Genomic DNA, 57,671 nt, shown 5'->3' with positions numbered 1-57,671 from the left:
TTATACTTTCTAGGTGGTGTACTCAAACATGCAAGGAGTGTAGCTGCCTTTACCAATGCTTCAACCAATTCCTACAAAAGACTTATTCCAGGCTTTGAGGCACCTTCAATCCTAACCTATTCAGCACAAAATAGAAGTGCTAGCGTAAGAATACCTTATGGAATATCAGAAAAAAGTGCTCGATTAGAGTTCCGTTTTCCTGATAGCTCTGCAAATCCATATTTAGCATTTTGTGCAATCCTTATGGCTGGAATTGATGGCATTATCAACCAGATTGATCCGGGCAAACCAATGGATATTGATTTATTTGAACTCACCTTAGATGAAATCAGAGAAAAAGGCATCAAACAAATGCCTCATACACTAAGAACTTCTATTGAAGAAATGCTTTTAGATAGAAAATACCTAAAAGAAGGGGATGTATTTACGGAAGAATTTATTCAAGTTTATAAAAGTTTTAAATTCGAGACAGAAATTTGGCCTTGGGAAGGTCGTCCACATCCATTTGAATTCATCTCTACTTATTCTTGCTAATCTTTTCTCTCTTTATTTCTACCTTTTTTGGTAGATTTTTTAAATTGGCACATTAATTGCTTGTAATTTTAATAAAAATTTCAAAAGGATTTATGTATGCTAAGGTCTATGTGGTCTGGTGTGAGTGGTATGCAAGCTCACCAAATAGCACTTGATATTGAAAGTAATAATATTGCAAATGTCAATACAGTTGGTTTCAAATATTCCAGAGCGTCATTTGTAGATATGCTTTCTCAAATAAAACTCATTGCAACTTCTCCTTATAAAAATGGTTTGGCAGGACAAAATGATTTTTCTGTAGGGCTTGGTGTTGCTGTTGATGCAACAACAAAAGTTTTTTCACAAGGAAATACTCAAAATACTGATGTTAAAACAGATTTAGCAATTGAAGGCGAAGGATTTTTTGTCATCAGTCCCGATCGAGGCACAACAAGAAACTTCACTAGAGATGGAGAATTTCTATTTGATGCTGATGGAAATCTTGTAACCACTGGAGGATATGTAGTTCAAGGCTGGACAAGAGGTGACTTAGAAAATGCCTCTAAAATGAGCGATTCAGATTTCTTTAAAGTAGACAATACAGGACCTTTACAAAATATCCAAATTGATCCAGGTATGGTAATGCCAGCAAGAGCAACTTCAAAAATTTCTCTCAGGGCAAATTTAAATGCTGGGAGACATGTTGATCAGACAGGGAATATTTTTTCTTTGGATTCTTCAACAAAAACTGCCTCAGATGGTGTAAATCCGATCTATGACTCAAAATCAAATCTCACTCAAAAAGCAGAAGATTTAGGTTCACTTTTTAATCAAGATGGGGATGCTTTCAATTTAAATGAAAATCAAGGCATTTGGGTCAGCTATAAAACTTCTGAAATGACAAATGAAATCCTTGCCTCAGATCAAAACAACACAATTGGATTGAATGACACACAAATTTCCTTCACAAATGATTCAGCAGCAACAGGTATTTCTAGCATCATTGCAGCTCAAAATGCCATCAATTCAGTAAAAGACAAAACAGGAATTGAAGCTTATATAGATGGAGGCTTATTAAGATTAGAAAACAGGAATGAACTTGATGGGGATGAAAAAGTAAAAAATATTCGAGTCACTTCTTCGGGAACAGGAGCATTTTCAAATTTTATTCAAGGTGATGCAGATATTACTTCCTTCAGATATAGGTATACAAAATCCATAAGCCCAGATTCTGCCACAGGTCAATTTAGGACAACAGAAGATCTCAGAGCATTGATGCAATATGATGCAAATATGATCAAAGAACCAACAAGACCTTATGAAGAAACCTCAGCTTCTGTATCAGTCACTGTCAATAAATATGGTATGTTTGAAATTGCCAATAAAGACAATGGGGATGATACAAAACAAAATCTCAATATTTTCATCAGCGGTTATGCTTCTGAAAATGTAACCAATAATGTCTTGTTTAAAGATACAATGAAAGCTATGAATACAGCCTCTTTGATTGAAGGAGGTGTTGTAACAACTACTTCTAAAATCACCCATGCCATCCATACTACAAGTATTGATGTTATTGATAGTTTAGGGACAAAACATACCTTAAGACTTGAATTTTATAAAAGTGGTGGTGCAGAATGGAGTTTTAGAGCCATAGTCCCTGAACCTTCAGAAATCTATGGAGGGTCTGCTACAAGACCAAATATTTTTGAAGGGGGCAAGTTAAGATTCAATAATGATGGCAGTTTAGCAGGTATGAATCCTCCCGTTTTACAATTCGACCCAAAAAATGGTTCTCAAACCCCTCAAAGGATTGATTTAAATTTTGGCGTGTCTGGTGGTTTTGGAGGATTGACAAGTGTTGATAAAATTTCTGAAACTTATGCAATAAACCAAGATGGATACAAAGCTGGAGATTTAATTGATGTTAGATTTGACTCTAATGGTTCTTTACTGGGTGCGTTTAGCAATGGTAGGACTTTAGCACTTGCACAAGTTGCATTGGCTAATTTCTCAAACAATTCAGGTCTGCAATCAGAAGGTGGCAATGTTTTCTCTCAAACTGGTAATTCAGGTGAGGCAATGATAGGAGCTGCCAACACAGGCAGAAGAGGTGGTGTATCAGGTTCAAAGCTTGAAATGAGCAATGTTGATTTGAGCAGGAGCCTGACACAACTTATTGTAGTACAAAGAGGATTCCAAGCCAATTCAAAAGCAGTCACGACTTCTGATCAGATATTAAATACACTTTTAAATTTAAAACAGTGATAAAGATTTAAAAATCTTCACTGCTCAATTTCTAAACTGAGCAACAAATCCCCTATCCAAACCATTCAAATCTTGATAAAAAAAAGCTTCATAAGTATTTTTACTCAGATAAGCTTCTAAACTTTTTTTTTGATCATACCCTATTTCACAAGCCAAAAATGAAATTCTCTTGCTTTTGGCAAAATCAATCACTCTTTTAATCACTTCATCCCCACAAATTCCACCAAAAAGTGCTTCACTAGGCTCAAAAAGAACATTTTTTGATAAAGGATAATTATTAGCAATATAAGGAGGATTTGAAATAAGCAATTCAGGAATCTCATCAACCCCTTCAAATAGATCTGTAGATATTAGCTTGATGCGTTTTTTAAGATTATTGCTATGAGTAGCAAACCGACTGATATTTATTTTGGCTACTTCAATAGCCTGCATAGAAATATCAGTAGCATTGATCAAAATACTCGGACATAAAAGAGCCAGCATTATTGAAATAACACCACTCCCTATACCAATCTCACCTACATATTTAATTCTCTTATCTGTGATAAGACTAAGAACTTTTTCTACTAAAATTTCAGTTTCAGTCCTAGGAATCAAAACTCGTTTATCAACATAAAATTCTTCTCCATAAAAACTTGTTTTTCCAATAATATATTCAAGAGGTTCTCCCATTAACCTGCGAGCAATACAATCGCTCAATTCATCAAAGCTAGATTCCTGAATTTCATTGTCCCACCAAGTATGCAACCATTCTCTTCTCTGTTTGAGTACAAATGCTAAAAGTAACTCAGCCTCTAATCCAACTCTAATATTTGCATCAAATTGATTTTGAGACAACTCTCTTCTTGAATAATCAATAGCCTCAAAAACATTCAATTCATTTCTCCATGTGATAATCTAAAGCTTCTAGTCTCTTCAACAATGGAGGATGTGTATAATAAAAAAATATATAAGCACTATGAGAACAAGGGAAAGCCTTATTTTCATTCACAATTCGTATTAAAGCCTCTGCCAAACAACGTTTGCTTGTTAACATAGCCCCATATTCATCTGCACGAAATTCAGCTCTTCGGCTAAAATAACCTAAAATTGGCATTGCCCAAAAAGATATAACTGGCACTATCAATATCAAAAATACAATAGTGCTACCAGGATTTAGAGAAATATTCATTATTTCAAAAAAGCTTTGAGGCAAATTACCTGCTAAAAAGAATATTATAAATAACAAAATACTCATTGTAAAAAGATTCTTTATAATATCTTTGTGTTTAAAATGCCCTAACTCGTGTCCCAATATTGACAAAAGACCATCTTGAGAAACTTTTTCCAATAAAGTGTCAAACAATACAACTCTTTTAGATTTACCCAATCCTCCAAAATAAGCATTTAATCTACCATCTCGCTTACTTGCATCCATCACAAAAATACCATTACTTCTAAATCCAACCTTTTGCATCATTGCCTCAATCTTCTCTCTTAATGAATCATTATCAAGAGGTGTGAATTTATTAAAAATAGGTGCGATCAAGATTGGATAAAGGACATTAACCAAAATGGCAAAAATAAAGACTAAAAAAAAGCCTTGCAACCACCAATATTGAAAATTTTCCATGATATAAATCAGTAGAAATACTAAAATGCCTCCAATAACTATTACCATGATTAAACTTTTGAAAAAATCCTTTACAAACAAACCAAAAGTGATTTTACTAAAACCAAATTTTTTATCTAAAATCATCGTTTCGTAAAAATTCATCGGCAAAGAAATTACCAAAGAAATCAATAAAAAACCCAATACAAAAAATAAAAAATGTATATTTTGTGGGAATTCCCAACGACTAAAAATATTTTCAAGCAATGAAAGTCCATTACTAATCCATATCAAAAATAAAATCATTTCAATTAAATTTTGCACAACAGAAAGCTTAAGTTTTGCTAAAGAATATTTACCTGCCTCAATATAATCATTTGATGATAAAATCACAGGATCTTGCTTCATCTTCTTGGCAACATGCTGTATTTGCAAAAGTGCCAAAATAATACTTGGCATTGTATAAAAAATAATAAACGAAAACGCTAATAAATAAAACATTCATACCTTCCCAACTATCAAACTAAGAGGAATTCTACACTAAAAGCATAAATCTATCCGAAATTAAATCACTTTTAACCACCTTTTAATTAAAATATCAAACTAAATACACTAGAAAGACAAGGATAGAGGATGAAAAACACAAAATATATTTTTGTTACTGGAGGCGTTTTAAGTTCACTTGGAAAAGGCATTTCATCCTCTTCAATAGCAACCTTATTAAAACATTCTGGCTATCAAATATCTATCCTAAAAATTGACCCTTATATTAATGTAGATCCTGGAACAATGAGTCCTTTAGAACATGGAGAAGTATTTGTTACTTTTGATGGTGCTGAAACAGACCTTGACATTGGACATTATGAAAGATTTTTAAATAAAGATTTTTCCAAACAAAATAACTTTACTACCGGACAAATCTATCTCTCGGTCATAGAAAAGGAAAGGAAAGGAAAATATTTGGGTAAAACAATCCAAATTGTACCCCATATAGTTGATGAAATAAAAAATAGAATCAAATCAGCAGGAGAAAATAGTGATTTTTTAGTCGTAGAGCTTGGAGGAACAGTTGGTGATATGGAAGGAATGCCTTATTTAGAAGCAATGAGACAGATGAAACATGAACTTGGTAATGATCTTGTTATCAGCATCCATGTAACACTCATTCCACTCATTAAGGCAGCAGGAGAACTCAAAACAAAACCAACCCAACATTCTGTCCAGGAACTCAGACGTATTGGTATCTCACCACAAATTATTCTAGCACGTTGTGAAAAACCCCTCAGCAAAGAACTAAAGAAAAAATTAGCATTGAGTTGTGATGTTGATGATGATAGTGTGATTGTAGCTGAAGATGCTGAGAGTATCTACAAATGCCCTATGAATTTCCTCAAAGAAGGTATCCTTACCCCTATTGCCAGAAGATTTAAAATCAATCAACTCAATCCAAAAATGGATGAATGGGATATGTTAGTCAAAAAAATCATTTCTCCAAAAAACTCTCTTAATATCGCTTTTGTTGGCAAATATCTAAACCTCAAAGAATCCTATAAATCACTTACAGAAGCACTCACACATGCCGGAGCAAACTTGGATACACGGGTTAATATCAAGTGGATAGATAGCGAAAATATCACTTCAAGCAATATTAATATGTTTGGAGATGTCGATAGTATTCTTATTCCTGGAGGTTTTGGGGAAAGAGGAGTGAATGGCAAAATTGAAGCCATCAAATATGCCAGAGAAAACAAAATCCCTTTTTTGGGAATCTGTTTAGGCATGCAACTTTGTATTGTTGAATTTGCCCGTAATGTCTTAGGTATTTTAGATGCAAATTCAACTGAATTTGATACAAAAACAAAAAATCCTTTTATCTACCTAATAGAAGATTTTATAGATCAACAAGGCAAAGAACAAATACGCACTCACCAATCCCCAATGGGAGGAACAATGAGATTAGGTGAATATGAATGCAAAATCAAACCAAAAACTATCCTCTGGAATGCCTATAACTATAAAGATACGATTAAAGAAAGGCATAGGCATAGATATGAAGCCAATCCAAAATATAAAAATGATCTTCAAGCCAAAGGATTGATAATCAGTGGGGAATCCAAAAGTGGATTAATAGAGGCAGTAGAAATTAAAGAACATCCTTTTTTTATCGGTGTGCAATTTCATCCTGAATTCACCTCAAGACTACAAAACCCAAACCCTATTATTTTAGAGTTTGTCAAAAAAACTTTGGAATTTCAAAAAAAATGACTTTCCTAACCAAAGAAAAAATAAAATCTATTTTGACACAAAGATTTGAAGGAGATATTTTTGCTTCCTTAAAGCAACTCCCTCATCCATTCCAACTTAAAGGGATGGAAAAAGCTGCCGATCTGATTACCTCTAGCATAAAAAATAATCAAAAAATCCTAATTGTGGGTGATTATGATGTTGATGGCATCACTTCTTGCGTGATAATGATGAAATTCTTTTATTTATTAGATTATAATAATGTTTCTTATGTGATTCCTAATCGTTTCAACGATGGTTATGGTATCAGCAAAACGATTGTTCAAAATAATCCTGCTGATATTATTATTACGGTTGATAACGGTATCAGTGCATTTGAAACAGCACAATATTGCAAACAAAATAATATTATATTTATTATCACTGATCACCACACTATCAAAGACAAATTACCACAAGCAGATGTTATTATCAATCCACAACAAAAAGATTGTTTATTCCCTCAAAAAGAAATATGTGGGGCTACAATAGCTTGGTATCTATGTAATGCGATAAAAATAAAATCACAACTCCAAATTTCTCTTGCTCCTTTATTGGATATGGTATGTATTGCAACCATTGCAGATATGATGCCACTGACTAAAATAAACAAAATCTTAGTCAAAACAGGACTCAAAAAATTTATAGATTCACTATCCTATCCAAATCAAATATTAAAAAGTCATCTGAAAACAAAAAATCCAACGGCTCAAGACATTGCTTTTTATATTGCTCCTCTTATTAATAGTGCAGGTAGAATGGGGGATGGAAATATTGCAGCCTCATTCCTACTCTCTTCAAATCAAAAAGAAGCTCAAGAACTATACACAAAACTAAATAATTTAAACAAAGAACGAAAGTTCATTGCCCAACAAACTCTAGAACTCGCTCAAAATACATCTATGATAACCCATAATTGCGTGATTGCTTGTGGTGAAGGTTGGCATGAAGGAATATTAGGAATAGTTGCAACCAATCTTTCTCAAAATCACTGTAAACCTGCAATTGCCCTTAGCAAAAAAGGAAAAATACTCAAAGGGAGTGCAAGGAGTTATGGGAATATCAATTTAATTGAAGTTATGAATAAACATAGTGATTTTTTTATTCATTTTGGTGGTCATACCAAAGCAGTCGGGCTTGAAATGGAAGAAAAAAATCTCATTCCTCTTTTTGAAGCACTTAAAGATTTTACAATGCCTGAAATCACAGAAACCCAAATGGATGAAATTTTAGGCATACTGGATCCAAAAGAAATTGATGAAACACTCTTGAAAATATTAGAAGAATTTGAACCTTATGGTGAAGGCAATCCCCAACCAAACTTTATATGCCAAAATCTCAAAATAACCTCAAGCAAAATCCTCAAATCTCTTCATCAACAACTTGAATTTCAAACCACATTCTATAAACAAAAAGCCATGTTATTTTTCTGTAAAGAATTTTATGAAAAAAATGATCATGTCAACATTAACTTTACCCTTCAAAGAGATAGCTTTAATAATAAACCCTTAATGATATTAAAAACAATTATAAAATGCCATTCATAACTGAAGAATTTTTAATCCCCTATCCGAAAAAAGCTTTTTTATTCATAATGGAAACACTCAAGTGTTCTCAAAAAGAATCTCAAAAATATCTTGATAAAAAACGTTTAAAACAAAATAATCTGCCTATCCATAAATCTCAAACCATACAAGGAAAAGTTGAACTTACACATTTCAAACCTGAGTCTATGTATTTAGAACCTATTTTTATCACACCAATTTTTGCAATCTATGATAAACCTGCAAAACTATTGGTTCACCCTAAAGGGTATTCTAAAGATTTTAGCCTCTGTGATGATATCAAATCACGCTTTGGGAAAGAAGCCAATCCAGTCCATCGTCTTGACTATGAAACAAGTGGTTTAATAATGATTAGCATAAAAAAATCCTATGAAGCTTCACTCAAAATGCTATTTGCTAAAAAACAAATTCAAAAAATATACCTTGCTCTGGTTGAAGGAAATATAAAAAAACCTCAAAAAATAAATTTGCCCATCCGCAATCCAAATAAATCAGATAAATATAAAGATTTAGGGATTCGTAGTTTGATCTCACCTGAAGGCAAAATATCTATCACACAAATTGTTCCAATCCATTACAATAAATATACTGACACTACTTTGCTCAAAATTATCCCCATAACAGGTAGGACACATCAAATCCGTATACACTTAAGTGCAATAGGACATAAAATAATAGGTGAATCCCTCTATGGGGTAAATGAAAAAACTGCCAGAGATTATTTGGAAAATAAATCTCTAATAATAGATAAAACCTCTATTTTGAGACTACATGCTCAAAGATTAAGCTTTGTATATAATAATATACATTATGATATAAAATCTCATCAAAATTTCAAGGAAGATTTATGATAAATTACCAAAATATAGCTATTACAGGTGCTAGTAGTGGAATTGGATACGCCCTAGCTCTTGAATTTGCACAAAAAGGTAGGTATTTATATCTTTGCGGTAGGAATGAGTATAAACTCAAAGAAATCAAACAAAAATGCGAACAAAAAGGTGCGAATGTTTCAATAGATGTATTTGACATTACCTTTGAAATTGAATGTAAAAAATGGATTGAAAAAATTTTTAAAAATCGTTTGGATCTATTGATAGCAAATGCAGGCATTGCTAATGGCAACAGTTACGAACTCCAAAAAGATAAACAAATGGTAGAAGTAAATATTATAGGAGTTTTGAATATCATTGTACCATCTATAAAATTCTTTGAATCTCAAAAATGTATCAACAACAAATGCGGACACATTGTCTTAATGAGTTCAATGGTAGGAATTTTTCCCTTGCCGACTGGTATGGTATATTCAGCAAGCAAAAGTTTCATACATAGCTATGGTGAATCATTAAGCATTGCACTCAGAAAAAATAAAATTGCTATTAGCACTGTCCATCCAGGCTATGTAGATACAAAGCTTATTCAAAATGCTGGAGCAAATAAACCACTCCAACCTTCTCAGGCAGCAAAAATTATTAAAAATGGGATTTTAAAACTAAAAGAAAATATTTATTTCCCAATTTCAACAAAAATCGCAGCTAAAATTTATAATCTTATGCCTTTATGGATAAAATCTAAACTACAATCATTCCTACCAAAAGAGCTATGAATAAAATTCATAAAAGTTTTTTCAAAGCCATCTCTATAGGCAATTTATTATCAGGCTCAACAAGTCTTTCGCCAACTTCTTTACCATCTTTATAAAAAATAAGTGTAGGTATCCTTCGAACTCCTAGTTCATCTTTCAAGTCTTCTTCTTCATCAATATTGATTTTATAAATTTTAACTTTGCCTTCATATTCTTTAGCTAGATTTTCCATAATTGGGTCAATTCTACGACAATCAGGACACCAATCAGCTCCAAAATCTATGATCAAAGCCCCACTTTTAATTTCATTTTCAAACTTTATTCTATCAATAAGCTCTAACATTAAGATCTCCTTCATATTAAAAACCTGACTAACAAAAATCCACCCCCTATTAGGATAACAAATAATATCAATGCCAATGTAAATGCTTTCCCTCCAGAACTAATGAATTTTTTGAAATCCACCTGTAACCCCAAAGCTACCATTGCAAAAACCAAACAAACATTACAAATATACTGAAGTCCCTCAATGATACTAATCAAATTTTCCTCAGGAATCAAACCCTCACTCCAAATAAAAATATATGAATTGAGTAGCACCACAACCAAGAATCCAAAAGCAAACCAAGGAATATGAAGCTTTTTATCATTTTTTTTAGAAGTATTTTGACCCAAAATATAAGGAACAATCAAAAGCAAAGGAACTAGTAAAATCACACGTACCATTTTTATTGTGACAGCCAAACCTTGTGTCTCTGCGGAAATTGAACTAGCTGCACCAGCAACATTAGCTACCTCATGCAATGTAGCACCGATATAAATCCCTTCTTGAATATGATCAAATGGTATAAGACCAAGATTATAAAGTATAGGGTATAAAAACATTGCAATAATACCAAATATAACGACCGTTCCTACAGCAATTACACCTTTATAAGGCTCAGATTTGATAGCAGATTCCAAAGCTAAAACAGCTGCAGCACCACATACAGCACTACCACCACTCACAAGAATAGCAATATCTTTATCAAGCCCCAATTTTATCCCAATATAAGTCCCTAATCCAAAAACAACAATAACTACAATAATCGCAATGATGATTGGATAAATTCCAAGAGTCGTGATTTGACTCAAAGTAACATTAAAGCCATACAAAATAATCCCAAGTCGTAAAAGCCTTTTAGCACTAAAACTTACACCTTTTTGAATACAATTTCCAATATTTTTAAACACGAATGAAATCAATGTCCCAACAATCACCCCAACAAGTAATGAAGAAAAATGTAAAGATTTTATAAAATCTAATCCAGCAAGCCACAAAGAAAAAAAAGAAAGTAATCCAACCAATATAAAACCATTCATATAGCTTAAAATATCAGTTTTTTTAATATCTTTCATTTGATTATCCTTAAGATTTAAAAAATCTAAATCAGCCTTTTTTTAAGTCTTTTGCTGCATTTTTTTGATCATTTTTATTCAAATGCTCTTCAATGGTATGGTAGTTTTTACAAGATTTATCATTGCCCAAATCACAACCTTTTTTAAAATATTCCATTGCTTTATTAATATTTTGTTTGACTTTTTTGCCTTCTGCATATAAAAATGCTATATTGGAACAAGCTACACTCACACCAAGCTGACAAGCTCGTTTTGAATATGCTAAAGTATTTTCCATATCATTATATTTAGTGAAATACAAATCACTTGCATTAAAACAACCTGCACCATTACCTAACTCACAAGCTGACTGACACAAAGGCAATGCCTTATCACCTTGAGCATCATTTTTATAAAAAACACAAGCTTCCAAACATCCATAAGGGTTATTCAAACTACAAGATTTAGCAAACATTTCTGCAGAATGATCCAAATCTTGATCTACACCTTCAGCATTTTTATACATCACCGCAATACTATAGCAAGCTTGTCCAAAACCTTTTTCACAAGAAGACTTGAATTTTTCCATTGCCTTTTTGTAATCTTTATTGTCCCTATCAATGACACCAAGATTATAGCAACCTGTAGGATTATCGCCCTTACAAGATTTTTCAAATAATTCTTTGGCTGCACTCATATCTTTTTTCAAATCTTTTCCTAAAGCATATTTTGCACCCAAATTTGCACAACTTTCTAAATCCCCTGCTACACAATCTGTTTTCAAAGATTTTACCTCTTGGGTATCACTTTCTTTAATCTTGGTTGGATCGCCACAACCATAAAGAAATATACCCACAATCAACGAAATAAAAACCAGATTTTTCATATTTTTCCTTAATTCAAAAATAAAATAAAAGCTATATTATATGTATTTTTTGCTTACATAAAAATTTTTATCATTTTTGGATAAAAATTGATGCAATAATTTATATTCAGTCTTATTTAAGAATCGAATCTTGCCTACTGGCAAAGCATTCAATTCAATCCAACCATAACGAACTCGACGCAAATCAACAACCTCTCTTTTAAAATAAGCAAAGAATCTCCTCAATTCTCTATTTTTACCTTCAGTGATAGATACCTTGAGTCTAGAAAAATTTGTTCCCTCTTTTGTGACTTCATATTTCAAAAAAGGAGCAAAATCCATTGCTTTTATTTTACTCTTGTGATGGGCTCCAAGAGTTGCATTTTGAAGACTCAAACCTTTTTCCATTGCTTCAATCATCTCTTTAGTAACACTACCTTTGATTTTAAGGATATATTCACGTTCTAAATCGCTTTGCATCAACTGCCTTGCAACATTTTTACTATCTGTAAGCAAAAGAAGACCTTCTGAAGCAAAATCTAGCCTCCCTACAGATATAAAATGAGCATACTTCGCACCTAAAGTATCATAAACTATCCTTCTATCCCTATCATCTTTTTTACTTACAATCTCACCTTTAGGCTTATGATAAACAATTACTGTATATAAATCTTGATTTTGTGCCTTGAGATATTTACCATCAATAAAAACTCTCTGTCCAACTTCCAAAACTGTATTAAAATCAGCTTTATTTTTTTCTATATTTACCCGACCTTCTTCTATGAGTCTATCAGCTTCTCGACGAGAATATTTACTATGATGGGAAATAAATTGATTGAGCCTCATAAGATATCTAACCATTCAAGATTACAAAAACTTTCTTTGATTTTTGTATCAACCTTGAGATTGCTTACAAACATATATCGCTTCTGTTTATCCTCAATGACAACTCGCAACTCTCGATTTCCACTGAATTTTTCAGCTTCTTGTTTGATCTTTTCAAAAATATTCCCTTCAATATTTTTTTGCAAAACCACAGCTAAAGGACAAGTCGCATTTTCTAAATCTTGAGGCTTCATATCAATAGGGATAACTTCATCTTGAGTTTCTTCTACTGACTTATATTTGAGCTTTATACTCTGATTTTTTGCATTTTCAATATCCATAATTTCGAGTAACCGGAGCTGAACACTTTCTTCACGTTCTTCAATTTTACATTTGAATGCAAGGGGTTTAGAAATATCAAAATTTTCTAGTTCTTGAAGTTGTTTTTCAAATAACATTAAATCAATCTTTCCGCCAAAATCTAGAATATCTGCTGTGCCATATGGCTTACCTGTTTTTTTACCAATTTTTTTCTTAATATCAAGAACTTTACCTACAATCATTACATGAGATCCAATTTCAAGAGAATCGATATCAATACTTTTAGCTACCCCTTTGATTGCCTTTATCTCTTTTGCAAATTCATCAAGAGGATGGCCGGATACATAAATTCCTAAACATTCATATTCATAATCAAGTAATGTCTTAACATCATATTCTGGTATGTCAATCAAATTCAAATTCACTTCATTTATTTCATCTGCATTATCTCCAAACAAAGAATTTGCCATCATTTCTTTAATCTTATCTTTAGATCTACCTACTTCACAAATCAAATCAATATTTTGCAACATCGTTGATCTCGTATAACCCAAACCATCTAAACTACCGGATTTTATCAAAGGTTCCAATATTCTTTTACTCAATTTAGTAAAATCCACTCTTGAAATAAAATCTTCAAGACTTTTGAATCTACCCCCAGTTTCCCTCATCTCAATGATATTTTTTAAAGGACCTTCTCCAGCACCCTTTATAGCACCCAGACCAAAAATAATCTTTTCAACAACCCTACCTTCTTTATCCTCAAAATCCCCTACACCAAAATCTAATACTGAAGTATTCACATGAGGAGGCACAAGGTCAATCCCCATAAGCTTGACCTCATCAATGTATTTGGCTACAGATTCTATTTTATCTGATTCACTTGTAAGCATTGCTGCCATAAACTCATATTTATAATAAGTCTTCAAATATGCAGTTTGAAATGTCAACATAGCATAAGCAGCAGAATGTGATTTATTAAATCCATAGCCAGCAAATTTAATTATAAGCTCCCAAAGCTCTTCAGCTTTCTGTCTATCAAAACCTTTTTTTTCAGCACCTTGTGCGAATTTGATTTTGTTGTTAGCCATATCTTGAGCATTTTTCTTACCCATAGCCCGACGAATCAAATCAGATTCACCAAGCGAAAATCCTCCTATGGTCTGCACAATTTGCATCACTTGTTCTTGATATACAATTGTCCCATATGTAGGCTTCAAAATAGGTTCAAGCTCAGGAAACATATAAGAAATAGATTGAAGTCCGTGCTTTCGATTCACAAAATCATCAACCATTCCAGATTCCATAGGTCCAGGTCTACCTAATGCAATCATAGCAATAATGTCTTCAAAAACAGAAGGTCGCAAACGTTTATTAAGTCCTTGGAACATGCCAGATTCAACTTGGAAGATTCCAATGGTATTCCCACTCTGCATTGTTCTATAAACTTCAGGATCATTGGTATCAATCCTTAAAAAATCTAAATCCTTTTTATGCCTTTGAGCGACCAATTTGAGTGCGTCATCAACAACAGTGAGTGTTTTTAAGCCCAAGAAATCAAACTTTATCAAATCAACAGGCTCAAGATACTTCATTGAATATTGTGTGACAATAGATCCGCCTGTTTTATCACTCGTATAAAGTGGGGTTTTATGCCACAATTCTTTTTCACTATCTACCACAATAGCAGCAGCATGCTTTCCAGCATTTCGATTCAACCCTTCAAGCATCAAAGAAAAATCCCAAACTCTCTTAGCTAAAGGATTTCTTTGCACAAGTTCAGAAATTTTTGGCTCTAATTCCCAAGCTCCATCGACAAATTTCCCATCTTTCTCATAACCCTGCAAAGTAATACCTAGCTTATCTGGAATAAGCTTTGCCATATCATCAGCTTCCCTATAAGGCATATTAAGCACTCTAGCAACATCTCTAATCACACCTTTAGCAAGCATCTTACCAAAAGTGATAACTTGAGCTACATTATATTTGCCATATTTTTCTATCATATATTCAATAATTTCACCACGACGTCTTTGGCAAAAATCTGTATCAATATCAGGCATTGATACTCTTTCTGGATTCAAAAAACGTTCAAAGAGCAAATCATATTTGAGTGGATCAATATTAGTGATTTTCAAACAAAAAGCCACTAAACTCCCAGCTGCACTTCCTCTTCCTGGACCAACAGGGATACCATTTTCTTTAGCATGACGGATAAAATCCCATACTATAAGCATGTAGCCGGGGAATTTCATATCATTAATAACTTTGATTTCTTCTTCTAATCTTTCTTTATATACAGAATGTTTTTCTTCAGGGATAATCTTTAATCGCTCTTTTAAACCTTCCCTCGCCTTATGGGCAAAGTAATCAGCATCATTGTCAATCTCAAGACCTTCAGCTTTAGCATATTCTTGTGTGAATTTGAATGTAGGGGGAGTAGGTGGATTATTTTTTTCATCTTTAAGATCAATTTCTAAATTACACTTATCTGCAATCTCTTGAGCACTTTGTAAAGCTTGCGGGATATCTGCAAAAAGTCTTTCCATCTCTTGAGGGGATTTGACATAAAATTCTTTGACCGAATGCTTGAGTCTATCTTTATCATCCATTGTCTTTGCCATAGCTACACACATAGCAACTTCTTGAGCTTCGGCATTTTCTTGATTAGTGTAATGTGTATCATTTGTAGCAAGGAGTTTGATGCCAGTTTCCAAAGATAATCTGATGAGCGACTCATCAATAAAAGCCTGATCAGCAATCCCATGTCGCATGATCTCAATATAAAAATCATCACCAAAAATATCTTTATACTCCAAAGCTACTTCTTTAGCTATCTCATAGCCTTTGGCTCCAAATTTGATATTTCTAGGATTATTTGTATTGAGTTGCCAACTGACTTCACCTTGTAAACAAGCTGAAGAACATACCAAACCAGCAGAATGCTCTCTTAAAATTTTTTTATTGATTCTAGGATAATAATAAAACCCCTCAATAAAAGCCATAGAACTCAAATACATCAAGTTTTTATAACCTTCCTCATTCTTTGCATAAAGACAAAGGTGAAATCTCTGCTTGGATTCTTTACTGCTTAAATCTTCATTATTATGCAGATAAGTTTCTATGCCAATGATCGGTTTTATGCCTTCTTTTTTCATCGTAGTATAAAAATCAATCGCACCAAACATATTGCCATGATCTGTCATTGAGACACTTTTCATGCCAAGTTCTTTGATCTTTTTAGCAAGGATTTTAATCTTATTAGCTCCATCAAGAAGCGAATATTCAGTATGTAAATGCAAATGGGTATAACTCATAATATTTCTCACCTTCACACTCACTAAAGTGATGACTCATTCATAGATTGATAGATTGTTTTTGACTCTTTATTTATAAATATTATACTTAAAAATTCTTTTTTCCAAGCTGATAAAACAAAACTCAAAAACAAGGTTTAAAAAATAATTTCAAAAGTTTTTTAAAGATGTGATTTGAATGAAGAAGGGAGAAATATTTCTCCGGAGTTTTAAAGGGTTTTCAAGATAGTTTTATTTAAGAGATTTGAAAACTCTTTAGCATTTTCAACAGAACCACTCTCTAAAAGTTTAGCAGAAGCATAAAGCAAATAAGCTGTGTCAATCAAAAGCTCTTTATCCTGAGTGTCTTTAAGCTTTTGTAAAATAGGATGATTGCTACTTAGCTCCATTGTTTTCTTTTGGGCAGGAGGCTCTTGACCCATTTGACGCATCAAATTTGCCATCATTGCATTTTGTTCATCCCCAACCAAAGCTACAGGAGAAGTAAGTGATACAGAAAGGATGATATCTTTTACTTCATCTCCTAATGCCTCCTTAAAAACAGCAATAAGATTCTCAAAAGATTTTTGTATTTCAGGAGCAATCATTTCTTCACCAAGTTCTTTGAGTGTCTCACTTGCACTTGCTTCTTTTAAAGGGATTTTATCATATTCATTCACACTTGGTATCACAAATCCATCTACCTCATCAGCCATCAACAATACTTCATAGCCTTTTTGATGATATTTCTCTAAAACAGGTGCAGCCTTAAGCAATTCAAGATTTTGCCCTATCATATAATAAATACTTTTCTGATCTTTTGGCATCTTTTCTTTATACTCTTTTAGAGATATATTTTGCTCTCCTTTAGATGTTGCAAACCTCAAAAGATTTAGGATCTTCTCTTTGTTTTCATAATCACTATAAAGCCCTTCTTTTAGAACCTTACCAAACTGAACATAAAATTTCTCATAAGCTTCTTTATCTTTAGCAATATTTTCGATTTCACCTAAAATCTTCTTCACCGATGCAGCCCTGATATTAACTAAAATCTTGTTTTGCTGCAAAATCTCTCTGCTTACATTCAAAGGCAAATCTTCACTATCAATAACCCCTCTGATAAAACGCAAATATTGAGGCAATAATTCCTTGTCATCATCAGTAATGAAAACCCTTTTTACATAGAGTTTTACTCCTGATTTATAATCAACTCTATAAAGGTCAAAAGGAGCCACCTGCGGGATAAAAAACAAAGTGGAATACTCCAATGTCCCCTCTGTTTTTGTATGTATCCACTTCATTGGTTCTGTATTATCATGAGCAAAACTTTTATAAAATTCTTTATAATCTTCGTCTTTAAGCTCATTTTTATTCATTTTCCAAATTGCTTTGGCGGTGTTGATTTGTTCTTTTTTTTCTTCTTTGATTTCTTTTTTATTATCACCTTCTCCTTCAAATTTAGTATCTGTATAATTTAGATAGATAGGGAAAGGGATATGCTCAGAATATTTTTTCACAATATTTTCTATTTCCCAACGGCTCGCAAAAGAAGAATCTTCATCTTTAAGATAAATAGTTATCTGTGTCCCTTGAGTTTCTCTTTTACAAACAGAGATTTCATACTCCCCTTTTCCATCACTCATCCATGCATAAGCCTTATCTTCTCCTGCCTTTTTACTCTGAACAATCACTTTATCTGATACCATAAAAACAGAATAAAATCCAACACCAAATTGACCTATAAGTGCAGAATCTTTTTTCTTATCGCCACTCAAAGAAGATAAAAAGCTCTTTGTGCCTGACTTTGCTATCGTCCCTAAATTACTTATCAACTCTTCTTCATTCATTCCAATACCATTATCTTCAATTATAAGAGTCTTTTTTTTCTCATCAAAACTTAATTCAATATATGGCTCAAACTTCATATCTTTGAGTCTTTCATCAGTTAAAGTAAGATAATTTAATTTATCCAATGCATCTGAAGCATTTGAAATCAATTCTCTTAAGAAAATTTCCTTATTAGAATAAAGCGAATGGATCATCAAATCCAAAAGCTGATTAATCTCGGTTTGAAAGGTATGTTTTTTACTCATTTAACAACTCCTAATTTTTAAGATTTTAAATTTAGCAATTATACCATTGAATTTTAAATTTCTGTATATATTTATATTATTTAAATCAATATTATTTAGTCATAAAGTATCAATTTTTATTAGTCAATAAACAACAATAACCTAATTATTACATAAATTATGAACATAATAATGTTACTTTTTGTATATTCAAAATAGATGTATTTAAAATTTATGAACTTTATGTCAAGTTTTTAACGATTATTAACAAAACCTATTTAGAATTAGTCCACGATACTAGTAAACAAAACGCTATATCAAAATTTTTGACAAGGAGACACGATGAAACTCAATCCAAAAGAGTTAGAAAAGCTTATGCTCCACTATGCTGGAGAACTAGCTAAAAAACGAAAAGAAAAAGGCATAAAACTTAATTATGTTGAAGCTGTAGCTTTGATCAGTAGTGAGATTATGGAAATGGCCAGGGAAGGCAAAAAAAGTGTAGCCGATTTGATGAGTGAGGGTAAAAAGATACTCAAAGCTAGTGATGTGATGGATGGAGTCGCTGCAATGATTCATGAAGTCGGTATTGAAGTAGGTTTTCCTGATGGCACAAAACTTGTAACAGTCCATACTCCTATTGAAGATAATGGCAAATTAACTCCAGGTGAATTTATCCTCAAAGATGGCGATATAGAAATCAATAAAGGTAAGACACCCATAGAAATCAAAGTCAACAATAAAGGTGATAGAGCTATTCAAGTAGGTTCTCATTTTCATTTCTTTGAAACCAATAAACTTCTGGAATTTGACAGAGAAAAAGCTTATGGTAAAAGACTTGATATCCCTTCAGGAACTTCTGTGAGATTTGAGCCTGGCGAGACAAAAACTGTTTCTCTTATCGAAGTTGGAGGCAATAAAAGAACATTTGGTTTCAATAATTTAGCTGATTCTCAAGTGAATCAAGATAATAAAAATAAATCAATGCAAAACGCTAAAGCCAAGGGCTTTTCTAAATAAGGAGTAATCATGACAAAACTATCAAGAAAACAATATGCATCAATGTTTGGACCAACTATTGGTGATAAAGTGCGTTTAGCAGATACTGAATTATTTGCTGAGATTGAAAAAGACTATACTGTTTATGGCGAAGAGCTTAAATTTGGTGGTGGCAAAACCCTTCGTGATGGTATGGCACAAAGTGTTAGTTCTAATGTCAATGAACTTGATTTAGTCATTACTAACGCAATGATTATTGATCACAATGGCATTTACAAAGCTGATATTGGAATCAAAAATGGAAAAATAGCTGGTATTGGTAAAGCTGGCAACAAAGATATGCAAGATGGGGTTGATGATAATATGATCGTAGGAGCAGGCACAGAAGCACTTGCTGGAGAAGGAATGATTGTTACTGCTGGAGGGATTGACACACACATCCATTTTATTTCTCCTCAACAAATACCTACAGCACTCTACAGTGGGATAACTACAATGATAGGAGGAGGAACGGGACCTGCAGATGGAACAAATGCAACTACCTGCACACCTGGAAAATGGAACCTCAAAGAAATGATACGAGCTGCTGAAGAATACACAATGAATCTTGGATTTTTTGGCAAAGGCAATAGCTCAAATGAAAACGCACTTGCTGAACAAATCAAAGGGGGTGCTTTAGGGCTAAAAATACACGAGGATTGGGGTGCAACTCCTTCTGTGATAAACCACGCTTTGAATGTCGCTGAAAAATACGATGTTCAAGTAGCCATCCATACTGATACACTCAATGAAGCTGGTTGCGTTGAAGATACTATCAAAGCTATAGGTGGCAGGACTATCCACACTTTTCACACTGAAGGTGCTGGTGGTGGACACGCTCCGGATATCATCAAAATTGCAGGCGAACCCAATATACTTCCTGCTTCTACAAACCCAACAATTCCATTCACCAAAAATACAGCTGATGAGCATTTAGACATGCTAATGGTTTGTCACCATTTGGATAAAAAAATTAAAGAAGATGTTGCATTTGCCGACTCTCGAATCCGACCCGAAACAATTGCTGCAGAAGATACTTTACATGACATGGGCATATTTTCAATCACCAGTTCAGATTCTCAAGCAATGGGTCGTGTAGGTGAAGTCATTACTAGGACTTGGCAAACAGCAGATAAAAACAAAAAAGAATTTGGACGTCTAAAAGAAGAGAATGGCGATAATGACAACTTTAGGATCAAACGTTATATTGCTAAATACACTATCAATCCAGCTATTGCACATGGTATTTCTGAATATATAGGTTCTGTAGAAGTTGGTAAATTTGCAGACCTTGTAATTTGGCATCCTGCATTTTTTGGTATCAAACCCGATATTATCATTAAGGGTGGTATGATTGCAGCAGCGAGAATGGGTGATCCTAACGCTTCTATCCCGACTCCCGAGCCTGTTATTTATCGTGAAATGTTTGGGCATCATGGAAAGGCAAAATATGATACCAATATTACATTCGTATCTCAAGTAGCCTATGAAGAAGGCATCAAAGAAAAACTTGGACTTGAAAGGGTCATCCTTCCAGTCAAAAACTGTCGCAATATCACCAAAAAAGATATGAAAAACAATTCTGTAACTGCTCATATTGAAGTCAATCCAGAAACTTATGAAGTAAAAGTTGAAGGCAAAAAGGTTACTTCAAAACCTGCTGAAAAACTTAGCCTTGCACAACTCTATAATCTATTTTAATGAATCTCCCCCATTAGGGGGTAAAAAAAATTTACAAAAAGGATAAATTAATGTTAGGACTCGTATTAATGTATGTTGCTATTGTATTGATGAATAATGGATTTTGTCGATTAATGAAAACTGATGGCAAAAGTGCTGCGGTAATGAATATATTTGCAGGTCTACTTTCTGTCATTGCCAATATCATTGTGATTGTACATGGAGATTTTGAAAACAATCTCACTGATTTATATGCTGCAGCTACTGGATTATTGTTTGGCTTCACTTATCTATTTGTTGCTGTCAATAATATTTATAATCTTGATTGGAGACCCTATGGCTGGTATAGTCTTTTTGTAGCTATTAATGCAATACCAGCAGCTTATTTAAGCTATCAAAGTGGGACTGAAGAAGGATTTTGGTTTGCCATCATTTGGATTTTATGGGGAATTTTATGGCTTACAGGCTGGATTGAAACTGTCCTAAAAAAAGAATTACCTTGGGTTCCTTATTTGGCTATTTTTGAAGGTATTTTTACTGCTTGGATTCCTGCTTGGCTCATCATTACTGGTTATTGGTATTGATAAATGCCCATCACAAAGCTTCAAGGAAACCTTAAAGATTTAAATATCTCTGCATTGCAAATTGATTATATTGATTTGCAATGGTATGACACACGAAAAAAAATTGCTCGTTGGAAAACTCGCAATGGCAAAGAAATAATGATGAGGTTAGAAAAATATCCAAAAATAGGCTTATCTCAAGGCGACATCCTTCAAAAATTAGAAAATGAAGTGATTGCCATTAATATTTTACCCACAGAAACTATACACATTTATGCAGCCAATACAATAGAAGTTGCAAAAATTTGTTATGAAATTGGGAATCGCCATGCAGCTTTATTTTTTGGCGAAAATGAGTTTGAATTTAAGACACCATTTGAAAAACCTATCAAAGACTTATTTGATAAACTAGCTATCAAAAATGTTATCCTAAATTCAAAACTAGACGCCTCTGAACGTATCAATATCAGTATGGTTCATACCGAACCCAATTTCAAAATACATCAAAGTCCAAATCTACAAATCATCATCACAGGAGAAAATGTTGGCAACCAATAAAGATTTTTTGATTTTACAGATTAATGACGCACTTTTTCCTATTGGAAGCTATACTCACTCTTTCGGATTAGAGAGCTATATACAAAAAGGTAATGTCAAGGATAAAGATTCTGCACTCCAATATTTACACGCTAATCTATGCACTCAATTCCTCTATACAGAACTTTTAAGCCTCAAATTTGTTTATGAATTCGCTCTAAAAGAAGATTTAAAAAAAGTACTTGATATTGAAGAATTGATTTGTATTTCAACTTCTCCTGCTGAATTACGCAATGCAAATCAAAAACTTGGCTCCAGATTCCTCAAAACAATAGCGGTTTTACCTTTAGATATTCAACTTTTTTTCAATCAATATACAAAAGCCACAGTTTTCCCAACACATTCAACTGCTTATGGTGTATTTTGTGCATGTATGGGTATAGAATTTGATATCACTATCAAACATTATCTCTATGCACAAAGCTCAAATATGGTCACTAATTGCGTCAAAACCATCCCTCTTTCTCAAAACGATGGGCAAAAAATACTATTAGAGCTTCAAAAAACATTTGAACAAATCCTCAAAAGATTGAAATATTTAGAAGAAAATCACCTTTGTTCTTCTAGTATTCACAATGATATCAAAGCAATGCAACATGAAAATTTGTATTCTCGACTTTATATGTCTTAAAATTAAACAAAAAGGATAATAATATGGTAAAAATTGGAATATGCGGTCCTGTAGGCAGTGGAAAAACAGCCTTAATTGAAGCACTCACAAGGTTAATGGCTAATGATTACAGTATAGGTGTTATCACTAATGATATCTATACAAAAGAAGATGCTGAATTTATGAGTAAAAATTCCATAATGCCAAGAGAACGTATTATTGGTGTAGAAACAGGAGGTTGCCCACATACAGCTATTCGTGAAGATGCTTCGATGAATCTTGAAGCAGTTGAAGAAATGGTACATAGATTCCCTGATATTGAAATTATACTCATTGAAAGTGGTGGAGACAATTTATCTGCGACTTTTAGTCCTGAGCTTGCAGATTTTACAATTTTTGTGATTGATGTTGCAGAAGGAGATAAAATACCTCGAAAAGGAGGACCAGGAATCACACGTTCTGATCTACTTGTCATCAATAAAATTGACTTAGCCCCTTATGTCGGTGCAGATTTAGGAGTTATGGATAGGGATTCAAAAAAAATGCGTGGCGAAAAACCTTTTATTTTTAGCAATATCAGATCCAAAGAAGGGCTAGACAAGATTATTTCTTGGATCAAAAAAAATGCCTTACTAGAGGACTAAAATGACAAACTATGCCCAAGAAACAAAACTTTCTCTAAAAACAAAAATAGGTCTCAATGGAAAATGTATCATTGAAGATACTTTTTTTACACCACCCCTCAAACTAATGTCGCCTTTTTATGAAGACGATACTGCCAATATAATGCTCATTTCTGTCAGTGCGGGATTGATGGAAGGGGATCATCAAGAAATGGATTTTGATATTGGACAAGATTGTAAAGTGAAATTAACATCTCAAAGCTTTGAAAAAATTCACAACACACAAAAAGGCTTTGCCTCAAGAAATACCCAAATCAAAATTGCAAATAATGCAACCTTTGATTTTTCTCCTTTGCCAATCATTCCCTTTGCTAATTCAGATTTTAGAGGTTCTACAACTATCTATTTAAAAACAAATTCTAATTTAATTTATAGCGAAATCATCACAGCTGGTCGAACCAGTCGCGATGAAATATTTGCTTTTAAAAACTTTTCTTCCAAACTTAAAATCTACAAAGAAAATAAACCAATATTTTTTGACAATACCCTACTAGATCCAAAAACTATCGAACTAAACAACGTGTGTTTATTTGATAACTATACTCATTATTTAAATCTTATCATCATAGGAAATCAAATACCTCAAGAATACCTCAAAGAAACCATCATAAAATCAAATCTAAATATCGGTATCAGTGAGCTTCAAACAGGAGGATTTTGCATCAAAGCCTTATCAAAAAACTCTGAAGATTTACTATTCTTGCGTGAAAAGATTGCTAAATAAACCATAATCTTTTAGATTATTTTACACTCAAAAATACAAGCCCTTTACTTTCACAAAAATCTTCAAAATTAGATAAAATTCTAACATAAACTCTAAACACACTTAAGAAAGGTGAAAATGAATCAAATCATTACCCTGAATGTCGAAAATACACCTGAACTCAAAATAGCAAAAAACTTTTTAATCATAAGCATTTTATTGTATTTTTTAAATGGAGGAATTTCACTTTTTTTACCACATATTACTTTTTGGTGGACACTCTCTTGGTTACTTTCAGCTTTATTCCTTACACTTAATATTTCTGGATTTTACAAACTTTCCAAACTAGGCAGGAACCAAAATCTATTCAAATACTATATGTTGCTCATCATAAGTACAGCCATATTCACTTTGATTTCAATGATAGGCTTCAAGTTATTCTTTGGGATTTGGGTTTTGAATATAAATGACCTTGAGCCAACATTGTTATCAAACTCTAAAGACAATTTTATATTTTTAGGAGGTCTATTTATTGTTGGATTATTTTACATAGCATTTAATATTTATTGGGGTTATAAAATGTCTTTAGAACTCAGCATTTTGAGCAAAGATGATTTTTTCATCAAAGGATTCAAAATCATATTAGTTTCTATTTTGATAGCTATTTTTGCCAATATTTTATTTTCATTAAATGCTACAATATCTTCTTTACTATTTACCATTTCAATGTTAGGGATAATAATAGGTATTTTGATTTTTATAAGTGGCTTTTTTAGGCTCAAACAAATCAGCTACAAGATATCATGACAAATTCAGTAATACCTACCAAACTAAACCAAAAGGTTAGATTTTGAAAAATTTACCAAATATCTTGACTATCTCACGAATATTCTTAGCAATCATTTTACTTATATTTTTAACTAATGGAGAAAATATCCTCCCGACATGGGTAGACAAAAGCTGGATAAATTATTTTTCTTGTTTGATTTTTTGCATTGCCTCTTTGACAGATTTTTTTGATGGCTATATTGCTAGGGTTTATCACTCAAAATCTATTTTTGGAGAAGTTTTTGATCCTTTGGCAGATAAAATGCTGATATTATCTGCTTTTATTGGTCTTTTAATTGTTGATAGAGCAAATGCTTGGGCAGTTTTTATTATTTTAAGTCGTGAATTTTTTATCACAGGTCTTCGAGTCGTAGTCGCAAGCAGTGGAAAAACTATTGCAGCTAACATGCTAGGAAAATACAAAACAGGTATCCAAATCCTAGCGATTGCTTTTTTACTAGCAGATTTTTTCAAAGGTGGAGAGATTTTATTATGGTTGGCAACTTTTATCACTCTTTATTCAGGCACTGATTATACTATCAGATATTATAAAAGTATAAAATAATGTCAATTATTATTGCTTTTTTGGTTTTATCTTTTTTGGTTTTTTTCCATGAATTGGGTCATTTTTTAATTGCTAAGGCTTTTGGAGTAAAAGTTGAGGTCTTTAGCATTGGATTTGGGAAAAAAATCCTATATAAAACATATAAAGGTACTCAATACGCAATTTCAGCTATCCCACTTGGTGGCTATGTCAAACTAAAAGGTCAAGATGATATCAATCCTCTCATATCAAATGAGGATAAAGATAGCTACACAAAAAAAAGTCCTTTAAAAAGAATATGTATCCTCTTAGCAGGTCCTTTTTTTAATCTGTTATTAGCCTTCATTATCTATATGACTCTAGCTTTAATTGGACAAAAAACGATTTTACCCATCATCGGAGAAATCCAGCAAGATATGCCTGCTGCCAAAAGTGGTCTGCAAAAAGAAGATATTATACTAAAAATCAATGGAGAAAAAATTCACGACTGGCTTGAATTAAACGAAGCAGTGATAAAAACTAAAGGACCTCTCCAAATAATATTCCAAAGAAATACAAAAATACTACAAACAACACTAGAACCCAAAAAAGCAAACTCTAAAAATATTTTTGGCGAAAAAATAGAACGTAATTTTATCGGCATTGTTGCGAATGGCGATATTGGTTTGGTCAAATACAATTTAAGAGATTCTATTGATTATGCTTTCAATCAAACTTGGAAATCAAGCAAATTGATTTTACAAAGTATTGAAAAAATTTTTTCTGGAGTTGTAAGCGTAAATGAAGTGGGGGGAGTCATCAGTATTGTCGGTTTTATTTCAAAGGCAAGTCAAAATGATTTGATTGTTTTGCTGAGCCTAGTAGCAATTATTTCTGTAAATCTTGGGGTTTTAAACCTATTCCCTATCCCCGCTTTGGATGGTGGACAAATATTATTTAACTTATATGAATTCATCACCCGCAAAAAAATCTCTCCAACAAGCCTTTATTACCTCACTATATTTGGCTGGATACTTTTACTAGCACTCATGGGCTTAGGAGTATATAATGATATCCATCGCTTGGCGATAAAATGAATCAACAAATCTTAAATGTCACTCAACTAAATACCCAAATCAAGTCCCTATTAGAAACGACTTTTTTAAATGTAAGTGTAGAAGGAGAAATCAGTAACCTTACAAAACATACCAGCGGGCATATTTACTTCAGCATCAAAGATGAAAATTCTTCTATTCGTTGTGTGATGTTTAAAGGAAATGCTTCAAGTTTAAAATTTGAACTCAAAATGGGTGAAAAAGTTATTATTTATGGTGGATTGAATGTATTCATGCCTAGGGGAGAATACCAAATCATCTGCAAAAATATCCAACCTAGTGGTATAGGCGTACTCAATTTAGCCTATGAACAACTAAAAAAAAGACTTCAAGATAAGGGATATTTTGACGAAAAACACAAAAAAAAACTCCCCCTATTCCCAAAAAAAATAGCCCTAATTACTTCTGCCACAGGAGCTGCTATTCAAGATATGAAACGCGTTGCACAAAATCGATGGCCTTTAGCAGCACTGAGTGTTATCAATACTCTAGTGCAAGGCGAAGAAGCAAAATACGATATTACAAAAAATTTACAATATGCAGATAGCTTTTATAGTAGCAAACAAGCTTTTGATATTATTGTCATCAGTAGAGGTGGTGGAAGCATTGAAGATTTATGGGCTTTCAATGAAGAAATGGTAGCCGATGCTATTTTCAATGCCAAAACCCCTATTGTATCTGCAGTAGGGCATGAAATAGATTTTGTCATCAGTGATTTTGTAGCTGACTTGCGTGCTCCTACCCCCTCAGCATGCATGGAAATGATTTTACCTGACAGCAAAGAATGGCTTTTAAGGATTGATGAAATTCAAGATTTTTTACTTGATAAAATACAAAATCTATTAGAAATATCTGAACAAAAAATCAAAACTCTCCAAGAAAATTTTAAACAAATCAGTTATGAAGTAAAATTCCAAAAAAATAAAAATGAAATTTTGGAATTAAAAAATTACTTTCAACAAGCTTGCCAAAATTTATTGAATACAAAAAAACAAATCCTAATTAGCTTCAATTTAGCATCAAGTTTAGAGTACTTTTTAAACATAAAAGCAACAAAACTCCAAGAAATAAAGCTCTCCTTAGAAGTCAAAAACCCAAAAAATTTCATCAAAGATGGTTATGCACAAATCCTATATAATGGTAAAATCACACCACTGAGTTCACTACAAACAAATGACATATTTGAGATTATTGATACAGAAATCCAGCTCAAAGCACAAGTAATCCAATCAGAAAACTTGAGCAATAATTCATGAATCTATGGATTAAAATTAAGACAAAAGGTAATATTTGAGAAAAATTACCACCTTAAGATAGTTTTGACTTTTTTTAGTCTTTCGAAAGGATAAAATCTTTCTTCTTTATTGAACTCAAAAAACACACCTTTAGCATCTACTTTTCTAATAAAAGCTTCAAATATTTCATTTTCATCTGTTTTTACCAATACCTCTTCATTTAAAGAAAGTTCAAAATGCTTAGAAGTTTTCAATAATCTCTCAATGCCTGGCGAACTTACTTCCAAAGTATATTGAATATTGATAGGATCATAAACATCCAACACTGGCGAAATAAGCTGGCTAACTTCTTCACATTTATCTAATGTTGTGTTACCATTTTTTGCCAATATGCTTATCCTTAAAATATCTGTATTATTTTCTTTCAAAAAAGCAATATCATAAAGATAGCATCCTACAGAATCAATAAGTTTGTCTAATTTTTCTTCAAGTTCTTCAGGGATCATTTTTACTCTCGTATTATTTTTGTTTATTGATTTGAGCAAAGATTTTGTCAAGAGTTTTGTTACGTTCTAAAGTATCATCAAATTCAAAATTTAATTTTGGACATTTATACCATCCGCTCGCATTCAAAACATATTCTCTTAAAATACTTTCAGCTTTTTTAAGACCTGATAAAATTTGTCTTTTTTCTTCTGTGTTATAAAAATCTGGATGGATAAATACATCGGCATAATATTTACCCTTTGAACATTTGACACTAACAATACTCAAACCATTAATTTTAATATCACCAAGACTGCAAAGTGCTTCTTGTAAGATTTCTTTTAAAATAGATTCTGTCCTTTGCAAACGAATACTCTTATCCATCAAAAAACCTTATAAAATAACTTGATTTTTTTGAACCTCTTTATAAGTTTCAAATACATCCCCAATATGAACATCATTATAGTTCTCAAGCATAATCCCACATTCATATCCTTTAGAAACCTCTTTGGCATCATCTTTGAAACGTTTTAAAGAGGCAATTGTACCTGTATGGACAACCACACCATTGCGTATCAAACGAACTTTTATACCCCTTGCAATCACACCATCAACGACCATACATCCAGCGATTGTCCCAACTTTTGAAATCACAAAAGTATCTCTAACTTCAGCCTGACCTGTGTTTTCCTCATCAATCAATGGAGACATAAGTCCAGAAATCAAAGCTTTCGTATCATCAATCAAACCATAAATAATTGAATAAGTTTTAATCTCCACACCTAATTCTTTTGCTCTTAATTTCACTGTTCCTGTAGGTCTAACATTAAAACCCAATATTAAAGAATTACTGCTCGCAGCCGCTAACGCAATATCGCCCTCAGTGATTCCTCCCACCCCAAGCCCAATAATATTGATTTGGACTTCTTGATTATTAAGCTTTTCTAAGCTAGCCTTGATGGCTTCCAAACTCCCTTGAGTATCTGCTTTTATCACAACAGGGATAGATTTTAACTGTCCTTTAGCCACCATTTGAGAAAGTTCATCAAAAGATACCTTTGTTGTCTTGCTCAATTCTTTTTGACGCAAGTATGTAGCTCTTTTTTGTGCATATTCTTTAGCTATAGCATCATTGTGCACACCTATGAGTATCGAACCAGCACTTGGAACTTCTGATAATCCAGTAACGACAGCTACACCCGATGGCAATAACTTATCAATATTTTTACCTTGATCATCAATCAAAGCCCTCACTCTACCAAATGCAGTCCCTGCAACAATAGAATCTCCAACCCTTAAGGTGCCATTTTGAACAATAAGTGTAGCTACTGGACCCCGACCTTTTTCAATACTACCCTCAAGGACAACAGCTTTTGGACTTGAACTAGGATCTGCTTTAAGTTCCATGACCTCTGCGTGAACCAAAATAGTTTCTAACAAATGTTCAATGCCTTCTCCACTTTTTGCTGAAATTGGGATAAATTCATATTCACCACCCCAATCAATAGGATTGAATCCAAGCTCTGCACATTCTGCTTTAAGCTTATCTGGATTAACATTTTCCTTATCCATTTTATTCATAGCAATGATAATTTGCACTCCTGCAGCTTTAGCATGATTGAGTGCTTCAATGGTTTGTTGTTTGACGCCATCATCTGCAGCTATTACAATAATAGCAATATCAGTAACCTGAGCTCCTCTACTCCTCATTTCTGTAAATGCTTCATGTCCAGGCGTATCAATAAAAGAAATTAATTTTCCATTTTTTTCTACCATATACGCACCAATATGTTGTGTTATTCCTCCAGCTTCAACACTCGCCACACGAGTATTTCGTATTTTATCCAATAGCGAAGTTTTACCATGATCGACATGCCCCATAATAGTAACAACAGGTGGACGTTCTTGCATTGAATTAGGATTTTGCTCTTGGTCTTGAATATATTCAAGCTCTTCAGAAGTATTTTGAATTGAAACTTCTATTTTAAACTCATCTGCCAATATCTCTATTGCATCTCTATCTAAAAAATCATTTTTTGTAACCATCATTCCCAAATTAAACAATACCTTAACAACCTCAGCCAAATTTCTACCTGCAATATCTGCAAATTCATACACACGAATCTCTTCAGGAATGCTGATAACACTTTGAGCAACTTTAATATTGTTATCTTGTTTTGGTGGTTTTCTTCTTTTGGTGCTCCTTTTAATGCTACCATCACTCATCCATGGATTTTTCTTATGGACTTTTATCCTATCAGTAATGGCTTGTTTGACTTGATTTTCTTCCTCTTCATCACGGATATCTTGTTGGTGTAAATCAAAAAGCATAATTTCATTTTGCTCTTCATCTTCATCAATCTCTTTTAAAACACGCTCTCCTAATATATCTATCTTTTGTTCTTTGTGTTTATGAGAAGTTAAAGCCTTTGTTTTCTGTGGCTTTTTAGATTTTTTTGGCGTTATGGATTCATCATTCCTAAGCCCCTCAAGCATTTCTTGTGCAGATGGAGAATATTGATATTTTTTTACTTCACTTGATGCTGTGGATTTTTCCTCATTACCTTTTTTTACAATACGAATCCCCATCCTCCTAGCAACACCTACATGATTTTCTATTTGAGATTCAATATTGTCAATATTTTCTTCTATAGGCTTTTGGATAATTTCAACAGATTTTTCTTCAACAGGCTTTAGAGATTCTTTCGAAACTTTAGTTTCTTTTTTGGTATTTTTAGTAGTTTTTGGAACTCTAGGAGCTGATTTTTTTGCTTCTACTGGAGGAGTTTTAACTTTAAGAGAAGTTTTTTGAGCTAGATTATTAATACCTGTGGTGATATATTCATATAAACTAGCAGCCTCTTCATCATTAAGACCACTTGAAACTGTTTTAACATCTAAGCCCATTTCTTTTGCTTTTTCCAAGACCTCTTTAGAGCTTTTACCTGCTTCAGTCGCTATCTCAGTTAATCTAACTTTTGCCATTTACTTCTAATCTCCTCTACCTGCTCTTTGATAATATTTTTATCTTTGGGGGTTTTTTTAAGTTTAATCAAACTCATCACGATTTTATCGCTATCAAAACATTCTTTGCATATATAAAAACTCCTACCATTCCCATCAAATAATTCAATCTTAGTATTTTGTGTCTTGAGTCTAAAAAGCTCTTTTTGTTTTAATCGTTTCCTGCAACAAATACACATCCTAATAGCATTTTTAGATGAAAATCTTTTAAATTCCACTATTTTTACCTATCATTATACCAAAATTAGCTTATTCTTACTCAATTCTTACGCCTTCATTATCAAAATTTAAAATATAAATCCTAAAAGGTGGAAATTTTTTCTTAAAAATAGCAGCTAATTTTGGAGCATCATCAAAGTAACACAGATTAAAAAAAGAAGAACCACTGCCTGAAAGCGAACTCATCAATGCGCCATTACTCAATGCGATTTTTTGGACAGAATATAAAATCGGGAAATACTTCATCCTTCTTTCCTGATGGAGTTTATCCTTACTGGCTAATCTTAAAATATCCCATCTTTGTTGAGAAAAAGCCATAGCCATCAAAGAAGATCGTGAAAGATTAAATACACATTCTATTGTCGAATATCTTTTAGGCAAAGCCTGTCTAGAATATTTGGTAGAAATAGAACGATTTGGTACTACAATAACAGCTTTAAGCGTCTTTGGAATTTCATTTTTAAGCGAATAAACTTTTTTTTGTTCAACAATAGCTACATTAAATCCACCATAAACAGCTGGTGTTATATTGTCTGGATGAGATTCATACATTAAAGAAGCATTCAAAATCGCTTCCTTATCCAATCCTTTCCCAGCAAACTCAAAAGCTGAGGCAATAGCCCCTACAATGACAGCAGAACTACTCCCTAATCCTCTTGAAACAGGTATTTTATTCTTAAAACAAAAGCGAAATTCACTCTCAGGCATACCTAAATCTATTAAAGTTTTCTTAAATATTTTCACAAACATATTATCTATCAAAAACTTTGGCACACCCTCCCCTTCTCCAATTATTTGTATACTGGTAAAATTTGAAGGTGTGATTTCAAAATAATTCCTAAAATCAAGACTCAAGCCTAAAGAATCAAAACCCGGTCCCAAATTCGCACTTGTAGCAGGAACACTGATTGTCATTTGTTTCCTAAAATTTTTTTCTCATTATATCTTAAACTGGAGGCAAAATATAAAGCGGGGTATTTTGTGTATCAAAAGCTTCAGGGCAAATTTCCTCAGGTAAAATAAAACAATCTTCAATTTCTTCCATTCCAATATCTTTAAGTTCAATATTATCACGATGCTCAGTACACACAAAAAATTTATTCCCAAAAGCTTTTATCGGCATATTTTGATTGAAATAAAAACTATCAGTAGAATATAATTTAACTCCTTTGCTCAAAACTAAAGTATGCAAAAAAATATGCGTAAGCTTGAGTGCAGTAAAACTACCTGGTCCTCTAGCATAAAAAATAGATTCTATTTGTAAATCAAACCCTTCTAAATAAGAAAATATTTCAGAAAATAACTCAATAAGACCATCGCCTGTTTTTTTAGAAGATAAAAAACTCTTTTGAAGTTTTTTATCTTTGTAAATACCCACTTTTATTGGAGTATGAATAGAGAGTAAAACCAAATCAACTTTTTTATCCATACCCATCAAATCCTATTCAATCTCTTTGACAAACTCAATAGCATCTTGAGTTTCACCTTTTTCTGTGATGAGTATTTCATAAGCATCGCTTTGAGAAAAAATCTTTTGTGTTAACAAAGAATTCAATTTATGACTACCTGCAAAAGAAATATAACTCCCCATCAAAGGCATACCCAAGACAGCCATATCTCCAATAGCATCTAATATCTTATGGCGAACAAACTCTTCTTTATACCTCAGACCTTCTTTATTGAGTATACCACTTTCATCAAGAACGATACAATTACTCAAATTTCCTCCCTTAGCTAAACCTTTTGAACGCAAATAATTCACCTCATGCAAAAACCCAAATGTCCTAGCACGTGCTATTTCTTCTTTATAAGACTGCTGGTTGAAAACAAATTTATATTTTTGCTCTTTAATGGCCTGATGTTTAAAATCTATAGCAAAATCAAATACCATTTGATTGCTAGGCTCTACCCTGACAAACTTATCTCCATCCCTAACTTCAATAGGTTTTTTGATTTGTAAAACTTTTTTTGGAGCATCAAGTTCAACAATACCTGCCTCGTCTAAAAGCATACAATAAGCTATTGAACTCCCATCCATTATTGGTATTTCTTCATTGTCAACAGATATTTTGAGGTTATCAATCCCATAAGCATTCACAGCAGAAAGCAAATGCTCAATAGTAGAAATTTGCACACCTTCTTTACCTAACACAGTCGCCATTGTGGTATTTACAATATTTTCTGGTTTCATTGGGATACTCACACCTTCATCGCTACGATAAAATACAATCCCATTATTAGCCTCTAATGGTTCCAAAACCATTTTTACCGGCACGCCTTTATGTAAACCTATACCAATCAATTCGACTTTTTTTCTTATGGTTCTTTGCTTCATTTGATTTCCTTTATAGATATACTATCGCCAACTTTTGTAATTATTTTTATTGAGTCATTTGAATTTATTTTTTCAATCACTTCAGTTGATAAAATCTCTCCACAAAAAATAATATAACCTGACACAACCTTTCTTAACATCAAATACTCTCCTCCACATTCTACTATACCCTCACATTTTCCAAATATACTAATATTGCTTTCTGAAAAAATTCTAGCACCATTATTTACATTATTGAGGAATATAAGTTCATTAACACTTTCTATCTCTTCACCACTTCGAATACTCCTTGAGTATATACGAGTAGGCTCTTTTTGAATTGTAAATTTAGAAAGATTATTTTCTCTGCCTTTTATGTCATTTTCACTTACAATATAAATTATTTTGAGTTCTTCAAGCATTTCTTTGAGGTTCATATCAATCTGTTCCCTGAACACCAATAAATAATCCTTCAAAAGGATAAAATTTTTTTTAATAAAATCAATATATTCGGTGGTATTTGCTCCACTGAATTCAAAAACCTTGATATTTTTTTGCCTTGTCTTAACCACTTAATCCTCAATTATATTTTTTGCTTTAGTGAAAATATCAGTTATATTTGTCTTAATCCATTTTGGATCCATCCATTCTACATCTCTCACAGCGTGTCCTTGCACTAAAATCCCTAAATGCAAATGATCGCCAAATGCCCATCCAGTTTGGCCTGTGAATCCAATCACAGTACCTGAAGTAATTTCCTCATCAGGTTTGAGTGAAAATTTCGACATATGTGAATACAAAGAAGCCAAACCAAATCCATGATAAATAATTGTTGTATTCCCATATACCCCTAACAATTCAGTCAAAACAACCCTACCTGGATTTGAAGCAATAATAGGAGCATTCCTAACACTCGCTATATCCAAACCCAAGTGCAAAGATTTGCTGATTTTTTGTTTCCCAAAAAAATAAGTCCGATGATCGCCAAAATTCCCCACAACCACACTGCCCTTAAGTGGCAAAAAAGCTGCAAATTCAATAGGCTTAGTTAATGTCGTATAATCAACATTACTAGATGCTTCATAAATAGTTTCTTCATCCCTTTGACGGATCGTTTCATTAACATATTTGAATTTTTCTATATTATTAGCAAAACTGTTAGGATCACGTTCACCTATTGTATCGACAAGTTCATTGAGTTTGCCATTCAAAAAACTATCCTTAACTTTGATACTAGAATATCGATAACGTACACTCAAATCTTTGACAAAAGGGATCGAAACTCGTTTTTGATTGTAAGCTTTATCCAAAACAGTGATGGTTCCATTAAAAAAATTATTTTGCACTGGCCAAGCCAAAATCACAGCATAATAACCTGATTTCAAAAAAGGAAAAACTTTAAAATCATCTTCTCCATTGCTTACGCGAATAGATTCAATACTATTATCATCGACCTTAAAAATGAGTAATGCACTCCCTCCGTAGCTAATTTTATACGAATTAGCTACGATGTTAACTATAGGTGCCTGAGTATCTACAATCAGATCCAAATCCCTTACAGTAACATTTCCACTAAAAAAATTCGCATTACTCCAATCTCTTATATAGATTTTATAATGCAATTTTACCCCATCAGCAAGTTTAATATCAGGTTTTGGAAGCAAAAAAGTAAATTCCTTAGGTTTATCTAAAATAGTCTCATTTTTTTTGTCAACAACAACCAGACCATCAGGAGTTGTAGCTGTTATACTGTAAGTATTTATGCCACTATCATCACTAGCATGAACATAAATCTCTTTGCTAGGATTCCAATAAGCTTGAGTATCTAAGGCAACATTTTGTTTTTTATTGACCGACATATAGACATTAACTTTAGGCGAATTCCTCTCAAAAAAATTCGCATTATAAATAATATATACCCCCACAATGACAACTATCAACAAAAACAGCTTTACAAAAGTCTTAAATCTCATCTTTCCCCCTTTATATTATCTTGGATCTGATATTTTACCCTCTATCGCACTCTTTGCAACTACTGCTGAATTAGCTAAATAAACTTCTGAAGTCCTTGCACCCATCCTGCCAATGAAATTTCTATTAGTAGTAGAAATACAACGTTCATTATCACCTAATATGCCCATATAGCCTCCTAGACAAGCTCCACAAGTTGGATTAGAAACTAATGCACCCGCTTCAATGAGTATATCAATATAACCAAGCTCTTGAGCTTGTTTATAGATCTTTTGTGTACCAGGGGTAACAATAAGACGAATATCCGGATGGATTTTATTCCCCTTGAGTATCTCTGCAGCTATTTTCAAATCACTCAAACGACCATTTGTGCAAGAACCAATAAAAGCCTGATCAATCTTTAATTCATCTTTGACTGCTTGACTGATTGGCTTACCATTGCTAGGCAAAAAAGGATAGGCAATGATAGGCTCAAGCTTGCTAGTATCAATACTGATAACCTGCTCATATTTTGCCTCAACATCAGAATAATAATATTTTGGTTGGGTACGCAAATTGCCATTAGCTTGTTTTCTCTCTTCAAAAAAATCTTTTGTGATTGCATCTGCAGCAATAATGCCATTTTTTGCTCCTGCCTCTACTGCCATATTGCATAATGAAAAACGATCATCCATACTCAAATAGCTAATCGTCTCACCACAAAACTCAAGAGTTTGATACAATGCTCCATCCACTCCAATCTGTCGTATAACTTCTAATATCAAATCCTTTCCATAAATTCCATCAGCAGGCTTACCAATAAATTCTACCTTGATAGATCGAGGGATTTTAAACCAATTTTTACCTGTAATCATTGCATAAGCTAAATCTGTGCTACCCATCCCCGTAGAAAATGCACCCAAAGCCCCATGAGTACAAGTATGAGAATCTGCCCCAATGATAACATCCCCACTCACAACCAAACCTTTTTCAGGCAAAAGAGCGTGTTCAATACCCATATCGCGTTCATCAAAATAATTCTTTAAACCAAACTCTTTAGCAAAATCACGACTCACCCGAGCTTGATTGGCTGAAGCAATGTCCTTAGCAGGGATAAAATGATCCATCACGATACAAAAATTATCCGGTTTCGCCAAAGCCTTTGCTCCTGCATTCCGAAATGCTCTGACAGAAAGAGGAGTTGTGATATCATTACCAATAATCATATCAATATCTGTTTGGACAATATCATCAGCATATACATCATCCTTGCAATGGGCGGAAAAAATTTTCTCAGTAATGGTTTGTGCTCTCATTATTGCCTTCCTATTATCTTTGATTTTATTTTACAATATTTTGCCATTTTTATGGGATACAAATCAAAATACATAAACATAACTCACATTCCAAATTACAGATCGCTTGAATTGAATATCTTTAGATTCTAATGTCTTAGAATCCCCACTCATGCTATGATAAGTTGCAGGACTCTCAAGTCCCAATCTCAAAAAATTCCAAGGAATTTTTGCACCCACTTCAATACGATTTTTTCTATTAATAGTAAATGAGACTCCTGTATTGAAAGTATAATCTACTTGCAACAAAGTATCCCAAAAAATATGATCGCTACTATAATTACCATCTTGCATTAAAAGTTTCATTTTGTTTTTATTTGCATTATCAAGCAATATCATCACTCCAACACCAATACCAAAATACCCTCCTACAAAATATTTATACTTTTTATCCAATGGAACATCTAAGAGCAAATCAAGATTTAATGTCCCAAGCATATAAATCAAAGATCCTATTTTATTGCCATCTTTCTTATCTTTGATATCTCCACTTGAAAGCATCACATCCCCATAAACCCTAGCTCCAAAATAAGGGTTAAAAAAACTTTGATACCCTGCCTTCCCGCCAAACATCAAAAGATTTGATTGTGTATTAAGTGGGGATTTCAATACTCCTGTTTTTTGCTTTTTAAGATCATCTATAGTTGTCACAGTCTGATTATAATAGCCATCAATATAATCATTGAATAAATTCCCCTGCCCAAAATCAATCCCCATAAAAACACCACTTTTTGCATCTGCACTATCATACTTACGGAGTAATTTTTGCTTTTTCTCTTCAGAGGCATTAGGGAAACGCGAATCAATATAAGTTTTATTTGGATAGAAATCCTGCGGAGTACCACCTTGTTTGATGATCTGTTGTTTGAGAGTATTTATCTCGCCTTCAAGTCCAGCTAAAAAGATAATAGGTTTATCTTGTGTGAATCCTAGTTCAAACATTGTCAATAAAACAAAAACAAATCGTCTCACATCTCCACCTTAAAACAAAAAATTATAACTGATTAAATATAGATTGGTTGAACTGAATTCTCGCAAATCTTCTTCTTGTAACTTAACTGGAGGAATTTTCATCGAAAGCTCAATACGATGTTTGAGATTAAGACTCAAAGCTATACCTAAATTTATCGTTGTTCCAAGTTGATTCAAAAACCTCCCAACACTCTTTTGATTAAAAGCTGTCCAAGCCATCCCTACACCTGCAAAGGCACCTAAAGAATACGCCTTATCCTCATTCAAAGGAATATCTGCCAACAAATCAAGATTGACACTCCCAAGTTGATAATCCGCATTTTTCATATCACCCCTCAAATACTCAGCATAAAACCTCAAACCTGCAATATAATTCCTAAGATATTTTTGATACCCACCTCTGAATCCATAAAGCAATGGATGCAGATTCTGATATCCTGCAGGCGTACTCTTTAAATTAATATTACCCAAAATTGCTCCAATAAAAAAACCATTCTTTTGCTCAGATATCTCAGCAAGTTTGACTTTTTGTTCTTGCTCATAAAGTTGTCCTTTGAGCATATAAACTTGTCTCTTTTGATTTTGTGACTCATCTGCATAAAGCCCAATTATACCTACAAGCAAAAAACCTAGAACATATCTAAAAAACATATTGATACCCCAAAGTAAATAATGTCCCCATCCAGTCAATGCTCTTATTTGTAATAATTTTTAATTCTAACTCCAAACGATTATGACCAAAAAGTGTTACACCAAATCCTGTATTCAGCATTGCACTTAACTCAGGGCTAGCACTATAGCCACGCACCATACTACCCAATCCAATCCCTGCAATAATCCCAGCACCAAAACCACGCCAAATTGGTAAATCAATCAACATATCTCCATTCAAGGTGATACTTGAAAAATTTAATTTCCCTAAAGATTCTTCTTTACTTTTTGTAGCAAAATATTGGATATATAATCTCCTACCAACATAATTAGGTAAAAAAAGCTTTTCAAAAAATGAAGGTAAAAAAGACTGATAACCAAATTTTGCCCCATAAGCAAAAAGATAATCTTTTTGAGCAGTACTAACCAAATCATTACCAAAATACCCAATATTAATACCCAAAAAAAGCCCTGTTTTTTTATGTGCTTGATCTATATTATCAATGAGTTCAGCAATATCCTTATCACTTGTTTTTTGATAAAATTTGAGGTACCTGTAATAGGAAGGATCAAGCTTATTATAATCAACTTCTCCACTAGCATAAAGCATACCTGCAAACAAACACATCAAAATAATAATTTGTCGCATCATCTGCCAACCTTAATTTACAACTATTATAGAGATTTTATCTATTTTTGTATAAAATTTAGTTTTCATACAAAAAAATTTAGAGTATTTTGACTGAAAACCTGCATCAAAAAAATAAATCTATTTTGTCAAACAAAGGATGAATCTCTATGAAAACTACTATTCAAACCATTCAATGCAAAAAAAATCAAGAAAAAATCACAGCAATTACAGCCTATGACTCTCTCTTTGCCAGTTTATTTGATACACAGGTAGATATAATACTCATTGGTGATAGTCTCAATATGAGCTTTGGAGGCAAAAAAGATACCCTAAGCATCACACTTGAAGAAATGATCTACCACACAAAAGCAGTTTGTAGAGGAGCAAAAAAATCATTTATCATCACTGATATGCCTTTTGGGACTTATGCCACCCCAAAAACAGCAGTAAAAAATGCCCTCAAAATTTATCAAAAAACAAATGCTGATGCTATCAAAATTGAAGGAGGTCAACAACGTTGCAAAACTATTTCTTCAATAGTCCAAGAAGGTATTGCTGTTGTCGCACATATAGGACTAATGCCTCAATTTGTCCGCTCTGAAGGTGGGTATAAAATCAAAGGAAAAAATGATACAGAAGCAAAAATTTTATTAGAAGATGCGATGATTCTACAAGAAGCAGGAGCTTGCATGATAGTCCTTGAAGGTATCCGTTCTGATGTAGCTGCTTGTATTAGCAAAAATCTCCACATCCCTACTATAGGTATAGGCAGTGGACTACAATGTGATGGGCAGATTTTAGTTTGGAGTGATTTATTTGGTTTTTTCCAGCAATTCAAACCTAAATTCGTAAGGCAATACCTAAATGGTGCTGAACTGATTCAAGAGGCATTACAAAAATATATTTTTGATATAAAATCATCGCAATTCCCATCTATGGAAGAAAGCTATTAAAGGCATTGAATGGAACGTATTTCTTTAGAAGAAAATAATCGCATCATTGATATACAAAAACTTGATTTTGAAGAAACTGCTGAAAAATCACTCCGACCCACTTTATGGGAAGAATATATAGGGCAAGAAAAAATCAAAAAAAACTTAAAAATCTTTATCCAAGCGAGCAAGAAACGTTCTGAATGCCTTGATCATATCCTCTTTTTTGGACCTCCAGGACTTGGCAAAACAACTCTAAGCCATATCATTGCCAATGAAATGTCAACCAATATTAAAGTTACCGCTGCTCCAATGATAGAAAAAGCTGGTGATCTAGCTGCAATCATGACAAATTTAAACGATGGGGATATTTTATTCATTGATGAAATCCATCGACTTAGCCCTGCCATAGAAGAGATACTTTATCCGGCTATGGAAGATTTTAGACTTGACATCATCATTGGTTCTGGACCTGCAGCCCAAACTGTCAAAATAGATCTACCAAAATTCACCCTCATAGGAGCAACAACTAGAGCTGGGATGTTAAGCAATCCTTTAAGAGACAGGTTTGGGATGAACTTTCGGATGCAATTTTATGAAATCCAAGAACTTGCCCTTATTGCTCAAAAAGCAAGCCTAAAACTAAATAAACCTCTAGAAGAAACCGCTTCTAAAGAGATTGCAAAAAGATCAAGAGGAACACCACGAATTACGCTCAGACTTTTACGTAGGGTCAGAGATTTTGCCGAAGTAGCTGAAGAAAACACTATTAACCTCAAAACCACACAATACGCACTCAATGAGCTTGGCGTGAATGAATTTGGTTTCGATGAACTGGATTTGCGTTATTTAAACATCCTTGCTGAATCAAAAAGTAAGCCGATTGGACTCAATACGATAGCAGCAGCAATGAGTGAAGATGAAGGCACTATAGAAGATGTTATTGAACCTTATTTACTAGCTAATGGCTATTTAGAACGTACTGCAAAAGGCAGGGTAGCTACTCACAAAACTTATGAACTGTTAAATATCAAAATCAATCCAAATGGACTAGTTTAAATTTTATTGGATAATTTTATCTAATAGTCTCAACTGCAATGAAGTCAGTCGGTATAGAGAGTTCAATATCAAGAAAAATATTTTAAAAGAATTTTTTAAAAACAAAAAAAATACTATCATAAAATTATTAAGCCTATTATTATTTTTTATGAAATAACCAGTAATATTTTTTGATATAATCCAAGTCTAAAAAACATAAAAGACAAAATGCAAATCTTCAAACTTTGACAAAAGGCATAAGTTATGGATTTTATACAAAATCTATTTGAAAAAATACTTTGGAGTTCAAGACTTTTTATCCTACTTGCAGTTATCCTTTCAATGGTAGGTGCTGCATTATTATTCATTGTAGCTAGTATTGATGTTATCAAAGCTTCTATGAATACTTACAAATACTACATGGGTCTTTTAGGCGATGGGGCTGATATCCACAATGTTTTATTGCATACAATTGTTTCAGCCATTGATTTATACTTGATAGCAGTAGTTTTGCTGATTTTTTCTTTTGGTCTTTATGAACTTTTCATTAGAAAAATAACTATCAAAGATGACAATAGTTCAAAAGTCCTTGAAATACATACCCTTGATCAGCTCAAAGACAAATTAGCAAAAGTTATCGTAATGGCTTTGATTGTGGCCTTTTTCTCAAAAGTACTCAATATGGGTATTTCTGAACCTCAAGATATGTTTTATTTCGCTATTTCAATACTTGGAATATGTATTGGGCTATATTTCTTACATAAACATTGATACCTTATATTAGATAATTTATATCAAAATAAATATAAATTCTTATCAATTTGAAAATAATCCATTACTTTGAGACAAACCAAAGTGCTTAGACCAGCAATTATTCCTGCGAGCACATCATCACCAACAACACCAAAACCCCCCTTTATATCCCTATCAACCCTACCAATAATAGATGGTTTGACCACATCATACAAGCGAAAAAACAAAAAAGCTCCTATCAACCCAGCTAAAGAAAAACCAACCATCCCCATTGCCAGCCATATGCCAACAAGTTCATCAATCACAATACTTTTATCATCATGAATCCCTCCTGATTTTTCATAAACATCAATCTGCTTCACTGCAATAATACCAATCAAAATACCAAGCAAAAAAATACTCTCGGCAGAAAAATATACCAATGGCAAACCAATAACCAAAGCAACAATGCTACCTATAGTTCCAGGTGCGATAGGAGATTTCCCACTATAAAAAAGAGTTAAAAATAGTTCTCTCATCATAAACTTACCTATATATCTGGTATAACTGCATTAATTTAACATAAAATTCTTCTTCATCTCTATTATTAAGTATCCCTTCAGAAGGTACCAAATCATAATAAAGCCTCTCAAGATTCTCAAAACGATTAGGAAAAAAAGAAGAAAGTATCATTGCTGAAATTTGCTCCCTCATCAAAATAGAAGGTGGCAAAATACCAACCCTTAAGAGCTGCAAAATAGAATGTGTATTGTAATTAGTATGATGGTGATAGCCATGTGGACAAGTTGATTTACTCACAAGCATTTTACAATAAGCACAATAGACATACTCACTGATAATTTGAGTCTCAATCTCCACCCCTTGAAGCCTATCAAATATTGAATGCCTTTCATTGTCAGTATAATAGATAGAAAGATTTGGAGTATTTTGACCTACGATTAATTTAGTACAACCATAGTTTTTAGCTACAATCGCATGTAAAATCATCTTGTTTTGCCCAGCGAAAAGATAAGTATCATCCAAAGCAATGATGCAGATTTTATCTTTTATCAAAAAGTGATTAGCAATATATTGCATACATTTTTCCCTCAAATGAAAATCCATCAAGTCTTTTTTATAAGGTTTCAAGAGGAATATTACCAAGAGATCACAATGATCAAGTTCCTCACGCAACATCCTTTCATGGGCTCTGTGAAAGGGCTTTGCACTCATCATAACTCCTGTTATCTTTTTGGCTCCTAAAAGCTTGATTTTACTTTGCAATGCTTCTTTAGCTACCCTAATATCATCAAATACAACATTAAATTCTCCACTGATAGCATAATCACCCAATCTTTGCAGAGTAAAAACAGCTTCTTGCGTAGAAAGATCACCCCCCATAATTTTCTCTAATCTTTGCAACTTGTCAATCTTATAAATTTCATCAGCTGTGATCATACCTACTATTTTGTCTTCACTCACAATATCAAGTGTTTCTCCTTTTTTAACCTTGGATAAAACCTCTTGATTTCTCCTACCGCTAGGACTCAAAATAAACGGACAAGGAAAACTATAGTTTTTATAAAGACCGCTGGCATTAACTTCTTGCATTTCATCTTGTCTCATTAGTTTATTGACAGGATAAAGCAATCCTTCTTGCACAAGGCTAAGAGCCGAAAGAGCTTCTTTATCAATATAGATTTTATTTCTTTCTAGAGATGCCATATTTTTTTCTCTTTTCCCATAAACTTTTTCTACTCATCCCAAGTTTTTTGGCTAGTTCAATATCAGGATATCGACCCTCAAACTTTGTAATAATAGCTTTTTCATAATCCTTGATAGATAAAATCTCTGCTCCAATTTCATGATTGTTAGGGATATTAGAAATATCTACAATTTGAGGAAAAGTTATTTTATCTGTAGAAACCAAAGAAATAATCATTGAATATTTTGAGGCAACTTCAAGAAAATCTTTACGTTCTTGTTTTTTAAGTTCTTCAAGATTCGTAATATAAATGATTGGAGATTTTGAAGGTTCATCTTTAAGGAGCATTTTATATTTATCTTCTTTGAGTGTATAAAATTCAAAGAAGATTTTTTTTTCTCTAGCATATTTCATAGCATAAATATCAGCACTCCGCTGCGAATTGCTCTTGATGACAAAAGGAGGATTGTATTGAAAAGGTGTGGGAGTCTGGAGTTCTTTTTCAATAAAATTAAAATAAGAATTGTAGAAATTAATTTTAGTTATGATATTCTTACAATCCCTGTAATGTTCAATTTTTCTAACCAACTCATCAATCATAAAAGGCTTCAAAATATAGTCTTTTGCACCTGCTTTGATAGGTTTGCTGACTGTATCATCACTCACATAAGAAATCATCATAATGATAATACAATGACTATGATTGCGGATAAACCTTTCATAATAATCCCCACAAATACTTGAAGAAATAAGGATGACATCATAATTATGCTTCAAATGATTATCCATTACTGAAGTAATATGACATTCATACCCCGTATCAATGAGCTTTGAAGCAATGCTCTGTGCGAGATAAGTCTCATTTTCAATGATCAAGATATTCATATTTCTTCCTTCCAATTAATGAATTTCATATTCACACTCACACTCACTGCTACTCCTTCCTTCCTACCAATAAACCCAAGATTTTCAGTTGTCGTTGCTTTAATATTAATACGAGAATTCTGCATATGAAGCATTGTAGCTATATTTTGACGAATTTTAGATTTATAAGATGCTATTTTAGGCGTTTGAGCTATTATTGTTATATCTGCATTGACAAGCTCAAAACCAATGCTAATAGCAAAATCATAAACCTGTTTTAGCAAAACTTTTGAATCGGCATTTTTATGTTTTTGATCCGTATCTGGAAACCACTCTCCAATATCTCCTCCCCCTATTGCACCCAGTATGGCATCTGTAAGTGCATGCAAAACAACATCTCCATCACTGTGTGCTTTAAAACCCAAATCTGACTCTATAACAACACCACCCAAAAGCATTTTCTTCCCAGCTTCAAAAGGATGTATGTCAAAACCATTCCCTACAAAAATCTCTACAGAAGGATTTTGAAGTTCTCTTAATACTATCATATCATCTTGATAAGTTAATTTTGATAATTTTTGACTCCCCTTAACATAGGTTATTTTCCCACCTAATGCCTTAATAGCAGAACTCTCATCAGTAAAATCTCCTTTCAAAAGGGCAAATTTTAGTTTTTCTGTGCGACATAATTGTGGGGTTTGAATGATTTTTATCAAATCCCTATCAATATAATGATCCCCATACATAATCGTATCAGGGAGCTGCAAATAAGGAGCGATACAATCTGATATATCATCCAATGCATCTAATAAACGCAGGTAAACACCTTCATCAAGATTCCATCTTGCTACATCACTAACCAATACCAATGGAGTTTGAACATATTGAAGTGCATTCCGAACAGATTGAGTTCTATTATCTCCACCCACAACAAAGTCATAATCATAAAACCCATCTACATAATCAAAATCTTCTTTTGAAACAACTAGGATAATTTTTTCAAAATCATAAAATCTCTTCCAATCATCTGCTACTTTTTGCCACAAAGGTATCTGACCTATACGCAACCATTGCTTCTTAATCCTATGCTTGGGAGGCAAATGGGAACAAAAACGAGTTGAATTACCTGCTGCTGTTATGATTAAGGATATGGCTGGTTTGTTTCCTGACACTTTAATAAGCTCCCTGACCTGTAGAAATTTGTTACCAAATTATACACATTTAAATCTTTTTAACAACTTGCATTTTATTAGATTTTGAAAACTTTATTATTAAGGTTTGGTGTATAATTAAACAAATAGAGAAGAAAAATTTATCTATGAAAGTGAGTTTTAGCAAATGAGAAAACAATGGGTAGAAAAACGAAAAAATGATTCAATAAAAACACAGCTCTATTATGCAAAAAAAGGCATTATCACACCCGAAATGGAATACATTGCCAATAAAGAAAACTTAAAAACAGAGCTCATCAGGCAAGAAGTTCAAAAAGGTCGTCTTATCATCCCTGCCAACATCAATCATCTTAATTTAGAACCAATGGGGATCGGAGTAGCCCTAAAAACCAAAATCAATTCCAATATTGGGAGTTCTGCAATCATCAATTCCATTGATGAAGAAGTAGAAAAACTCAGAGTGTCTATCAAATATGGTGCGGATACAGTAATGGATCTCTCTACTGGCGGTAATCTTGATAATATCAGGGAAGCTATTATTTCTGCCTCATCAATCCCTATCGGCACAGTCCCAATGTATCAAATCCTCCATGATGTCAAAAATGATGTAATGAAACTTGACATTGACATTATGCTTGAAGTTTTGAAAAAACAAGCCCAACAAGGCGTAAGTTATTTCACGATTCATTGTGGATTTTTGCTTGAACATATGCCTTATGTCAGCAGGAGAAAAATGGGGATTGTAAGTCGAGGAGGCAGTCTTATGGCAAGCTGGATGATGCATTATCACAAGCAAAATCCATTTTATGAAGCTTATGATGAAATCCTTAAAATTTGCCAAGAATACGATGTCAGCTTGAGTCTTGGGGATTCTTTACGACCTGGATGTTTAGCCGATGCGAGCGATGAAGCTCAATTTGCAGAACTCAAAGTGCTTGGTGAACTAGCAAATAGAGCTTATAAAGCTGATGTGCAAGTGATGATAGAAGGACCTGGTCATGTCCCCCTCAATCAAATTGAACGTAATGTAAAACTTCAAAAAGAATATTGCAATGAAGCTCCTTTTTATGTTTTAGGTCCTTTAGTGACTGATATTGCAGCAGGATATGATCATATTGCTAGTGCGATTGGTGCTTGTGTGGCGGCTTGGAAAGGCGTAGCAATGTTATGTTATGTAACACCTAAAGAGCATTTAGGACTCCCAAATGCAAAAGATGTACGAGAAGGTATCTTAGCATATAAAATTGCTGCTCACGCTGCAGATATTGCCAGAGGAAGAATAGGTGCCAGAGACAGGGATGATGCAATGAGTGATGCACGATATGGTTTTGACTGGAATAAGCAATTTGAATTAGCATTGGATCCTGATAGAGCTAGAGAATATCACGATGAAGGGTTACCTCAAGAAGTATTCAAAGAAGCAGAATTCTGCTCAATGTGTGGACCAAAATTTTGTAGCTACAAAATCAGTCAAGAAATTTTTAAAGAATATCAAGAAGAAATAGTTGTCCAATAAAGGCTTATGCTCATTAGAGGATATAACTGATTTTTAAAAAAACAGATCTTGAAGGAGCAGGTTCTCTTCCTGTTGCACCTACTTGAGAAGAACTCCTATAATAATATTTATTATCCAATAAATTATTGATACCTAATGTCGTCTTGATAATCTGATCTTTGAATCTAAAATCATAACCTAATGAAAAATTCATTGAAAAATATGCTGGAACTATTCCTGCCTTCCCAACTAAGTCTTCTAAAACAATATTATCTTTATCTGAGAATGCTTTACTATACCAAAACAGAGAAATCCCCGCATAAGAATTATTTTGCTTATAAAAAGCATCGAATGTAAAATGATGAGGCGAAATATTTTCAATTCTATTATTATTATTTTTCCCCTTATATCTTGAGTCTGTATAAGAATAACTTCCATGAAGGGTAAGATTACTTAAAAACAGCGGAGAATAATAAGCCTCTAACTCTATACCTTGTGAAAAAACATCTTGTTGATTGGTGAATTTATTGTTCTTCCTGTCATAAAGAGTTTTTCCTTTATAATCAATATTAAAATACCCCAAAGAAATCATTGAAAGTCTATTAGGCATATAACGTATCCCGATTTCGTGATTCCAAGCTTTTTCAGTGCTAAAAATCTCACCTAATGTATCAAAATTATGCCCTACTTGCGGAGGTCTGATACTCCTTTGCGAATTCCAATAAATAAAAATTTCTTCAATAGGTGTTATGCCTACACTCATGCTAGGTAACCAAGCATCTACCTTTACTGTCCTGCCTTGATAGATATAATTTTCATTGATATTTTCATATCGAATAGCAGGAGTAATGCTAAAAAAATCAAAAAAAGTCATTTCATTGCTAACATAAGCAGCAAAAGCATTTGTAATATATCTTTGTTTGGTATTTGATTTTATATCTGAAAAAACAGGTCTATTTTCAGCTATACCATATCTCCTAGCTTTAAAATCCATAATTTCAAGGGTATATTGACCTCCTAATACCAATGTATTAGCAAACCAATCTGAAGCAATAGAATAAAAAGTAAGTCGTGGATTGACACCAAAAACATCATAATTCCTAGGAGAATCTTGAAATTGTGAATTTGTAGTCCTTAAGAGCTGTAAATCTCTGTGTAAATAATTATAATAAGTCAAAAGATTGAATTCACCTGCCTGAGCAAAAAGGAATTTTTCAAACTTTTGATTATAATTAGCAAAAACACGATGTGATTGTGACTTCGCTTTATCATCAGACCTCACACTCATATAAGGATTTTCAAGATATAGCTGCGGGATAAGAGCTCCGGGTAAACTCACATCAGCATTATAGTAAGAATAACCCATTTTAATATAAGAATCATCTTGAAGTTTTATAACCCCTTTAAGTGAATAGTCTTGTAATTGTGTCTGACTATTTTCTCTATAACCATTTCCTTTGACAAAATTACCTTCAGCTTGAAATCCAAATATTTTATTTACCATCCCTCCAGTCCTCAAATAAGTATCAAATAAAAAATTATTATACAAATAAGATGTAGTCTTTAGGCTTGCTTCAGACTCATAAATATTGGGGATACTTTTGGAAATAAAATTAATCACTCCTCCAACATTTGTAGGTCCATATTGAATAGCAGCCCCACCACGAACTACATCAATCCTATCAATCATAGAAAAAGTAACTGGAAATGCCGATAAAGCAAGATTTGAGTAAGGTGCAGGGGATAAAGGCACTCCATCTAAAAAAACCTGAGTTTCTTGAGCACGTCCACTTGGCATACCTCGAATATGAATTTCTGGCAAAGCCCCTATTGCAGTATCTTGTCTGATTTGTACACCTGGTATACTTTGAAATGCTTGATCAAGTGCATTATAACCCGTTTGATGCAAAACTTGATGAGAAACAATGCTCCTACTACCAGTAAAATCTCTTATATCTTCAGCTCGAGAATCTTTAAGCAAATTTCCTGTTATGATAATTGGTTTGGTTTTTTCTAAATCTAAAATTTCATTCCCTATCAATGGGGATAATAACAATAAATTAAACACATAAAATTCTCTAATCTTCATTATTTTGACTCCTTATTATAATAATAGTTATTATTATAAATAAAATAATGTCAAAATATTATGAAGTATTTTATTAGAATATTAGCTTCAAATAGATTTGAGAATTACCTAAATAAAATCTTAAAAATATTTTTGCCTTCCTGTATATTTCAAAGATTATGCTATATTTAGCATTAAGGTTTTATTGATTATAAACATCTCTATACTCTAAAAAAGGAAAAAAATGATCACTCAAGAACAAATTTTAGACGCACTCAAAACCGTTATTTATCCGAATTTTCAAAAAGACATCGTTACTTTTGGTTTCATCAAAAATATTACTCTGCACGAAGATAAACTAGCTCTCTTGCTTGATATACCATCTACAAATCCAGAAATCATAAAGCAACTCCAAGAAGAAATTGAATATAAAATAAATGACTTAGGTATCAAAGCCTTTCACCTTGACATTAAAACACCTTCTAAACCCGAACCCAAAACCCCCCGTCCAAAAAATTTAACCCCTCAAATTAAAAATTTTATAATGATAAGTTCAGGAAAAGGAGGGGTTGGCAAAAGTACTACAAGTGCGAATTTAGCTATTGCACTAGCCCAGCAAGGCAAAAAAGTAGGCTTACTTGATGCAGATGTATATGGACCCAATATCCCTAGAATGTTCGGACTCAATGGTTCAAAACCAAACATAGATTCTAGTGGAAAACGACTCATTCCACTCAAAGCCTTTGGTGTAGAAATGATGAGTATGGGCGTATTATACGAAGAGGGACAAAGCCTTATCTGGCGTGGACCCATGCTGATGAGGGCTATTGAACAAATGTTAACTGATGTGATCTGGAGTGATTTAGACATATTAGTAGTGGATATGCCTCCAGGCACAGGTGATGCACAGCTTAGTATGGCTCAAAGCGTCCCTATGAGTGCAGGTATTACAGTCACCACACCACAACAAGTAAGTCTTGATGATAGCTCAAGAAGCCTAGATATGTTTGAAAAACTCCATATCCCTATTGCAGGAGTGATTGAGAATATGAGCGGATTTATCTGTCCAGATTGTGGGAATGAATATGATATCTTTGGGAAAGGAACATCCAAATCTCTAGCTGAAAAATACAATACTCAAATACTAGCCCAAATCCCTATAGAACCAAAAATTCGAGAAGGTGGGGATAATGGCAAACCTATTGTATTTTTTGATCCAGAATCCAAAAGTGCAAAAGCATATATCAAAGCTTCAATATCTATCATTGAATTCCTTAAAAAAGTTCAAGAAGAACAGCTCGCTGATAACAAAAATATCCAACCTACACAGGATAATTCACACTTACATTGATTGATGATTCTATATCCTACGGTTTATCCTATTAAAATGCCAAAAAGCTACCCCTACCAATACAATAAGGGGTAGTAAAATACCTATTTCAGGCAAAAATAACCCACTGATACTGAGCTTCCCTAAAGCAAAAAATAACCCCCATACCACTAGTGAAATCACGATAAATTCAAAACTCAATAAAGCCAAATTACCATACCGAGCTAAGCTAGGTGTATAATAAACAATAATCATCGCTGTGAATGGGACAAAAAAAGGAACTAGAACAAAGCTATAAATCATAGCTCGAATTTTTTCACTCCCTGCGTGCTGATTTTTTAAAATCATCAATGATTGGACCGCATCAATGATTGATACAGAAGGTTTATTTTGATAAATTGTATCAAGAATCTTAGGACGAAAACCTTTAAGGATCTTTAACTCTTCAAGATGTTTTATATCAAGTCCCTTTTTGCCCAAAACAAAGACTTCTGGCAAGGTAGAAACATTCGCATTTTGCAACACCCAATAACCATTCTGAAAAAAAGCAGTGTCTGCTTGAGTAAAAGAAACCAGAAGATGATTTTTAAGTTGAAAAACTTTGATATTTTGAGCCTTTTGTAAAATAGGAAAAATCTTTCCAAAATACACATAATCTTGCCCATATTTAACTAAAAGATCTTCTGTAGTATTTGAAAATTTGCCTTGATAAATAATAGCTTCAGCCTTTTCTTGGGCATAAACAAAAGGTGTAGCATTCAAACCAATCATAACAAGACTAAAAAATAAACTGATAATAAGGATGGGTTTGAAAATATTTTTTTTAGAAAATCCAATAGCCAAAAGAGCAGTATATTGATTGGACTTTATCATACTGATATAAAAAATCACCAAACCCAAGAGGAAAGAAATGGGCAAGGTATAATTAAAAGCATACAAAGCATCGTAAACAAAAAATAAAATAACAAGATTGGCAGAATCAGGAAATTTATCCACATATTTGAGGCTATCAATACTTATAAAAAACATTTCTAATCCACAAAAAACAATCAAAACATATTTCAAATAATAATAGGCTACGAATCGAAATATCATCAAATTGCCCTATTTTTAATATTTTGAGTGAAACGATTTTGAAGCATTGTAAAATCTCTATTTTGGATAAAAAATTTCAAAGCCTCCTTAGAATGCTTTAATACAAAGCTAAGGGCTTCAAATTCTTCAGGTTTAAATTTATGTAAAACATATTCAACAACTGGTATTTTATCATCCCTACCTATACCCAATCGCAAACGATAATAATCATTACCAAAACAAGTATCAATAGATTTCAAACCATTGTGTCCCCCGCTCAAACCACCCTTTTTAAAACGTATACAGCCTAATGGCAAATCAAGATCATCATGCACAACAAATAACATTTCAATGTGATAAAACTTCATAAAAGGAAAAATACAATCCCCAGAAAGATTCATAAAAGTTTGGGGCTTGATTAGAAAAAGTTCTTTTGAGGGTACTTTTGCAATTTGAGCATTAAACTTTAAAGAAGATTCAAATTCCACTTCTAAATCAAGTGCCAATAAATCCACAATATCAAAGCCAATATTATGTCTGGTATGGATATATTTGCTACCAGGATTCCCCAATCCAGCAATCAGGAGGGATGGCATTGGTTATTTAGCTTTTATCACACCAACAACAGCTACAGAAGGATTCTCAATGATTTTTACTTGAGGGTTTTGGGGCAAATCCCTCACAAGTATGGAATCACCCACATCAAGTTTTGAAACATCAATATCATAACTTGCTGGTAAATTTTCAGGTGCAGATTCAACATTAATACGTTTTTTAGAAATCAACAATACACCCTTATTTTTCAAACCTACAGCTATGCCAGTAACTTTCACAGGGATTTTATATTTAGAAACAATGCCTTTTTGTGCCAAAAGGAGATCTACATGAAGTATATTGCCAGTTACAGGATCTTTTTGGTATTCTTGAACCACGACTTCAAATGTCTTAGAATCTACTTTTACGGAGAAAACTAATGATGCTTTTGTTTTCAATGTTTTGATAAATTCATTGACTTTGAAAGCACAGTGGATATTTTCAACCCCTTTTCCATAAATATTGGCAATTAGATAACCATCATTCCTTAGGGCTTTTGCATTTGCCTTTGAAATACTCTCTCTAATTTTTCCTTCTAACATTTTAATTTCCTTTTTAAATATTTTAAGCTTATGATTTTAACTAAAAATGCCTTAAAGTTTATCAAATTGAATGCAATAGATCCTCAAAAGATTTCATAAAAGCCTCCAAGCCTTCCTTCATCAATGAAACATAAAGAGACTCAATATCAATACCAGCATCCCTAATTTCCCCAAAAGCCTTATCAATATCTTCAAGATTCAAAGGTTTTTTTATCTCACTTGAGTCATTTTTTAAATAAGCTCTGATAGTTTCTAAAGGTGCTGTATTCACACAATGCTCAAAAAGCAAAGAATCAATATAATAATTTTTTACTAAATCATCACCTTTCACACCTGTAGAGGCAAAAAGTGTTCTCATAAATACATCTTCATTTTTTTCAATCAAATCATAACACTTCATCGCATTCAAAACACCCAGTTTTGAACACAAATGTGGTGCTTTTTCTTTCAAAATCAAATCACTTGCTCTATCAAATCTTGAGACAAATACACTGATGACTGCACGGGTTTGTTTTGAATTTGGTTTTTTCCTAGCATTTTTAAAAATTTCAGCACACTCACAAGCCTGCTTAGGAGAAAAAATCAAGGTCGCATTCACAGGAATATTATCCCTTATCAATTCATCCATCACCTCATATCCTGCTTGTGTTGCTGGGACTTTTATCATCACATTGGATTGATTGATAGTTCGATAAAGTCGCTTCCCTTCATCAATACTCTTGCCTGCATCTTCACCCAAAAAAGGATCGATCTCAATACTGATATAACCATCATCTTTATTCACGTTCCACAATGGTTTCAAAATATCAGCTGCTTTTTTAATATCTTCTATTGCCAAAGCCTCATAAATTTGTTTGGAATTCATCCCTTTTAAAGCAACAATTTGTTGTTGATATGCTCTAGAATTTAAGATTGAGCTTGCAAAAATGCTAGGATTGCTTGTCGCACCTTTGATAAAACCTTTCTGTATCAAATCCCTAAACTCACCATCCAAAAAATCTCTTTCAATGAAATCACACCATAGACTAAAACTAACTTCTCTTAAAGCCATCATTATAAAATCCTTTTTGAGATTTTTTATCATATTTTAGCTCATTTGAGGTTAAACTTTAACTACCTCCAATATTTTTATGTATAATCCAAATTAAATAAAGCCAAATGATGAGAGGATTGAAATGTTTGATTTTAACAACACCCATCCTGCACAAATACAAATAAAAAAAATAAACACTGATAATCTAACGCCTCTTATGATTTTAGAAAACCTTCGTGCAAAAGTCCTTTTAGAATCTGCCTATCAAGAAACTGGGAAAGAAAGATATTCTTTAATGATGCTTTCAAGTGCATTCAATATCATCAAAAATAATGGCAAATATCTCCTAAAACAAAATGAATTCAGCCTAGATCTCAGCACTGAAGACAAAAACAAAAAATTTTTAGATTGGCTTGAATTTTTTCGTCATCTTGCTCCAGACAAACCTCAATCTATCCAAAATCTTCCTTTACCTTTAGGTGGAATGGGCTATCTAGGATATGAATTTTTTGAAGAAATTGAAGAAATTATCTTTGATAAACCAAAAATAATTGATACTTATGATTGTGCCTTTATTTTTGGACGAGATTTCCTTATTTTTGATCATCTTTATGATGAAGCCCATATCATCAGTATAAATTATGCCAATGAAAAATCACCTCATAATCCCCAAGAAAATATCCAACACATCACCAAACAACTCCAATCTCTAAGTCCAACCCAACCCTCTAAAAAAATATACCCCACACAAATCATTTCTGCAGATAAACAAACACAATACATTGATAACGTAAAAAAAATACAACAAGAAATATACCAAGGCAATCTCTTACAATGTGTCCCTTCCCAGAGCATGCAAATCAAAACCGATCTCACTCCTCTTGAAGCCTATAGGAACCTTAGGCATAAAAATCCCGGTCCTTATATGTTTTGGTTTGATTTTGAAGATTTCAAAATCTTAGGGAGTTCCCCAGAAGTAATGATAAAATCTCAAGGCTCAAAACTTACCCTAAGACCTATAGCAGGGACTCGTCCTAGAGGTGATACACCTGCAAAAGATATAAAACTCCAAAATGAACTCCTAAACGATGAAAAAGAAAACGCTGAACACTTAATGTTAGTAGATCTTGGTAGGAATGATATTGGAAAAGTTGCCATTGGCGGGAGTGTGAAAGTACCTGAATTCAAAAGTATTGAAAAATATTCAAAGGTAATGCACATTGTCTCTGAAGTTACAGGCATACTTGATACTCAAAAATATACTTCCAAAGATGCTATTTATGCTACATTTCCTGCTGGCACAGTCAGTGGTGCTCCCAAAATCCAAGCTATAAAAACTCTCAACCTCTTAGAGCCTCATAAGAGATGTATATATGCTGGTCTCATTGGGTATTTTGACAAAAATGGCGATCTTGATAGTGCTATCGCCATAAGGACTGCTATTTATAAAAATGGCATTTATTATCTCCAAGCAGGTGCTGGTATCGTGTATGATTCAAATCCTGAAAATGAATATATTGAGACACAAAATAAAATGTTAGCCCTCATTGAAGCTATCACTCAAAAATATTCCTAAGGACAAGTTATGATATTACTCATTGATAATTATGATTCATTTACCTACAATCTTTATCAAATTTTCTCCAAATTCAATCATCCTATCAAAGTCTTTAGGAGTGATAAAATCACATTAGAAGATATTAAAGCCATCAATCCTCATTATATCATCATTGGACCAGGTCCAAAGACTCCAAAAGAAGCAGGCATTTCAATACAAATCATCCAAGAACTCAAAGGCATTTATCCTATCTTAGGTATTTGCTTGGGTCATCAAGCCATATTAGCTGCTTTTGATGTGCCAATCCTGAATGCTAAAAATATTGTACATGGCAAAATTCAACCACTCCTACATAATGGCAGGGGAATTTTTAGGAATATCTCAGCTAATACCCCCATTGTCCGATATCACTCTCTAGCCCCCAAAGCTCAAGATATCCCTGAATACATAGAAATCACTGCAACTACACCCGATGGCGAAGTGATGGCAATAGAACATAAAAATTTTCAACTCATAGGCTTACAATTTCACCCTGAATCTATTGGCACACAAGAAGGTGAAAAAATGATATTAAACTTCCTGCATTACCGCAGGGATTTTATCCCAGTCACTACCTACCTCAAAAAAGCTCTTAAACTTTCAAATCTTGACTTCCAAGAAGCATATGATATTATGGATGAACTCACTGAAGGAAATATGAGTGATGCACAAATCGGTTCACTCTTCACATCACTCGAAATAAAAGGAGTGAATGCCGAAGAGCTTGCTGGATTTGCAAGTGTTTTGAAAAAAAAGGCTGTTTCTTTCCCGCTCCCTAAGGCAGGTGAAAAACGTCTTGATATCGTTGGTACAGGTGGGAGTATAAACAAGACATTCAATGTATCTACAACAGTTTCCCTCCTATTAGCTGCAGCAGGTATAAAAATCATAAAACACGGCAATAAAGCTATCACAAGCAAATCAGGTTCTGCAGACCTACTCAAGCAGTTAGGAATCAATATTGATATGAGTGTAGAAACTTGTATCAAATGCTATGAACAATTAGGTATCACCTTTCTTTATGCGACAAAATTCCACTCTGCATTACGTTTTGCTAGCAATGCAAGGAAATCTTTAGGTTTTAAGACAGCTTTCAATCTCATTGGTCCCTTAGCAAATCCTGCTGCAGTCACCCATCAACTCATTGGCGTTTTTGACAAAAATTATACTGAAGTGATGGCTGAAGCACTGAATATTTTAGGCATAAAGAGAGCTTTAGTTGTAAGTGGCTTTGATGAATATGATGAAATTTCACTTTGTGCACCTACCAAAATCACTGAACTCAAAGACGGCAAAATCCATAGTTATGATTTCACTCCTATTGAAGTTGGGCTTGATTATGTCAATCACAATATGCTTATTGGCGGTGATAGTTTGATAAACAAAGACATCACTTTAGAGATTTTTAACAACATTCCTTCAGCAAAAAATGATCTAGTATGCCTGAATGCTGGAGCAGGTCTTTATTTATATGATTCTTGTAGCTCTATTGCTGAAGGTTACAAAATAGCCAAAGAAATACTCCAAAGCAAAAAAGTATTCCCTCTACTTGAAACATTCCAAAATCTTTCATTCAATCCCTCCTAACACCCCTAGCCTGGATACCAACCCCACCTTATACCTCCAATGGGGGGTTTTGTCTTTTGATTGGAAATGAGTGGTTTTTTCACTTCACTTCATACAACACACTATAAGCTTCAGCATCCTTATCAATAGCTTGGACAATCTTATCAGCTTGATTTTTGTGTTCGTATACA

The 57,671-nt window shown here is 33.2% G+C and carries 53 protein-coding genes and 1 pseudogene (1 of these 54 running past the window's edge); 24 read left to right on the top strand and 30 right to left on the bottom strand.

The genetic code is table 11. The features are described from left to right. On the top strand, positions 1–534 hold the final stretch of the coding sequence (gene glnA, locus BKH44_RS05235; RefSeq protein ID WP_095270829.1) for a type I glutamate--ammonia ligase. It extends 909 nt beyond the left edge of the window; the window shows 534 of its 1,443 coding nt (coding positions 910–1,443); the start codon falls outside the window, past its left edge; it ends in the stop codon at positions 532–534. 96 nt (positions 535–630) lie between these two features. Next, entirely contained in the window at positions 631–2,781 is a 2,151-nt protein-coding gene (gene flgE, locus BKH44_RS05230) for a flagellar hook protein FlgE (RefSeq protein WP_095270826.1), read from the top strand. Between the two features lie 24 nt (positions 2,782–2,805). Here flgE and prmC read toward each other — a convergent pair whose 3' ends face one another. Further along, on the bottom strand, positions 2,806–3,657 hold the full coding sequence (gene prmC / locus BKH44_RS05225) for a peptide chain release factor N(5)-glutamine methyltransferase (protein ID WP_095270824.1): 852 nt from the start codon (positions 3,655–3,657) through the stop codon (positions 2,806–2,808). Between the two features lies 1 nt (position 3,658). Continuing rightward, positions 3,659–4,873, bottom strand: a complete 1,215-nt coding sequence (locus BKH44_RS05220) for a M48 family metallopeptidase (RefSeq protein ID WP_095270821.1) — start codon at positions 4,871–4,873, stop codon at positions 3,659–3,661. A 132-nt stretch (positions 4,874–5,005) separates the two neighbouring features. Between BKH44_RS05220 and pyrG the strand changes: the two genes are divergently transcribed. From pyrG to BKH44_RS05200, 4 genes are read left to right on the top strand one after another with little or no spacing between them, the layout of a single operon-like run. Continuing rightward, on the top strand, positions 5,006–6,637 hold the full coding sequence (gene pyrG, locus BKH44_RS05215; protein ID WP_095270818.1) for a CTP synthase (glutamine hydrolyzing): 1,632 nt from the start codon (positions 5,006–5,008) through the stop codon (positions 6,635–6,637). Beyond that, a complete protein-coding gene (recJ, locus tag BKH44_RS05210) occupies positions 6,634–8,202 on the top strand; it encodes a single-stranded-DNA-specific exonuclease RecJ (protein WP_095270814.1) in 1,569 nt (522 codons plus the stop codon). The genes pyrG and recJ overlap by 4 nt, the downstream gene beginning before the upstream one ends. 47 nt (positions 8,203–8,249) lie before the next feature. Next, complete coding sequence (locus BKH44_RS05205) at positions 8,250–9,071, top strand: RluA family pseudouridine synthase (RefSeq protein ID WP_180674118.1); 822 nt, start codon at positions 8,250–8,252, stop codon at positions 9,069–9,071. Beyond that, on the top strand, positions 9,068–9,826 hold the full coding sequence (locus BKH44_RS05200; RefSeq protein WP_095270809.1) for an SDR family NAD(P)-dependent oxidoreductase: 759 nt from the start codon (positions 9,068–9,070) through the stop codon (positions 9,824–9,826). Before BKH44_RS05205 ends, BKH44_RS05200 begins: the two co-directional genes overlap by 4 nt. 7 nt (positions 9,827–9,833) lie before the next feature. Here the strand turns inward: BKH44_RS05200 and BKH44_RS05195 are convergent, their stop codons facing one another. The 6 genes from BKH44_RS05195 to htpG all read right to left on the bottom strand — a co-directional run bounded on the left by BKH44_RS05195 (position 9,834) and on the right by htpG (position 18,582). Next, a complete protein-coding gene (locus BKH44_RS05195; RefSeq protein WP_095270807.1) occupies positions 9,834–10,148 on the bottom strand; it encodes a thioredoxin family protein in 315 nt (104 codons plus the stop codon). A gap of 11 nt (positions 10,149–10,159) precedes the next feature. After that, positions 10,160–11,203, bottom strand: coding sequence for a putative sulfate exporter family transporter (locus tag BKH44_RS05190; protein ID WP_095270804.1), 1,044 nt, complete (start codon positions 11,201–11,203; stop codon positions 10,160–10,162). 31 nt (positions 11,204–11,234) lie between these two features. Further along, positions 11,235–12,068 carry a tetratricopeptide repeat protein gene (locus BKH44_RS05185; protein ID WP_095270801.1) on the bottom strand — a complete coding sequence of 278 codons (834 nt, stop codon included), beginning with the start codon at positions 12,066–12,068 and terminating at the stop codon, positions 11,235–11,237. Positions 12,069–12,104: 36 nt separating this feature from the next. Continuing rightward, the gene (locus tag BKH44_RS05180) at positions 12,105–12,893 is read right to left on the bottom strand and encodes a pseudouridine synthase (protein WP_095270798.1); all 789 of its coding nucleotides are present in this window, start codon (positions 12,891–12,893) and stop codon (positions 12,105–12,107) included. After that, positions 12,890–16,510 (bottom strand): DNA polymerase III subunit alpha, encoded by a 3,621-nt coding sequence (dnaE, locus tag BKH44_RS05175; RefSeq protein ID WP_180674117.1) that lies wholly within the window; start codon positions 16,508–16,510, stop codon positions 12,890–12,892. The genes BKH44_RS05180 and dnaE overlap by 4 nt, the downstream gene beginning before the upstream one ends. Positions 16,511–16,719: 209 nt before the next feature. Beyond that, positions 16,720–18,582 (bottom strand): molecular chaperone HtpG, encoded by a 1,863-nt coding sequence (gene htpG, locus BKH44_RS05170; protein WP_095270795.1) that lies wholly within the window; start codon positions 18,580–18,582, stop codon positions 16,720–16,722. Between the two features lie 321 nt (positions 18,583–18,903). Here htpG and ureA point away from each other — a divergent pair. From ureA to xseA, 11 genes and pseudogenes are all read left to right on the top strand, one after another. Then, a pseudogene (gene ureA, locus BKH44_RS05165) lies at positions 18,904–19,646 on the top strand (urease subunit alpha). Next, positions 19,591–21,300 (top strand): urease subunit beta, encoded by a 1,710-nt coding sequence (gene ureB / locus BKH44_RS05160; RefSeq protein WP_095270789.1) that lies wholly within the window; start codon positions 19,591–19,593, stop codon positions 21,298–21,300. Before ureA ends, ureB begins: the two are co-directional and overlap by 56 nt. Before the next feature lie 50 nt (positions 21,301–21,350). After that, positions 21,351–21,863 carry an AmiS/UreI family transporter gene (locus BKH44_RS05155; RefSeq protein WP_095270787.1) on the top strand — a complete coding sequence of 171 codons (513 nt, stop codon included), beginning with the start codon at positions 21,351–21,353 and terminating at the stop codon, positions 21,861–21,863. Between the two features lie 3 nt (positions 21,864–21,866). Continuing rightward, positions 21,867–22,400 (top strand): urease accessory protein UreE, encoded by a 534-nt coding sequence (gene ureE / locus BKH44_RS05150; protein ID WP_095270784.1) that lies wholly within the window; start codon positions 21,867–21,869, stop codon positions 22,398–22,400. Further along, on the top strand, positions 22,387–23,070 hold the full coding sequence (locus tag BKH44_RS05145) for an urease accessory protein UreF (protein WP_257842601.1): 684 nt from the start codon (positions 22,387–22,389) through the stop codon (positions 23,068–23,070). Before ureE ends, BKH44_RS05145 begins: the two co-directional genes overlap by 14 nt. A gap of 23 nt (positions 23,071–23,093) precedes the next feature. Then, on the top strand, positions 23,094–23,693 hold the full coding sequence (gene ureG, locus BKH44_RS05140) for an urease accessory protein UreG (protein ID WP_095270779.1): 600 nt from the start codon (positions 23,094–23,096) through the stop codon (positions 23,691–23,693). Position 23,694: 1 nt separating this feature from the next. Beyond that, a complete protein-coding gene (locus tag BKH44_RS05135; RefSeq protein ID WP_095270777.1) occupies positions 23,695–24,456 on the top strand; it encodes an urease accessory protein UreD in 762 nt (253 codons plus the stop codon). 117 nt (positions 24,457–24,573) lie between these two features. Next, on the top strand, positions 24,574–25,242 hold the full coding sequence (locus BKH44_RS05130; RefSeq protein ID WP_095270774.1) for a hypothetical protein: 669 nt from the start codon (positions 24,574–24,576) through the stop codon (positions 25,240–25,242). A 43-nt stretch (positions 25,243–25,285) separates the two neighbouring features. After that, on the top strand, positions 25,286–25,828 hold the full coding sequence (pgsA, locus tag BKH44_RS05125; protein ID WP_095270771.1) for a CDP-diacylglycerol--glycerol-3-phosphate 3-phosphatidyltransferase: 543 nt from the start codon (positions 25,286–25,288) through the stop codon (positions 25,826–25,828). Beyond that, complete coding sequence (gene rseP / locus BKH44_RS05120; protein ID WP_095270768.1) at positions 25,828–26,883, top strand: RIP metalloprotease RseP; 1,056 nt, start codon at positions 25,828–25,830, stop codon at positions 26,881–26,883. Before pgsA ends, rseP begins: the two co-directional genes overlap by 1 nt. Further along, entirely contained in the window at positions 26,880–28,157 is a 1,278-nt protein-coding gene (gene xseA / locus BKH44_RS05115; protein WP_095270765.1) for an exodeoxyribonuclease VII large subunit, read from the top strand. Before rseP ends, xseA begins: the two co-directional genes overlap by 4 nt. A gap of 44 nt (positions 28,158–28,201) precedes the next feature. Here the strand turns inward: xseA and rimP are convergent, their stop codons facing one another. The 13 genes from rimP to BKH44_RS05050 all read right to left on the bottom strand — a co-directional run bounded on the left by rimP (position 28,202) and on the right by BKH44_RS05050 (position 39,756). Beyond that, positions 28,202–28,642, bottom strand: a complete 441-nt coding sequence (gene rimP, locus BKH44_RS05110; RefSeq protein WP_143428308.1) for a ribosome maturation factor RimP — start codon at positions 28,640–28,642, stop codon at positions 28,202–28,204. Positions 28,643–28,655: 13 nt separating this feature from the next. Then, positions 28,656–29,006 carry a 30S ribosome-binding factor RbfA gene (gene rbfA / locus BKH44_RS05105; RefSeq protein WP_095270759.1) on the bottom strand — a complete coding sequence of 117 codons (351 nt, stop codon included), beginning with the start codon at positions 29,004–29,006 and terminating at the stop codon, positions 28,656–28,658. 9 nt (positions 29,007–29,015) lie between these two features. Next, entirely contained in the window at positions 29,016–31,607 is a 2,592-nt protein-coding gene (infB, locus tag BKH44_RS05100) for a translation initiation factor IF-2 (protein WP_095270756.1), read from the bottom strand. Then, the gene (locus tag BKH44_RS05095) at positions 31,589–31,864 is read right to left on the bottom strand and encodes a DUF448 domain-containing protein (RefSeq protein ID WP_257842600.1); all 276 of its coding nucleotides are present in this window, start codon (positions 31,862–31,864) and stop codon (positions 31,589–31,591) included. Before BKH44_RS05095 ends, infB begins: the two co-directional genes overlap by 19 nt. A 37-nt stretch (positions 31,865–31,901) precedes the next feature. Continuing rightward, the gene (gene thrB / locus BKH44_RS05090) at positions 31,902–32,780 is read right to left on the bottom strand and encodes a homoserine kinase (RefSeq protein WP_095270753.1); all 879 of its coding nucleotides are present in this window, start codon (positions 32,778–32,780) and stop codon (positions 31,902–31,904) included. Positions 32,781–32,811: 31 nt separating this feature from the next. Further along, the gene (locus BKH44_RS05085; RefSeq protein ID WP_143428307.1) at positions 32,812–33,294 is read right to left on the bottom strand and encodes a tRNA threonylcarbamoyladenosine biosynthesis protein TsaB; all 483 of its coding nucleotides are present in this window, start codon (positions 33,292–33,294) and stop codon (positions 32,812–32,814) included. A gap of 12 nt (positions 33,295–33,306) precedes the next feature. Continuing rightward, the gene (lpxC, locus tag BKH44_RS05080) at positions 33,307–34,200 is read right to left on the bottom strand and encodes a UDP-3-O-acyl-N-acetylglucosamine deacetylase (RefSeq protein WP_095270748.1); all 894 of its coding nucleotides are present in this window, start codon (positions 34,198–34,200) and stop codon (positions 33,307–33,309) included. Further along, a complete protein-coding gene (locus BKH44_RS05075; RefSeq protein ID WP_095270745.1) occupies positions 34,197–34,751 on the bottom strand; it encodes a septum site-determining protein MinC in 555 nt (184 codons plus the stop codon). The genes lpxC and BKH44_RS05075 overlap by 4 nt, the downstream gene beginning before the upstream one ends. Then, the gene (locus BKH44_RS05070; protein WP_095270742.1) at positions 34,752–36,152 is read right to left on the bottom strand and encodes a M23 family metallopeptidase; all 1,401 of its coding nucleotides are present in this window, start codon (positions 36,150–36,152) and stop codon (positions 34,752–34,754) included. A 15-nt stretch (positions 36,153–36,167) separates the two neighbouring features. After that, a complete protein-coding gene (locus BKH44_RS05065; protein ID WP_095270739.1) occupies positions 36,168–37,445 on the bottom strand; it encodes a 3-isopropylmalate dehydratase large subunit in 1,278 nt (425 codons plus the stop codon). A 63-nt stretch (positions 37,446–37,508) separates the two neighbouring features. Next, on the bottom strand, positions 37,509–38,456 hold the full coding sequence (locus BKH44_RS05060; protein ID WP_095270737.1) for an outer membrane beta-barrel protein: 948 nt from the start codon (positions 38,454–38,456) through the stop codon (positions 37,509–37,511). A gap of 9 nt (positions 38,457–38,465) precedes the next feature. Continuing rightward, positions 38,466–39,107: an outer membrane beta-barrel protein gene (locus BKH44_RS05055; protein WP_095270734.1), complete on the bottom strand. Its 642-nt coding sequence runs from the start codon at positions 39,105–39,107 to the stop codon at positions 38,466–38,468. Then, the gene (locus BKH44_RS05050; protein ID WP_180674116.1) at positions 39,097–39,756 is read right to left on the bottom strand and encodes a hypothetical protein; all 660 of its coding nucleotides are present in this window, start codon (positions 39,754–39,756) and stop codon (positions 39,097–39,099) included. Before BKH44_RS05050 ends, BKH44_RS05055 begins: the two co-directional genes overlap by 11 nt. Positions 39,757–39,905: 149 nt before the next feature. On the opposite strand from BKH44_RS05050, the gene panB reads away from it, so the two are divergent. From panB to BKH44_RS05035, 3 genes are all read left to right on the top strand, one after another. Beyond that, on the top strand, positions 39,906–40,691 hold the full coding sequence (panB, locus tag BKH44_RS05045) for a 3-methyl-2-oxobutanoate hydroxymethyltransferase (protein ID WP_095270729.1): 786 nt from the start codon (positions 39,906–39,908) through the stop codon (positions 40,689–40,691). A gap of 9 nt (positions 40,692–40,700) precedes the next feature. Continuing rightward, positions 40,701–41,729 carry a Holliday junction branch migration DNA helicase RuvB gene (ruvB, locus tag BKH44_RS05040; RefSeq protein ID WP_095270726.1) on the top strand — a complete coding sequence of 343 codons (1,029 nt, stop codon included), beginning with the start codon at positions 40,701–40,703 and terminating at the stop codon, positions 41,727–41,729. 243 nt (positions 41,730–41,972) lie between these two features. After that, positions 41,973–42,479 carry a YqhA family protein gene (locus BKH44_RS05035; protein ID WP_095270723.1) on the top strand — a complete coding sequence of 169 codons (507 nt, stop codon included), beginning with the start codon at positions 41,973–41,975 and terminating at the stop codon, positions 42,477–42,479. Between the two features lie 23 nt (positions 42,480–42,502). Here BKH44_RS05035 and BKH44_RS05030 read toward each other — a convergent pair whose 3' ends face one another. From BKH44_RS05030 to BKH44_RS05015, 4 genes are read right to left on the bottom strand one after another with little or no spacing between them, the layout of a single operon-like run. Beyond that, the gene (locus BKH44_RS05030) at positions 42,503–42,994 is read right to left on the bottom strand and encodes a phosphatidylglycerophosphatase A (RefSeq protein ID WP_180674119.1); all 492 of its coding nucleotides are present in this window, start codon (positions 42,992–42,994) and stop codon (positions 42,503–42,505) included. Then, the gene (locus BKH44_RS05025) at positions 42,987–44,165 is read right to left on the bottom strand and encodes a sulfate adenylyltransferase (protein ID WP_095270717.1); all 1,179 of its coding nucleotides are present in this window, start codon (positions 44,163–44,165) and stop codon (positions 42,987–42,989) included. The genes BKH44_RS05030 and BKH44_RS05025 overlap by 8 nt, the downstream gene beginning before the upstream one ends. Then, the gene (locus tag BKH44_RS05020; RefSeq protein WP_095270715.1) at positions 44,143–45,030 is read right to left on the bottom strand and encodes a response regulator; all 888 of its coding nucleotides are present in this window, start codon (positions 45,028–45,030) and stop codon (positions 44,143–44,145) included. The genes BKH44_RS05025 and BKH44_RS05020 overlap by 23 nt, the downstream gene beginning before the upstream one ends. Continuing rightward, entirely contained in the window at positions 45,027–46,181 is a 1,155-nt protein-coding gene (locus BKH44_RS05015; RefSeq protein ID WP_257842599.1) for a bifunctional 2-C-methyl-D-erythritol 4-phosphate cytidylyltransferase/2-C-methyl-D-erythritol 2,4-cyclodiphosphate synthase, read from the bottom strand. Before BKH44_RS05015 ends, BKH44_RS05020 begins: the two co-directional genes overlap by 4 nt. A gap of 166 nt (positions 46,182–46,347) precedes the next feature. On the opposite strand from BKH44_RS05015, the gene thiC reads away from it, so the two are divergent. Beyond that, positions 46,348–47,697, top strand: a complete 1,350-nt coding sequence (thiC, locus tag BKH44_RS05010; RefSeq protein ID WP_095270712.1) for a phosphomethylpyrimidine synthase ThiC — start codon at positions 46,348–46,350, stop codon at positions 47,695–47,697. A 13-nt stretch (positions 47,698–47,710) separates the two neighbouring features. Here the strand turns inward: thiC and BKH44_RS05005 are convergent, their stop codons facing one another. Further along, positions 47,711–49,765: a TonB-dependent receptor plug domain-containing protein gene (locus tag BKH44_RS05005; RefSeq protein WP_095270709.1), complete on the bottom strand. Its 2,055-nt coding sequence runs from the start codon at positions 49,763–49,765 to the stop codon at positions 47,711–47,713. 223 nt (positions 49,766–49,988) lie between these two features. On the opposite strand from BKH44_RS05005, the gene BKH44_RS05000 reads away from it, so the two are divergent. Continuing rightward, entirely contained in the window at positions 49,989–51,095 is a 1,107-nt protein-coding gene (locus BKH44_RS05000) for an Mrp/NBP35 family ATP-binding protein (RefSeq protein WP_095270706.1), read from the top strand. 9 nt (positions 51,096–51,104) lie between these two features. Here the strand turns inward: BKH44_RS05000 and BKH44_RS04995 are convergent, their stop codons facing one another. The 4 genes from BKH44_RS04995 to BKH44_RS04980 form a co-directional block, all read right to left on the bottom strand. Then, the gene (locus tag BKH44_RS04995) at positions 51,105–52,172 is read right to left on the bottom strand and encodes an LptF/LptG family permease (RefSeq protein ID WP_095270703.1); all 1,068 of its coding nucleotides are present in this window, start codon (positions 52,170–52,172) and stop codon (positions 51,105–51,107) included. After that, positions 52,169–52,744, bottom strand: a complete 576-nt coding sequence (pth, locus tag BKH44_RS04990) for an aminoacyl-tRNA hydrolase (RefSeq protein WP_095270700.1) — start codon at positions 52,742–52,744, stop codon at positions 52,169–52,171. Before pth ends, BKH44_RS04995 begins: the two co-directional genes overlap by 4 nt. A gap of 3 nt (positions 52,745–52,747) precedes the next feature. Beyond that, positions 52,748–53,284 carry a 50S ribosomal protein L25/general stress protein Ctc gene (locus BKH44_RS04985; RefSeq protein WP_095270696.1) on the bottom strand — a complete coding sequence of 179 codons (537 nt, stop codon included), beginning with the start codon at positions 53,282–53,284 and terminating at the stop codon, positions 52,748–52,750. A gap of 61 nt (positions 53,285–53,345) precedes the next feature. Then, on the bottom strand, positions 53,346–54,338 hold the full coding sequence (locus tag BKH44_RS04980; protein WP_343217634.1) for a transaldolase: 993 nt from the start codon (positions 54,336–54,338) through the stop codon (positions 53,346–53,348). Positions 54,339–54,459: 121 nt separating this feature from the next. Here BKH44_RS04980 and BKH44_RS04975 point away from each other — a divergent pair, with 121 nt between their 5' ends. Together BKH44_RS04975 and BKH44_RS04970 are read left to right on the top strand one after the other, a co-directional pair. Beyond that, entirely contained in the window at positions 54,460–55,893 is a 1,434-nt protein-coding gene (locus BKH44_RS04975; RefSeq protein WP_095270693.1) for a chorismate-binding protein, read from the top strand. Positions 55,894–55,902: 9 nt separating this feature from the next. Continuing rightward, positions 55,903–57,501, top strand: coding sequence for a bifunctional anthranilate synthase component II/anthranilate phosphoribosyltransferase (locus tag BKH44_RS04970; RefSeq protein WP_095270691.1), 1,599 nt, complete (start codon positions 55,903–55,905; stop codon positions 57,499–57,501). Positions 57,502–57,671: the final 170 nt, after the last annotated feature.

The sequence above is a fragment of the Helicobacter sp. 13S00477-4 genome (assembly GCF_002272785.1).
GTDB lineage: Bacteria > Campylobacterota > Campylobacteria > Campylobacterales > Helicobacteraceae > Helicobacter_J.
Note: the sequence above shows the minus strand (reverse complement) of the source record. Positions and strands in the feature narration are given on the sequence as shown.

Bases quoted from the DNA above. Each gene is read 5' to 3' on its own strand.
- BKH44_RS04970 (WP_095270691.1), top strand. From the start codon at position 55,903: ATGATATTACTCATTGATAATTATGATTCATTTACCTACAATCTTTAT.
- flgE (WP_095270826.1), top strand. From the start codon at position 631: ATGCTAAGGTCTATGTGGTCTGGTGTGAGTGGTATGCAAGCTCACCAA.
- BKH44_RS05185 (WP_095270801.1), bottom strand. From the start codon at position 12,068: ATGAAAAATCTGGTTTTTATTTCGTTGATTGTGGGTATATTTCTTTAT.
- rseP (WP_095270768.1), top strand. From the start codon at position 25,828: ATGTCAATTATTATTGCTTTTTTGGTTTTATCTTTTTTGGTTTTTTTC.
- BKH44_RS04985 (WP_095270696.1), bottom strand. From the start codon at position 53,284: ATGTTAGAAGGAAAAATTAGAGAGAGTATTTCAAAGGCAAATGCAAAA.
- BKH44_RS05020 (WP_095270715.1), bottom strand. From the start codon at position 45,030: ATGAATATCTTGATCATTGAAAATGAGACTTATCTCGCACAGAGCATT.
- thiC (WP_095270712.1), top strand. From the start codon at position 46,348: ATGAGAAAACAATGGGTAGAAAAACGAAAAAATGATTCAATAAAAACA.
- htpG (WP_095270795.1), bottom strand. From the start codon at position 18,582: ATGAGTAAAAAACATACCTTTCAAACCGAGATTAATCAGCTTTTGGAT.
- pyrG (WP_095270818.1), top strand. From the start codon at position 5,006: ATGAAAAACACAAAATATATTTTTGTTACTGGAGGCGTTTTAAGTTCA.
- BKH44_RS05085 (WP_143428307.1), bottom strand. From the start codon at position 33,294: ATGGATAAAAAAGTTGATTTGGTTTTACTCTCTATTCATACTCCAATA.
- thrB (WP_095270753.1), bottom strand. From the start codon at position 32,780: ATGACAATCAGTGTTCCTGCTACAAGTGCGAATTTGGGACCGGGTTTT.
- BKH44_RS05055 (WP_095270734.1), bottom strand. From the start codon at position 39,107: ATGTTTTTTAGATATGTTCTAGGTTTTTTGCTTGTAGGTATAATTGGG.
- ureE (WP_095270784.1), top strand. From the start codon at position 21,867: ATGCCCATCACAAAGCTTCAAGGAAACCTTAAAGATTTAAATATCTCT.
- BKH44_RS05190 (WP_095270804.1), bottom strand. From the start codon at position 11,203: ATGAAAGATATTAAAAAAACTGATATTTTAAGCTATATGAATGGTTTT.
- BKH44_RS05050 (WP_180674116.1), bottom strand. From the start codon at position 39,756: ATGCGACAAATTATTATTTTGATGTGTTTGTTTGCAGGTATGCTTTAT.
- dnaE (WP_180674117.1), bottom strand. From the start codon at position 16,510: ATGAGTTATACCCATTTGCATTTACATACTGAATATTCGCTTCTTGAT.
- ureG (WP_095270779.1), top strand. From the start codon at position 23,094: ATGGTAAAAATTGGAATATGCGGTCCTGTAGGCAGTGGAAAAACAGCC.
- BKH44_RS05000 (WP_095270706.1), top strand. From the start codon at position 49,989: ATGATCACTCAAGAACAAATTTTAGACGCACTCAAAACCGTTATTTAT.
- BKH44_RS05025 (WP_095270717.1), bottom strand. From the start codon at position 44,165: ATGGCATCTCTAGAAAGAAATAAAATCTATATTGATAAAGAAGCTCTT.
- BKH44_RS04980 (WP_343217634.1), bottom strand. From the start codon at position 54,338: ATGATGGCTTTAAGAGAAGTTAGTTTTAGTCTATGGTGTGATTTCATT.
- BKH44_RS05065 (WP_095270739.1), bottom strand. From the start codon at position 37,445: ATGAGAGCACAAACCATTACTGAGAAAATTTTTTCCGCCCATTGCAAG.
- rbfA (WP_095270759.1), bottom strand. From the start codon at position 29,006: ATGGATAAGAGTATTCGTTTGCAAAGGACAGAATCTATTTTAAAAGAA.
- ureB (WP_095270789.1), top strand. From the start codon at position 19,591: ATGACAAAACTATCAAGAAAACAATATGCATCAATGTTTGGACCAACT.
- BKH44_RS05195 (WP_095270807.1), bottom strand. From the start codon at position 10,148: ATGTTAGAGCTTATTGATAGAATAAAGTTTGAAAATGAAATTAAAAGT.
- BKH44_RS05155 (WP_095270787.1), top strand. From the start codon at position 21,351: ATGTTAGGACTCGTATTAATGTATGTTGCTATTGTATTGATGAATAAT.
- infB (WP_095270756.1), bottom strand. From the start codon at position 31,607: ATGGCAAAAGTTAGATTAACTGAGATAGCGACTGAAGCAGGTAAAAGC.
- panB (WP_095270729.1), top strand. From the start codon at position 39,906: ATGAAAACTACTATTCAAACCATTCAATGCAAAAAAAATCAAGAAAAA.
- BKH44_RS04975 (WP_095270693.1), top strand. From the start codon at position 54,460: ATGTTTGATTTTAACAACACCCATCCTGCACAAATACAAATAAAAAAA.
- ruvB (WP_095270726.1), top strand. From the start codon at position 40,701: ATGGAACGTATTTCTTTAGAAGAAAATAATCGCATCATTGATATACAA.
- BKH44_RS05205 (WP_180674118.1), top strand. From the start codon at position 8,250: ATGGAAACACTCAAGTGTTCTCAAAAAGAATCTCAAAAATATCTTGAT.
- BKH44_RS05035 (WP_095270723.1), top strand. From the start codon at position 41,973: ATGGATTTTATACAAAATCTATTTGAAAAAATACTTTGGAGTTCAAGA.
- BKH44_RS05005 (WP_095270709.1), bottom strand. From the start codon at position 49,765: ATGAAGATTAGAGAATTTTATGTGTTTAATTTATTGTTATTATCCCCA.
- BKH44_RS05135 (WP_095270777.1), top strand. From the start codon at position 23,695: ATGACAAACTATGCCCAAGAAACAAAACTTTCTCTAAAAACAAAAATA.
- BKH44_RS05220 (WP_095270821.1), bottom strand. From the start codon at position 4,873: ATGTTTTATTTATTAGCGTTTTCGTTTATTATTTTTTATACAATGCCA.
- recJ (WP_095270814.1), top strand. From the start codon at position 6,634: ATGACTTTCCTAACCAAAGAAAAAATAAAATCTATTTTGACACAAAGA.
- lpxC (WP_095270748.1), bottom strand. From the start codon at position 34,200: ATGAAGCAAAGAACCATAAGAAAAAAAGTCGAATTGATTGGTATAGGT.
- rimP (WP_143428308.1), bottom strand. From the start codon at position 28,642: ATGATCCCTGAAGAACTTGAAGAAAAATTAGACAAACTTATTGATTCT.
- BKH44_RS05070 (WP_095270742.1), bottom strand. From the start codon at position 36,152: ATGAGATTTAAGACTTTTGTAAAGCTGTTTTTGTTGATAGTTGTCATT.
- BKH44_RS05200 (WP_095270809.1), top strand. From the start codon at position 9,068: ATGATAAATTACCAAAATATAGCTATTACAGGTGCTAGTAGTGGAATT.
- pth (WP_095270700.1), bottom strand. From the start codon at position 52,744: ATGCCATCCCTCCTGATTGCTGGATTGGGGAATCCTGGTAGCAAATAT.
- BKH44_RS05130 (WP_095270774.1), top strand. From the start codon at position 24,574: ATGAATCAAATCATTACCCTGAATGTCGAAAATACACCTGAACTCAAA.
- BKH44_RS05180 (WP_095270798.1), bottom strand. From the start codon at position 12,893: ATGAGGCTCAATCAATTTATTTCCCATCATAGTAAATATTCTCGTCGA.
- xseA (WP_095270765.1), top strand. From the start codon at position 26,880: ATGAATCAACAAATCTTAAATGTCACTCAACTAAATACCCAAATCAAG.